The following is a 56,744-nucleotide window of genomic DNA, read 5'->3' as shown; positions in this document are numbered from 1 at the left end:
CGCGAGCACCCGCGCGCTGATGCACGAGTTCACCGGGAACCTCGCGGAAGGGCTGTCGGACGCGCAGTACTCGTTCGACGTCGTCACGCAGGAGCGGTGGGCCCCCGGTGTCTCCATGCCGCAGGCGGCGCTCGGCGCGATGCTGGTCCGGCAGGGGGACCCGGTCCGCGCCGAGGAGGTGCTGGACACCGTGACCCGGCCGCGGCTGTCGGAGTTCACCCTGGAGTACCACTGGTTCCTGATGGCCCGGGCCCGGGCCCGGGCGGCGCAGGGCGACGTAGAAGGCGCGCTGACGGTGCTGCGCACTTGCGGGGACAGCCTGCGCGGCAGCGGCATCGGCAACCCGGTGCTGGCGCCGTGGTGGTACGACTCGGCCGAGCTGCTGGCGGGCCTCGGCCGGGTGGCCGAGGGCACGGCCGTGCTCGACGAGGTCGAGCCGGCGGTCCGCCGCTGGGGCACCACGCGGGCCCTCGGCATGCTGGAGACCGGCCGCGGTGTGCTGGCCGACGGCGACGCCGCGATCGAGCGGCTGTCGGCGGCCGCCGACGTGCTGGCCGGCTCGCCCGCCAAGCTGGAGCTCGCGAAGGCCGAGTACCTGCTGGGCCGCCGGCTGCTGCGCCGGGGCGACACCGAGGGCGCGCGGGAACGGCTGCGCCGCTCGATCGACCTGTCCGTGCTCAGCCGGGACAAGCAGCAGCTCGGGCTGGCGCTGCCGGCGCTGACCGAGGCGGGCGGGCGGATGCGCAGCGGGACCGACTCGCCGGCGGACGCGCTGAGCGGCAGCGAGCGGCGGGTCGCCGAGCGGGCCGCGACCGGCGCGACCAACCGCGAGATCGCCGAGTCGCTGTTCCTCACCCAGCGCACCGTCGAGGTGCACCTGACCAGCGTCTACCGCAAGCTCGGCATCAAGGGGCGGGCGGATCTCGCGGAGGCCCTGCGCACCTGGTGAGCCGCGGTAGCCCTTACCCGCCGTCACGCATTGCCCGCTTGTGCCACCCGGAATGGCCAAGGGGGACGGAAATGCCCGTCCGGCGGCCACGGCGTCGGCGGATGCCGTAGTGCGGAGCTAGCCTCCCAGGTGGATCCGCCAGTCCGAGCGCCCGTCGTCGCGCCGAGGGAGGTCGTCCGTGCCGTACCACCGGCCACTGTCCGTGATCAATTCCGGACACCACCGCCCGGCCGGGCGGTTGATCGGCCGGGAGCGCCAGCTCGCCCTGCTCGACGACCTCGTCGACGGCCTCTTCGCGGGCCGTCCCGCCCGGGCCGGCGTCTCGGGTGCCGCCGGGACCGGCCGCACGGCCCTGCTGCGCCACGTGCTCGCCACCGCCCGCGAGCGCGGCGCCGTCGCCGGCCTGGCGTCGTGCTCGCCGGTGGAGACCGGGATCCCGTTCAGCACCGCGTCGCAGCTGGTCGCCGCCCTGCACTCGCCGGCGCGGTTCGCGGACCTGGCGACCGAGTGCTTCGCCGGCCCCTGCGCCGCCACCGTGCCACTGCTGTGCGACGTGTTCGCCGAGCCGGCCGCCGACGGGCCGCTGGTGCTGGCGATCGACGACCTCCAGTGGGCGGACGCCTGGTCGTTGCGGTGCTTCGCGGCGATGGCCGCCCGGCCCGGCCCGATCCTGCTGGTCGCGGCCGCGCACGGCCCGCTCTCGCGCTACCTCGGCGACGGCCCGGACACCCAGCTGGACCTGCCGCCGCTGAGCGAGGCGGAGACCGCGGCGTTGCTGCGGGAGATCCCGGGGGCTCCGGGCGGGGCGGCGTTCACCACGGCGGCGCTGAGCATCGCGGCCGGCCGGCCCGCGGTGCTGCGCGAGATCGTGACGCGCTGGAGCACCGACGGGCGCCCGCCCGAGCCCGAGCAGGTACCCCACCTGGTGCGGATCGGGCGCGCGGTGACGTCGGCGCGTGCCGCCCGCGTCCGGCGTGGCCTGCCGCCGGACGGGCTGGCGCTGCTGCGGGCGATGTCGGTGCCCACATCGGACGTCGTGCTCGCGGGCCGGCTGGCCGGCTTGCCGGAGACCGCGGTCGCCGGTGCGCTGGAACCGCTCGTGGCGAGCGGCCTGGTGGCGGCCGGGCGGCCCGCCGAACCGCACCTGGCGGCGGAAGTGCTGGCGGAGCTGGACGCCGACGCCCGCGGCGACCTGCACCGGCGGGCGGCGGAACTGGCGCACGGCACCGGAGCCGGTGCGACGGTGGCGGCCGATCTGCTCTGCGCGGCGCCGGCGGTGGGGGAGCCGTGGGCGCGGACGGTCCTGGTGGAGGCGGCGGAGCAGTGGTTCCTGCAGGGCCGCACGTCGGCGGCGGCCGACGCGCTGCGCCGGGTGCTGCTGGAGCCCCTGGAACCGGCGGAGCGTGCGGCGTTGCTGCTGCGCCTGGCGTCGATGGAGGTGACGCGGGACCCCGAGGCGGCGGACGGGCGGCTGCGCCGGATTCTGGCCGAACCCGAACTGAGCACGTTGCCGGCGGCCGTGACGGCGGCCGACCTCCTCCTGGCCCGCGGCGACGTGGAGACGACCCGGCGCGCGGTGGCGGAGCTACGCGGCCGCGCGTTGGTGTCCACTGTGGAAAGTGACGTGGCGGGCGGGCTCGTCTCGTCCACTGTGGACTCGGACCTGGTCGCCCTCGGCCGGATCGCCGAGGAGGAAGCCGCGGTGGACCCGGTCATGCCCGTCGCGCCGCTCCTCCGGACCACCCGGCCCGGCGGTCCCGCCGAAGCCGGCGCCGAGGCCTGGTGGCTCGCGACCCGGGGCGAGGACCGCCGCCGGGCGCTCGACCTGGCCGAGCAGGCCCTGATCGTGCGTGAGGACGCGCCGCTCATGCCGCGGATCGCCGCCTGCCGGGCCTTGCTGTGCTGCGACGAGCTGGAGTCGGCCGCCGAAGGGCTCACCGCCGTCGCCGCGGCGGCCCGGCGTCGTGACGCCAAGGCCGCGGCCGCGCAGGCGCTGCTGCACCGGGCCGTCGTGAACCTGCGGCGCAACCGGCCCGACGACGCCCTCCACGACCTCACCGCCGCCGGGCGGGAGTTGCCCGTCCGGTGCTGGCACCCCGCGCTCGTCCCGGCCTACCTCGCCGTCGAGATCTCCGCGCACCTCAAGCTGGGCCGGACCGAACGCGCCCGCCGGCTCGCCGCCGAACCGCTCCCGCGCGGCGGCGAGCACACCGCGGGGCAGGCGTTCCTCCTGTACGCGCGGGCGGAGCTGGCTCTGGCCGCCGACGAATTGGAGGCCGCGCTCGCCGCGGCCCGCGAGTGCGGCCGGATCCTGCGGTCCCGGCAGTGGGTCAACCCGATGCTGTGCCCGTGGCGCACGATCGCCGGCTTCGCGTCGCGCAGCCTCGGCGACGGCGCGGCGGCCGCGGCGCTGTCGGCCGAGGAGCTGTCGTTGGCCGGGTACTGGGGTACCGACGGGGCCTTCGATGCCCTGCGGGAACGCGCGGTCGCCGAACTGCGGCGCAGCGTGCCCGCACAGCGGCGGCCGGCCGAGCCGGTGCCCGAACCCGTGCTGCCGCCGGGACGCCGGTTCGAGCCGCGCCGGCCGGAGGTGCTCTCGCCCGCCGAACAGGACGTCGCCGCGCTCGCCGCGCGTGGGCTGCCGAACCGCGAGATCGCCCGGGAGCTCTCGATCGCGCTGCGCACGGTCGAACTGCGGCTGACGAAGGTGTACCGCAAGCTCGGCCTCAAGGGCCGCTCCGCGCTCACCGAGCGCTGGGCGACCTGGACGCTGGGGGACTGACCGGTGCTGCTGGAACGGGACGCGCACCTGTCGGTGCTGGACGAGGCGGTGCGCGACGCCGACGCCGGGAGCGGCGGCCTGCTGCTGATCCACGGCGAGGCCGGGGCCGGCGGCTCGGCGCTGCTGCGGCACCTGGCCCAGCTCGGCGCGGCCCACGGCGCGCGGATCCTGCGGTCGAGCGGGGCGCAGCTCGAACAGGCCTTCCCGCTCGGGGTCGTCCGGCAGCTCGTGCTGCCGATCCTCGCCGACCCGGACGACCCGGCGCTGCCGCCGGTGGCCCGGCAGGTGCTCGGCCCGCTGGCCGACGGCTCGGCCGGTCCGGCGGAGCTGGCGTCCCTGCTGCACGGGTTGCACGCGCTGCTGGCGCGACTGAGCCGGTCCCGCGGCGTGGTCGTGCTCGTCGACGATCTGCACTGGGCGGACGAGCTTTCCTTGCTGGCCCTGGCTTTCCTGGTCGCCCGGCTGTCCGGGATGCGCGTCCTGATCGGCGCGGTCCTGCGCGACGGCGCGGGCGCGCGCACCGCGTTCGTGCCGGAGATCGAGGCCGCCGCCCGCCACCACGTGCGGGCCGAGCCGCTGTCGCTCGCCGCGACCGGGCGGCTGGTCGCCGCGCGCTTCGACGCCGGCCACGACCCGGAGTTCGCGGCGGCCTGCCACGAGCTCACCGGCGGCCGTCCCAAGGACCTGCGCGCCCTGCTGGACCGGGCGTTCTCCCACCGGTTGACGGCGAAGGCCGACGACCGTGCCCGGCTGCGGGCCCTCGGCGCCGACCTCCGCCGCGAACGGCTGCGGGTACTCGTCCGGCGTGATCCGGAGGTCGAGGCCTTCGCCCGGGCCGTGGTCGTGCTGGGGCGGCACGCCGAACCCGCGCTCGTCGCGGCGCTGAGCGGGCTGGCCGACGCCGCCTGCGCCGCGGCGCGCGCCGCGCTGCAGGGCCCCTGGCTCACCGTCGCCGCGGACGGCCGGCTGGTACCCGAGGCCGCGCTGGTGCGGGTGGTCGAAGAGACCGCGTCGGCCGCGGACACCGCCGCCGCCCACCGCACGGCGGCCGGGCTGCTGACCGCGCGGGGCTACCCCGCGGAGGACATCGCCGGGCAGCTGCTGCGCGTGGACACCCTGTGCGGCGGCCCGGAGATCGAGATGCTGCGGGCGGCCGCCGTCGGCGCGCTGCGCCGGGGCGCGCCCGAGTCCGCGGCGCGCTACCTGCGGCGGGCACTGCTCGAACTGCCGCCGGGCAGCGCCGGGCGCGCGCCGCTGCTCGTCGAGCTGGCCGCCGCCGAGCTCGGCCCCGACCCGGCGTCCGCCGTGCGGCACCTGGTCCAGGCCGCGCCGCTGCTGCCGACGGCCCGCGACCGGGCCGCGGCGGTCACCCGGATCCCGTTCACGATCACCGCGCGCGGCCCGCTGGTGACCGAGCTCGTGCGCGCCGTCGCCGGCGAGCTCGGGCCGGCCGCCGCCCTGACCGGGCCCGACCGCGACCTCGCTCTGCGGCTGGAAGCGCACGACTGGTTCGCCGCGCTGGAGGACCCGGCCCGGCTGGCCGCGGCGCCGACCCGGCTGCGCGAGCTGACCGACACCCCGGCGGGCCCCAGGGCGGCCGAACGCGAGCTGCGGGCCGTGCTGCTGCTGGCCGCGACCCTGGCCGGGCGGATCGACGCCGAGGAAGCCGCGCGCCGGGCGACCTGCCTGCTGGACCACGAGCCCGCGCGGTCCGTCCGCGCCGGGGCCATGCTGCGGATCGTGCCGGTGGTCCTGGTCGCGGCGGGCCGCGTCGACGTCGTGACGCCGTGGCTGTCGGCCACCGGCGCGGCGGGCACCGCGGCGACCCGGGTCCTGCTGGACGTGCACCGGGCGCTGGCGTTGCTGGCCCGCGGCCGGGCCGCGGCGGCCGGGGAACCGGCGGGCCGGGCGTTCCGGCTCGCCGAGCCCGCCGGCTACGACGTGCTCGCGCTGCCGGCCACGATCCTCGGCCTGGTCGCGACCGCGACCGGTGACCGGACGCTGACCCGCGCGGTGCTGGACGACCTCCCGGCCGGCGACGGCCTCGCCGTGCTCGCCGTGCAGCGGAGCCTGCGCGGGACGCTGGCCGCCGCCGACGACCCCGGCGCGGCGCTGGCGCAGTTCCTCGACTGCGGGCGCCGGCTCGACCGGGCCGGCTGGCGCAACCCCGCCCTCTACCCGTGGCGCACGTCGGCGGCGCTGCTGGCCCACCGCCTCGGCCGCACCGACGAAGCCGGGCGCCTGGCCGAAGAGCACCACCGCCGCTGCGTCGCGTGGGGCGCACCCGCGACGGTCGGCCGCTCCCTGCGCGTCCTCGCCGCACTGGACGGCGGCCGCGACGGGATCCGGCTGCTGCACGAGGCGGTCGAGCTGCTCGCCCGCTCACCGGACGACCTCGAGGAGGCCAAGGCCCGCGCCGACCTCGCCGAGCGGCTCCGTTCCACGGAACCCGAAGCGGCGCAACGGTTGCTGGCCCGCGCCCAGGCCCTGGCGGAGACCTGCGGCATGGGCCGCCTGCTGACCCGCGAGGCCGGCCCGGTCACCCACACCGAACCGGCCCGCGCGACCGCGGAGCTGACCCGCGGCGAGGCAACGGTGGCGGAACTGGCAGTACGCGGAAGGACGAACTCGGAGATCGCCGAGCAGCTGAGCATCAGCCGCCGAGCGGTCGAGAAGCACCTGACGAGCTCCTACCGCAAACTCAAGATCGACGGCCGCCCGGACCTGGCGGGCGCCCTGGGCGGCCGTACTGCGGGGGAGTGACCCCGCGGTACCCGGAAAGGTGGGGAAACGCACAGCCGGCGGCGGCCCTGACCGCAGTTTCCAGTGCCCGCGCGCCGGAAGTTGTTCGCGGAGCCCCGGACGCGGGTCCGGTGACCGGTGGCCCACCCGCCGCCGAGCGGGCCGCCCACGGTCCAGCGGGTGATCGCGTCCGGCTTCCCGCGTCGCGGAATGATAGGAATGGCCGGTGACCGAACCGAACCTGATCGAAGCCGCCGCGGCCGAGGCCGTCACGCTGACCAGCGAGCTGATCCGCATCGACACCACCAACACCGGCGACCCCGAGACCCTGGTCGGCGAGCGGGCGGCGGCCGAGTACGTCGCGGAGAAGCTGACCGACGCCGGCTACGAGATCACCTACGTCGAGTCGGGCGGCAAGAACCGGCACAACGTGATCGTGCGGCTCGAAGGCGCCGACCGGTCCCGGGGCGGGCTGCTGATCCACGGCCACCTCGACGTCGTGCCGGCCGATCCGTCCGAGTGGTCGGTCCACCCGTTCTCCGGCGCGATCCAGGACGACTACGTCTGGGGCCGCGGCGCGGTCGACATGAAGGACATGTGCGGGATGGCGCTCGCGCTGGCCCGGCACTACAAGATGCACAACGTCGTGCCGCCGCGCGACCTGGTCTTCGCGTTCCTCGCCGACGAAGAGGCGGGCGGCAAGTACGGCGCCCAGTGGCTGGTCGAGAACCGGCCCGAGCTGTTCGGGGGCGTCACCGAGGCGATCAGCGAGGTCGGCGGCTTCTCGATCACGCTGAAGGACGACGTCCGCGCGTACCTGATCGAGACGGCGGAGAAGGGCATCCGCTGGATGAAGCTGCGCGTGCGCGGCACCGCCGGGCACGGCTCGATGATCCACCGCGACAACGCCGTGACGAAGCTGGCCGAAGCCGTCGCGAAGCTCGGCAACCACCGCTTCCCGCTGGTGCTCACCGATTCCGTGAAGGAGTTCCTCGCCGGGGTCACCGAGATCACCGGCTGGGACTTCCCGGAGGACGACCTGGAGGGCTCGGTCGCCAAGCTGGGCAACATCTCCCGGATGATCGGCGCGACCCTGCGCGACACGGCCAACCCGACGATGCTCACCGCCGGCTACAAGTCGAACGTCATCCCGTCGGTGGCCGAGGCGTCGGTGGACTGCCGGATCCTGCCCGGCCGCCTCGAGGCGTTCGACCGCGAGCTCGACGAGCTGCTCGGCCCGGACATCGAGAAGGAGTGGATGGAGCTCCCGCCGGTCGAGACGACCTTCGACGGCGCGCTCGTCGACGCGATGACCGCGGCGATCCTGGCCGAGGACCCGGGCGCGAAGACGTTGCCGTACATGCTTTCCGGCGGCACCGACGCGAAGTCCTTCCAGGACCTCGGTATCCGCAACTTCGGCTTCGCGCCGCTCAAGCTGCCCGCGGACCTCGACTTCTCGGCCCTGTTCCACGGCGTCGACGAGCGTGTCCCGGTCGAGGCGCTCAAGTTCGGCACCCGCGTGCTGGACCGGTTCCTGCGCACGTCCTGATGACCGGCTTCGCGCTCGCCGACGGCACGCCCCTGGCGGTCGTCCGCCGGGGCGACCCGGACGCGCCGGTCGCGGTGGTGTTCGTCCACGGCTACGCGCTCGACCAGCGCAGCTGGGACCGGATCGCGCCGCTGGTGCCGGACGCGGCCGCGGGGCCGGTGGCCGTGCTGACCTACGACCAGCGCGGCCACGGCGGGTCCGGGCGGGCGCGCCGCGGGACGGCGACCATGGCGCAGCTCGGCGACGACCTCGCCGAGCTGCTGGAGCGCGAGGTGCCGGCCGGGCGGGTGGTGCTGGTCGGGCACGACATGGGCGGGCTGGCGATCATGTCGCTGTCCCAGCGGCACCCGGAGCTGTTCCGCGCCCGGGTGTCCGGGCTGGCGCTGCTCGCGACGTCGTCGGGCACGCTGGCGACGGAGGTCTCGGCGACCTGGCCGAACGCGCTGGGCAAGCTGGCCCGCGACCTCGAAGCGGTGCTCGGCTCGAAGCTGTTCGGCGTGGTGCACGAGCGCACGAGCCGCGCGGTGAGCGCCGGGCTGCGGTGGTGGCTCTTCGGCGACGACCCCGAGCCGGACCTGGTCGAGCTGACCGTGAAGATGATCCGCGGCAACTGGCCGCACACCGTCTCCCTGTTCCGCCCGGCCCTGGACGCCTACGCGCGCGACGCGGCGTTGACGCAGGTCAGCGGCTTGCCGGTGACGGCGATCGTGGGGGAGCGGGACCGCATCGTCCGGGCCGCCGACGTCGAGCAGTGGGCCGGCGGCCTCGACGACGGGACGGCCGTGGTGCTGCCGGGTGTCGGGCACGTCGTGCCGCTGGAGGCCGCACCGCAGGTGCTGCCCCGGATCCTCGCCCTGGTGAACGCGAGCTACCGACAAGACGAGAGTTCTTGACAACTCTTCTGTTCGGCTGGATGCTGGGCGCATGTTCTCCGTGGCGGTGATCGAAGACCCGGCGGCGGCCGAGGTGTCGCTGGACCCCATCCGGGCCCGGCTGCTGGCCGAGCTGGCGGAACCGGCGTCCGCGACGATGCTGGCCGGGCGGGTCGACCTGCCGCGTCAGAAGGTCAACTACCACCTGCGGGCGCTGGAGGCGCACGGCCTGGTGGAGCTGGTCGAGGAGCGCCGGAAGGGCAACGTCACCGAGCGGATGATGCGGGCGACGGCGTCCTCGTACGTCATCTCGCCGGCGGCCCTGGCCGCGGTGCAGCCGGACCCGGCCCGGTCGCCGGACCGGCTTTCGGCCCGCTGGCTGCTCGCGGTGGCCGGCCGGCTGGTGCGCGACGTCGGCGTGCTCATCACCGGCGCGACCAGGGCGAACCAGCGGGTAGCCACCTTCGCGCTCGACGGCGAGGTGCGGTTCGCCTCAGCGGCCGACCGGGCCGCGTTCGCCGAGGAGCTGGCCACGGCGGTCACCACGCTGGTGGGGAAGTACCACGACGAGACGGCCGAGAAGGGCCGCAAGCACCGGGTGATCGTCGCCGTGCACCCGAGCGTTCCGGAGAGATCCTGACATGGGGCACGAGTTCGAGCTGACCGACACCGCCGACGTCGACGCGACGCCGGAGCAGCTGTGGGAGGCGATCGCCACCGGGCCGGGCATCGACTCGTGGTTCATGGGGCGCAACGAGGTCGAGGGCGGTACCGGCGGCGTGATCCGCGGCGCCTTCGGCGGCTACCGGCCGGAGTTCGCGATCCGCGAGTGGGATCCGCTCGAGCGGCTGGTCTACGGCACCGAACCCGCGCCCGACGGCCGTCGCGTCGGTTACGAGTTCCTCATCGAAGGCCGCGAAGGCGGCAGCTCGGTGATCCGGTGCGTCACGAGCGGCTTCCTGCCCGGCGACGACTGGGAGGACGAGTTCGAGGCGATGACCACCGGCGGTGCGCTGTTCTTCCGCACGCTGGTCGAGTACGTCACGCACTTCGCCGGCCGGGCCGCGGTGCCGGTCACGGCGTTCGGCCCGCTGATCCCGGACTGGGGCGAGGCGTGGACGAAGCTCGGCACGGCACTGGGCCTGCCGGCGCGGCCCGCGCCCGGCGATCGGGTGCGCTGGGAACCGGCCGGCCGCGCGCCGGTCGAGGGGATCGTCTACGCGGTGAACGACCAGGCCGTCGGGATCCGGACGGCCGACGCGATGTTCCGGTTCATCCGAGGCTTCCGCGGCCCGATGGTCGCGGGACACCACGTCTTCACCCCCGGCGCGGACGCCGAAGTCGAAGAAAAGGCCTGGAGCGGCTGGCTGGTGCGTGTGTTCGATTGACATTCGAGCGGTAGGCATCGAATATCGATACATGCCTCGATTGCTCGTCGCCGCCCTGCAGACCATCGTCGCCGGCGCGTTCCTCGTCGGGCTCTACGCCCAGCTCGTCGTGATCCCGACGAGCGCGGCCGACCAGGTCGAGCTGTTCCCGCCCTACGCGGCGAACCGGGTCCCGCTGGTGGCCGCGGCGATCCTGTTCGTGGCGTGCGGCCAGCTCGCGCTCGTCGGCCTCGGCATGCTGCTGCGCCGGGCGAGCCGGGGCACGGTCTTCCGGCCGTCGGCCCTCACCGGGGCGAACGTCGTGATAGGTGCGACGGCGGCCGCGACCGTGGTCACCGCCGCGGTCTTCGCTTACGTGACCGTCGCCGACATCCCGTCACCCACGGACGGCATGGAGGTCATCGGCCTCTGGCTCGGCACGGCCGCGGCGGTCGTGGCGGGCACGGCGGCGGTGCTGCTCCTGTTCGCCGGCCGGCACCTGCTGGTCAAGGCGATCGGCCTGCGCACCGAACTGGACGGCGTGGTCTGACGGCCTGGCGCCGGTCGGCGCCGGTCGATCAGGTGGGCAGGCCGCCGGGCAGGGTCTCACCCGTCTTCTTGCGGCGCAGCCAGACCTTGCGGGTGCCGTCGGCGTAGAGCCGGACGTTCCGCAGTTCCCAGCCGGCGAACTCCGCGTGGATGGAGAGCTGGATCGCCGCCGCACGCCGGGACACGCCCGGGGGCAGGTGCAGGCGGCGATACTCCCAATCCCCTTCGACCACCGCCTCGCTGACCGTCGTCATGGCTGGATCACCTGGGTCCCTTCTCCGGCGGCGGAGCCGATGATCACCCGGCCGCTCTGGTCCTCGACCCCCACCGAGTCCGGCTGGCGCACGGTGGGGAACCGGTACTTCTCGACCGGCTCACCGCCGCGGACGTCGAACCCGACCACTTCGTTGCGTGCCGTCAGCGTCACCCAGGCGAGGCTCCGCTTGGCGTCGTAGGCGATCCCGTACGCGCCACCCGGCACCGGGTACCGCTGCCGCATGATCAGCGGCGACGCCGAAAACGCGATCAGCGCGCCCGCCCGCGCGTCGGTCACCAGGATCCGGCCGTAGGAGTCCGCGACCGCGTTGGCGGCGCCGTCACCCGCCCGCAGCCCCTCGTTGATCTTGCCGCCGGCGACGTCCACGGAGAACACGGCCGTGCGCAGCCGATCCAGCACCACGACACCGTCGCCGGCCGCCAGGACGTCGTCGGCGCTGTAGATCTGCCCGCCGATCGTCCGCGCCGGACCGCTCGCGGGCAGCACCTGGATGTCCTTCGCCGCCCCCATCGCGACCAGCCGGTCGGCGCCGTAGGCGATGCTCGACGCCGGCTGCCCGCCCGTCTTCGTCTCCGTGAGCTTCCGGTCCGGCAACGTCAGCTGCTGCACCACACCCTGACCCGGCTCCGCGATCTCCACCCGGCCGGGCGCCACGGTCAACCGCGAAGCCGTGCCGTATAACGGCATATTCACCGGCGGTGACGCGAGCGCGCTCAAATCGTAGAGCTGCAAAGACGGTTGTTGAGCGAGAGCGACGACGAGGGTCGATCCCGAGACGGCCACGGCGGAAACGGCCCCACCGGGCAGGACCTGTCCGGCGGGCTTCACCGTGACTGCGGGGGAGACGGCGGCCTGCGCGGCCACCGGGTTCGCGACGATCTGCAGGTCGTCGCTGTCCGACTTGGCCGAGGAGCAGCCTGTGAGCACCAGGACACCGGCGAGCGGGATCGCGATCCGCGACGCGGCGGTGAGCCGACGCACGTTGGTGCCTCCAGATGTCCCTCGGCGGGCGGTCTTCACCAGCATCCTCCACGATCGTCTTGCCGTCACGTGCATGTCACCCAACAGACACCTGCCGTGGTGTCGATCACGGTGTCGATCATCGGGGCCACCGCTCCGGGTAGCCGACGTCGATCGCGCTGACGTCGTCGAGCGCCGACCGGATGGCGGGCGGGAGGGTGATGCCCTCCGCAGTGAGGGAGCCGGTGAGCTGGCCGGTGTCGCGGGCGCCGACGACCGGGGCGACCACGCCGGGCCGGTCGCGGATCCAGGCCAGCGCCACCGCGAGCGGGGACGTGCCGAGCCCGTCAGCGGCGGTGGCGACCGCCTGTACGATCCGGGCGGCGCGGTCGGTGCGGTGGTGCTCGACGTACCCGGCGAACACGCTGGAGGCGCCGCGGGAGTCGGCCGGCGTGCCGGTGCGGTACTTGCCGGTCAGCACCCCGCGCCCGAGCGGTGCCCAGGGCAGCAGGCCGATGCCGTGGTGCTCGGCGGCGGGCACGACCTCGCGGTCCACCCCGCGTTCCAGCAGCGAGTACTCGACCTGGGTGGAGATGAGCGGCGCGACCGCGGCGGCCCCGGCGGCGGCCGTCGCCAGCTGCCAGCCGGAGTAGTTGGACACGCCGACGTAGCGGGCCTTGCCGCTGTTGACCGCGTATTCGAGGGCGGCGAGGGTCTCGGCGACCGGAACCGTCGGGTCCCAGGCGTGCAGCTGCCACAGGTCGACGTGGTCGGTGCCGAGGCGTTTCAGCGAGCCGTCGAGCGCCGAGAGCAGCGCGCCGCGGGAGGCGCCGCCGCCGAACGGGCCGTCGGTGCGCCGGGCGACGGCCTTCGTCGCGAGGACGATGTCGTCGCGCGGGACGAGATCACCCAGAAGTGAGCCGAGCACCCGTTCGGCTTCGCCTTCGCCGTAGATGTCGGCGGTGTCCACCAGGGTGCCGCCGGCGTCGACGAAGGCGACCAGCTGGCTCGCCGCTTCCTCCGCGTCGGTGTCGCCACCCCAGGTCATGGTGCCGAGCGCCATCCGCGAGACCCGCAGTCCCGAGCGGCCCAGCTGTCGCTTTTCCACGACCGCCGAGCCTAGTGGGCGGCTCTGTCCGAACCTGACCAAGGTGAGTCGTGTCGCCTGCAAGGGCCCCCGTTAGGGTCTGGCCCCGTGCGACTCGGACTGAATCTCGGCTACTGGGGAGCGGGGAACGACCCCGCGAACCTGGCCCTGGCGAAACAAGCGGACGAACTCGGCTACGCCGTCGTGTGGGCGGCGGAAGCCTACGGTTCGGACGCCGTGACGGTGCTGTCCTGGATCGCGGCGCAGACGTCGCGGATCGACGTCGGTGCCGCGGTGCTGCAGATCCCGGCGCGGACCCCGGCGATGACCGCGATGACCGCCGCGACCCTGGACACGCTCTCGGGCGGCCGGTTCCGGCTCGGCCTCGGCGTGTCGGGCCCGCAGGTGTCCGAGGGCTGGCACGGCGTGCGGTTCGCGTCGCCGCTGGGCCGCACCCGGGAGTACGTCGGGATCGTGCGCAGTGCCCTGCGCCGCGAGCGGCTGAAGTTCGAGGGCGAGCACTTCACGCTCCCGCTGCCGGACGGCCCCGGCAAGGCGCTGCGGCTGACCGTCCGCCCGGCGCGCAAGCACATCCCGCTGTACCTGGCCGCGATCGGGCCGAAGAACCTGGCGCTGACCGGCGAGCTCGCCGACGGCTGGCTGCCGGTGTTCTTCTCGCCCGCCCACGCCGGGGAGCAGCTGGCGCAGATCCGGGCCGGCGCCGACGCGGCCGGGCGGTCGATGGACGGCTTCGACGTCGCCCCGACCGTGCCCCTGGTCGTCGGCGACGACTGGCGGGCCTGCGCGGACGCCGTCCGCGGGTACGCGGCGCTCTACCTCGGCGGCATGGGCAGCCGGGAGAAGAACTTCTACAACCAGCTGGCCTGCCGGATGGGCTTCGAAGCCGAAGCCGCCGAAGTGCAGGAGAAGTACCTGGCCCGCGACCGGGCGGGGGCGATGGCGGCGGTGCCGCTGGAGTTCCTCGACGCCACGTCGCTGCTCGGACCCAAGGAACGGATCGCGGAGAAGATGACCCAATTCGCCGAAGCCGGCGTGACGACCCTGTCGGTGTCGCCGTTCAGCCCCGACCCGGCGGCCGCGCTGACCACGGCCGTCGAGGCGTTCGAGCTGGCGGGGGTGGCCTGACGTGGGATGGTTCGAATCGCTCGTCCTGGGCCTGGTCCAGGGGCTGACGGAGTTCCTGCCGATCTCCTCGAGCGCGCACCTGCGGATCGTCGCGGCGCTCGTCGGCTGGGACGACCCGGGCGCGGCGTTCACCGCCGTCACCCAGATCGGCACCGAGCTCGCGGTGATCCTCTACTTCGGCAAGAAGATCGGGAAGATCCTGCAGGCCTGGTTCTTCTCGCTGTACAAGCCGGACTGGCGCCGGGACCCGGACGCCCGGCTGGGCTGGCTGATCATCGTCGGGTCGCTGCCGATCGTGGTGCTCGGCCTGCTGCTGCAGGACGCCATCGACAGCGCGTTCCGCGACCTGCGGATCACCGCGACCGTGCTCATCGTGTTCGGCCTGATCCTGCTGGTCGCCGACCGGATCGGGAAGCAGGAGCGCGGCCTGGACGACCTGACGGTGCCGCACGGCCTCGGGTTCGGGTTCGCCCAGGCGCTGGCGCTCATCCCCGGCGTGTCCCGCTCGGGCGGCACGACCAGCGCGGGCCTGCTGATGGGCTACACCCGCGCCGAGGCGGCCGAGTACTCGTTCCTGCTGGCCCTGCCCGCGGTGTTCGGCTCGGGGGTGTACAAGCTCAAGGACATCGGCTCGGGCGGCGTGCCGGCCCAGTGGGGCCCGACGATCCTGGCCACCCTGGTCGCCTTCGGCGTCGGCTACCTGGTGATCGCCTGGCTGATGGCCTACATCAAGAAGCGCAGCTTCGTGCCGTTCGTGGTCTACCGCCTGGTCCTCGGCGTGCTGCTGTTCGTGCTCATCTTCACCGGCGCCCTCGACCCGAACGCCGGCCCGGTCGGCGGCTGATCGTCGCGGGTCGCCCGCGTTGCCGCCGGGCCGCCCCGGCTTCGCCCGACACGCCACAGTCCGTGCGCGTGTTGGCCGTTCCGGTCGGCGTGTTGGCCAATGCGGTCAGCGTGTTGGCCGTTGCGGGGCGGTGTGGTGGCTCCGCGATGGCCAACTCACGGACCGGAACGGCCAACACACTGCCTGGAACGGCCAACACGCCGACCGGCCCGGTGCCTGGAGAGCCGTCGCCGCCGGCCCGGTCGGCGGCTGATCGTCGCGGGTCGCCCGCGTTGCCGCCCAGCACCCGGGAGGATGATCGGCGGCAACGTAGGGTGGGTCCTGTGAGTACGGTCATTCTGGTCAGGCACGGCAAGTCGACGGCCAACGGATCCGGCATCCTGGCCGGGCGGTCCCCGAAGGTGAACCTCGACGACACGGGCCGGGCCCAGGCGGAGAAACTCGTCGAACGCCTCGACGGCGTCCCGCTGGCCGACGTGGTCGTGTCGCCGATGCTGCGGTGCAAGCAGACCGTCGCGCCGCTGCTGGCGGCGCGGGGGATCGGGAAGACCGTCGAGCCCGGGCTGTCCGAAGTGGACTACGGCGACTGGACCGGCAAGGAGCTCAAGCACCTGGCCAAGGAACCGCTCTGGCGCGTCGTGCAGGCGCACGCGTCGGCCGCGGTGTTCCCCGGCGGCGAGGGGCTCGCCCAGATGCAGGCCCGGTCGGTGGCCGCGGTCCGGGCCCACGACCGCCGGATCGCCGCCGAGCACGGCGACCACGCCGTCTGGCTGCTGTGCAGCCACGGCGACGTGATCAAGTCCCTCATCGCCGACGCCCTCGGCCAGCACCTCGACGCCTTCCAGCGGATCGTCGTCGACCCGTCGTCGATCTCGGTCGTGCGCTACACCGAGACCCGGCCGTTCGTCCTGCGCGTCAACGACCACAGCGGTGACTTCCGCGGCATCGTGCCGCCCGCGCCGAAACCGGCGAAGCGGGGCAAAAAGGCCGCGAAGGACGCCTCGAGCAGCGACGCGGTCGTCGGCGGTACCACCGGCCGGTGACCCCGGCCACCTACGGAAAGCGCTGACATCGCTCCCGGGGGAGCACGTAGGGTGGCGGGACCGAGTGTTTTCCCCGACCAGGAGCCTGCCCCGAGATGATTTCGCCGGACAATCCGTTCGCCGCACCCAGCGAGCTGCCCTACGCCCTGCCGCCCTTCGACCGGATTTCCGACGAGCACTACCGGCCCGCGTTCGAAGCGGGCCTGGCCGAGCACGCCGCCGAGATCGAGCAGATCGCGGCGCAGGACGCCGAGCCGACGTTCGAGAACACCGTCGAGGCCCTCGAACGCGCCGGGGAGCTGCTCGGCCGCGTGGCGAGCGTCTTCTACAACCTGGCCGGCTCCAACAGCACCGACGAGATCCAGGCCATCCAGGCGGAGTTCGCGCCGAAGCTGGCCGCCCACCACGACGCGATCCACCTCAACCCGCGGCTGTTCGCCCGGATCGACGCGCTCCACGCCCAGCGCGAAGACCTCGGGCTGGACGAGGAGTCGCTGCGGCTGCTGGAACGCCGGCACACCGACTTCAGCCGCGCCGGCGCCGGGCTCGGCGAGGCCGAACAGGCGCGCCTGCGCGAGCTCAACGGGCAGCTCTCGACGCTGCAGACCAAGTTCCAGCAGAACCTGCTCAAGGACACCAACGAGCTGGCCGTCGTCATCGGCGACCGCGCCGAGCTGGCCGGCTTCGGTGACAGCGCGATCGCCACGGCGGCCGAGGCGGCGGCGTCCCGCGGGGAGACCGGCAAGTACGTCATCAACTTGACGCTGCCGACCAGCCAGGCTTCGCCCCTGGAGACGCTCAGCGACCGTGACGTGCGCGAGCGGATCCACACCGCGTCGATGGCGCGCGGCAACCAGGGCAACGACCAGGACAACAACGCCGTCGTCGCCGAGATCGCGCACCTGCGCGCCGAACGCGCCGCGCTGCTGGGCTATCCGAACCACGCCGCGTACGTCATCGCGGACGAGACGGCGAAGACCGCCGAGGCGGCCGCCGGGCTGCTCGAGCGGCTGGCCCCGGCCGCCGTCGCGAACGCCCGCACCGAAGCCGCGGAGCTGCAGAAGCTGCTGGAGGCCGATGTCCCGGGCGCGAAGCTGCGGCCGTCGGACTGGCCGTACTACGCCGCGCAGGTCCGTCGTGAGCGCTTCGACGTCGACACCGAGGGGCTGCGGCCGTACTTCGAGGCCGACCGGGTGTACCTGGACGGCGTCTTCTTCGCCGCCAGCAAGCTGTACGGCCTGACCTTCGCCGAGCGCCACGACCTGCCCGTCTACCACCCGGAGGTCCGCACCTTCGAGGTCTTCGACACCGACGGCACCGCGCTGGGGCTGTACCTGCTCGACCTCTACACCCGCGACGCCAAGCGGGGCGGCGCCTGGATGAACACCTTCGTCGACCAGTCCGACCTGCTCGGCGAGCGCACGGTCGTGGTGAACGTGCTCAACGTCAACAAGCCGCCGGCGGGGGAGCCCACCCTGCTGACCTTCGACGAGGTCGTCACCGCGTTCCACGAGTTCGGGCACGCGCTCCACGCGCTGCTGTCGGCGGTGCGCTACCCGACGTTCTCCGGCACCAACGTGCCGCGCGACTTCGTCGAGTACCCGTCCCAGGTCAACGAGATGTGGATGCTGTGGCCGGAGGTCCTGGCCCACTACGCCAAGCACCACGTCACCGGCGAGCCGCTGCCCGCCGAGCAGGTCGAGAAGCTCCTCGCGGCCCAGCAGTACGGCGAGGGCTTCTCCACCACCGAATACCTCGCGGCGTCCCTGCTCGACCAGGCCTGGCACGGCCTCGGCGTCGACGACCACGTGGGGGAGGTGCAGCGGTTCGAGACCGCCGCCCTCGTGAAGGCCGGCGTGGCGCTCGAAAGCGTCCCGCCGCGCTACCGCACCACCTACTTCGCCCACGTCTTCAGCGGCGGCTACAGCGCCGGGTACTACTCCTACATCTGGAGCGAAGTCCTCGACGCCGACACCGTCCAGTGGTTCCGTGAGAGCGGCGGCCTGACCCGCGAGAACGGCGACCACTTCCGCCGCACCCTGCTGGGGAAGGGGGGCAGCGTCGACCCGATGGACGCCTTCCGCGCCTTCCGCGGCCGTGACCCCGAGATCGAACCCCTGCTCATCCGCCGCGGCATCAACGGCGTCTGACCAACCCTGCTGGACCCGAACCACCATCCGGGTCCAGCAGCATCTTCAAGTGTATAACGCCCTATACCGCGGGACTGATTTCAACAAAATCAGTGGTCCCGTATCGAATACAAACCAGCAAAGACCAGGGAGGTCAGGCCGTCGCCCGTTCGCGGGTGACGATGTGGTCGACGAACCCGTAGGCGAGTGCTTCGTCGGCGTCAAACCAGCGGTCGCGGTCGGCGTCGGTGGTGATGCGGTCGACGCTCTGGCCGGTCTGCTGCGCGGTGAGCTCGGCCATGCGTCGCTTCATCTTCCCGAACACCTCGGCCTGGATGGCGATGTCGGCGGCGGCGCCGCCGATGCCGGCCGAGGGCTGGTGCATGACGACCCGGGTGTTCGGCAGCAGGTAGCGCTTCCCGGGGGTGCCGGAGGAGAGCAGGAACTGGCCCATGGACGCGACGAAGCCGAGGCCCCAGGTGGAGACGTCGGGTTTGACGAGCTGCATGGTGTCGTAGATGGCCATGCCGGCGGTGACGGAGCCGCCGGGTGAGTTGATGTAGAAGGTGATGTCCTTCGCGGGGTCGTCGGCGGCGAGCAGGAGCAGCTGGGCGACGATCCGGTTGGCGACGTCGTCGGTGACTTCGGTGCCGAGGAAGACGATGCGGTCGCGCAGGAGCTGTTCGTTGACGGAGTCGGTGAAGGACTGGCCGGGTGTCTGCATGTCGGGTACGGCGAGGAGGGTCATGGCCCGACCGTAGGGTGCTCGGGGTGTGGTGGTGATCGTCGTTCGCTGTGGGCGTGCGAGTTTCGCTCCGGGCGATCACCGGGGATGGGGGTGGGCGATGGTGTCGATCGAAGAGTTCGTGGTGCCGGGCGAGGGGCCGTACGGGGTCGTGGCCGGGCCGGATGGCGGGTTGTGGTTCACGCTGGTCCACAGTGGGCAGATCGGCCGCATGAGCACCGCGTATGAGGTGAGGGTGCACCAGCTGGAGCCGGCGACGACCGGGCCGACGGTGATCACGGCGGGGCCGGATGGCGCGTTGTGGTTCACGGAGTACCAGGGGAATCGGATCGGGCGGATCACGACCGAGGGGGCGGTGTCGTCGTTCGCGGTGCCGACGCCGTACGGCATCACGGCGGGGCCGGACGGGGCGCTGTGGTTCACCGAGATCAACGCCGGTCGGGTCGGCCGGATCACCGTCGAGGGTGCGGTGACGGAGTTTCCGCTGCCGGTTTCGGGTGCGTTCCCGTCCATGATCACCGCGGGTTCCGACGGGGCGTTGTGGTTGACCTTGAACCAGGCGAACGCGATCGGGCGGATCACGACGTCGGGTGAGGTTTCGGTGTACCCGTTGCCGACGGAGGGCGCGGCGCCGGTGGGGATCGCGGCCGGGCCGGACGGCGCGTTGTGGTTCGTGGAGATCGGTGCGGGTCGGATCGGGCGGATCGACACCGGCGGGGAGATCGTCGAGTTCCCGTTGCCGGACCGCGGGTCGCGGCCGCACGCGATCGTGGCGGGCCCGGATGGGGCCTGCTGGTTCACGGTGTGGGGTGGTAACCGGATCGGGCGGATCACGGTGGACGGCGTGATCACCGAGGTGGAGCTGCCGACGCCGGGGTCGGAGCCGCACGGGATCGCGGTGGGGCCGGACGGTGCACTGTGGACGGCGCTGGAGATCGGGAAGCTGGCGCGGATCTCGTACTGACGCGGAAGGGGCCGCCGTCCACATCGGACGGCGGCCCCTTCACTGGGGTAACGCGGCTCAGATGAGGCCGAGCTTCTGCACGGTGTCGCGCTCCTCGACGAGCTCCGCGACGGAGGCGTCGATGCGGGCGCGGGAGAAGTCGTCGATCTCGAGGCCCTGGACGATCTTGTACTCGCCGCCCGCGGCGGTGACCGGGAAGGACGAGATGATGCCTTCGGGGACGTCGTAGGAGCCGTCGGAGGCGACGGCGGCGGAGGTCCAGTCGCCGTCGGCGGTGCCGTTGACCCAGGTGTAGACGTGGTCGATGGCGGCGGACGCGGCCGAGGCGGCCGAGGAGAGGCCGCGGGCCTCGATGATCGCCGCGCCGCGCTTGGCGACGGTGGGGATGAAGTCGCTCTCGAGCCAAGCCTGGTCGAGGTCGACGGTCTTGCCGTTGACCTCGGCGTGCTGGACCGAGGGGTACTGGGTGGCGGAGTGGTTGCCCCAGATGGCGAGCTTCTTGATGTCGGTGACGGAGACGCCGAGCTTCTTGGCGAGCTGGGCGAGGGCGCGGTTGTGGTCGAGGCGGGTCATCGCGGTGAAGCGGTCGGCCGGCACGTCGGGGGCGTGGGACTGGGCGATGAGGGCGTTGGTGTTGGCGGGGTTGCCGACGACGAGGACCTTGATGTCGGAGGCGGCGCCGGCGTTGATGGCTTCGCCCTGGGGCTTGAAGATGCCGCCGTTGGCTTCGAGGAGGTCGCCGCGCTCCATGCCCTTGCTGCGGGGGCGGGCGCCGACGAGGAGGGCGATGTTGGTGCCTTCGAAGGCCTGCTTGGGGTCGTCGAAGATGTCGATGCCGGCGAGGAGCGGGAAGGCGCCGTCGTCGAGTTCCATCGCGGTGCCCTCGGCCGCCTTGACCGCCTGCGGGATCTCGAGGAGCCGCAGCTTCACCGGGACGTCCTGGCCGAGGAGCTGACCGGACGCGATGCGGAAGAGCAGCGCGTAGCCGATCTGGCCGGCGGCGCCGGTGACGGTCACGTTGACGGGGGCTTGGGTCATAGCGCTACTCCAGCTTGAAATCGAGACGACTTTGGCTTGTGCCTTGGAGCCTATCCCTCTCCGTGGTCGCCGTCCGGGTGCGTCCAGTCACTCTCGCTGGATCGGCTCTGCGCCGGGTTGGTCGGTGAGGTTGGCGGCGAGGCGGTGCAGGAGGCCGGCGAGGGTGGTGATCTCGTCGTCGGTGAAGCCGGCGCGGAGGCGTTTGTCGTGGGCGATGGCGGCGGTGGCGAGCTGGTGGAAGAGCTGTTCGCCGTGGTCGGTGAGTTCGACGACGTGGATGCGGCGGTTGTCGGGGTCGCGGCGGCGGGTGACGAGGCCGGTGGTTTCCATGCCGTTGAGGTGGTGGGTGAGGGTGGCGCCTTGGATGCCGACGGCGTCGGCGAGTTCGCGCTGGTTGGCGACGGGGGTGGTTTTGAGGGAGATGAGGATCTGCCAGATGGGCTGGGAGCTGCCGGCGGCGGTGAGGGCGTGGTCGAAGGCGCGGCTGGCGGTTTTGGCGGTGCGGGCGAGGACGACGCCGATGGGGGCGGTGGTGGGTGGTGGCACGGGGGGACCGTATCGCAGACGTGGAGAGGTCTAAGCGTTTGACTTCGAACGGTTAGACTTCTAACGTTTGCCTCGTCAAGTCACCGCCCAGTGGGGGAGCGCGATCATGAGCAGTACCGAAGAGCAGGTCAGGGCCGTGGGACGCCGGTGGGCGGACGCCGAGGTGCGGGGTGACACCGAGGCGCTGGGCGCGTTGGTCGCCGACGGCTTCCGGCTGGTCGGGCCGGTCGGGTTCGTCCTGGACGGGCCGCAGTGGCTGGCGCGCTACCGCACCGGCGAGCTGGTCACGAAGTCCCTCGACTGGCGCGACATCGAGGTGCGCGAGTTCGGGGGCACGGCGATCGCGATCGGTGTCCACGAGCAGACCGCGTCGTTCAAGGGCGTGCCCGCGGACGGGAAGTTCCGCGCCACGCACGTCCTGGTGCGCGAGGACGGCGGCTGGCGGCTGGCCGGGATCCACCTCAGCGCGATCGGCGGCCCGCTGCCGTTCACGCCGGGGGCCGCGTGATGGGCGTGGAGCTGAACCACACGATCGTGTGGGCGTCGGACCGGGAAGTGTCGGCGGGGTTCCTGGCCGGGATCCTCGGGCTGCCGGTGGGGCCGGTGGCCGGGCCGTTCCGGCAGTTGCGGCTGGCGAACGGCGTCACGCTGGACTTCGCGACGGCCGAGGGCGCGGTGCACGGGCAGCACTACGCGTTCCTCGTCGGCGACGAGGAGTTCGACGCGGCGCTGGCTCGCCTGCGGGCGTCGGGGATGCCGTTCTGGGCCGACCCCTTCCACCGGGTGCCGGGCGAGATCAACCATGAGCTCGGGGGCCGGGGCGTCTACTTCGCCGACCCGGACGGGCACAACCTGGAGCTGCTCACGCGGGCCTGAGGGGCTGTCGTGCGGTTCGGCATCGGGATCACGGGCTTCTCGTGGTCCGGCGGGCTCACCGAGGAGCCGGCGAAGGTCGCCGTGGCCGCGGACGACGCTGGGCTGGACACCGTGTGGGCGGCGGATCACCTGCTGCCGTCGTCGCACGGGACTGTGACGAGGTGGGGCGGCTGTACGGGGAGATCGTGAAGACGATCAGCACGCGGCTCTCGCCGGACGAGTCCGCGGCGTCGTTCGCTCACCGGTGCGCGGAGTTCGCGGGGTGGGGCATCGAGCACGCCGTTGTCATCACCGCCGGCCCCTGGTCGGTGGCGGTGGTGGCGACGCTGGGGCGGGTCGCGGGCTTACTGGACTGACCGGACGTCGTGGGGGTGATCGTTCCGGCGGGCAGGGTTTCCGCCGGTGCGAAATCGTTTTCCTGATACTTTTTCGGCCGCCGGATTTAAATAGGTTCCGAGGTTGTGGGAATGTGAGCGGTTTCCGGCGTGTCCGGGCGAATACGTGGTGTTACTCCGTTCAGCGGGGTTTCGGACCATGATCCATTCGCTACCATGGTCCGGCCCTCGTACCCAATCGGAATGAATTGGGAAGGAATCTGATGCTTTCTGCGGTCGTTGCTGCCGTGATGGCGTTGTCCTCCGTGGTATCACCACATTCCTGGAACACTCCTCCGCCGCCCGACAAAATCGTCATCGACGTCGTGAACGCCAACGGCACGGGCTGCCCGATCGGCACGTCCGCGGTGGCGGTCTCGCAGGACAACACGGCGTTCACCGTGACCTACAGCGCCTACACGGCCCTGGTCGGGGTGGGCGCCGGTCCGCTGGACGCGAGGAAGAACTGCCAGATCGGCCTGCGGGTGCACGTGCCGCAGGGGTTCACCTACGGGATCGCGCAGGCCGACTACCGCGGATTCGCGCACCTGGAACGCGGCGCGACGGGCCTGGAGCGGGCGAACTACTATTTCCAGGGGAATTCGCCGACGGCCTATGTTCAGCATCCGCTGGCGGGCCCGTTCGAGGACGACTGGCATTTCACGGATTCGACCGAGGTCGGCGCGATCGTGTTCAAGCCGTGTGGTGAGGAACGCAATCTGAACATCAACACGGAATTGCGTTCGGCGGCCGGGACGTCGGATCCGAAGAAGACGACCAGCTACGTGACGATGGACTCGACCGACGGCAGCATCACCACGACGTACCACTTCGCGTGGTTGTCCTGTCCGTAGCCAGGCACGAGCGGGGGCGGCGCGGTCGTCGGGGACCGCGCCGCCCTCACGGTCGTTTCGCCGGGACCCGGGGATCGGTGGCTTCGACGTGGAAGACGCGGCCGAGGGAGACGAGGCCTTCGTCGAGGTGGCTGAGGCTGGAGAGGACGGCCCGGGTTTCGGCCTGCTCGACGCGGTCGGAGACCGGGGTGCCGTCGTCGCGCACGAGCGTGCCGGGAGTGGAGCCACCCGGGGCGTCGAGGGCTTTGCGGAGGACGTCGATGTTGGCCAGCAGCCGGCCGGTGAACAGCCGGAGCCGGTCGACGTCGCCGCCGGCGAGCTGGCCGGGCTGGGCGCGGGCGGCGACGTGGCGGGCGCGGAAGGCGATGGTCTCCAGTGTGGTGAGCACGTGCCAGCCGTAGTCGCGGCGGGCGCTGCGCAGGTTGACCGGGTGGGTGAGGGGTTCGATCGTGGTGCGGACCTGTTCGACGGCGCGGTCGAGGTCGCGGGAGAGCTCGATGATGTTGACGTTCTCCTCGCCGGCGAGCAGGCCCTCGGCGTGTTCGAGGAACTCGGTGAGCTCGTCGAGGACTTCGGTGATGTTGTCGAGCATGACCGAGCGGGTGCGCACCGGGACGATGACGACCGCGGCGAGGATCCCGGCGGCGGCGCCGACGGCGGTCTCGGCGACGCGGATCCAGAGCACCGCGAAGCTGAACGTGCCGAGCAGGCTGTAGAGCAGGCCCAGCATGCTGGTGACGAAGAACGCCATCACGACCTGCGAGACGCGCGCGGTGTAGACCATCCCGAACACGCAGACCAGGATCAGGGCGAGGGTGGCCGGGGTGCTGCCGGCGACGAGCAGGGCGAGCAGGACGCCGCCGAAGATGCCGATCAGGGTGCCGCCGAGGCGGCGGACGCCCTTGACGAAGGTGGCGCCGGCGCTGGAGGCGCCGATGAAGACCACGAACACCGTGAGCACGGCCCAGTACCAGCGCTGGTGGGAGACCAGCTCGCCGCCAAGCACGGCGAGCCCGCCGCCGACGACGGCCTGGATGGCGCTGCGGGTCTGGTTGTCGTAGGCGAACGTCCGCGTCGGCTCGGCGTCGTCGGTTTCGGCGTCGAGCGGGTCGGTCGAGGTCTCCGGGTCGGCGGCGCGCTGGGCGCGGTCGTCGGCCAGGGCCAGTTCGGCCAGGGCCTTGCGGACGCCGTCGCCGGGGGCGGCGTGTTCGTCGATGCGGCTGCCTTCGACGAGCATCCGGCTGTACTCGCCGGTCTGGCTGATCAGCGGCAGTTCGCGCGGGTCGCGTTCCATCAGGGCGCGGAAGCGGGCGAGCCGGGCGATGAGGTCGTCGCGGACTTCGGCGGTGAGCTCGTCGGAGCAGGTGCGCTGCACGGTGCTGGCGAGCCATTGGACGGCGAGCTCGACCTCGATGGCGCGGCGGCGGAGCCGGTCGGCGGCACGCGCGTCGACGACGTCGGGGGCGGCGTCCTCGATGAGCAGGACGCTCTCGTGGAGCCGGTTGATCGAGCGGCGCAGCTGCTTGCGGGTCCGTTCGCTGCCGTTCACCGCGAGGTAGGCCTCGTCGGCGCGGACGACGGCGGCGAGCCGGGCGCGGAAGGCGCGGCGGACCCGGAGGAACTCGGCCTCGGGGTTGCGGCGCAGCAGCACGAACCGGACGACGGTGTTGGCCAGCACGCCGACGGCGAGCGCGAGCAGCAGCTGCGGGACCTGCTTGAGGTGGGTCTGCAGGAACATCGGGAAGAAGAACAGGAAGAATCCGATGGAGCCGAGCGCGGTGCCGCGGGGGCCGAAGCGCTGGGCGTAGACGGCGACGAAGATCAGCAGCACGAAGACGATCGTGTCGAGCGGGGGCAGGACCGAGCCGAGGCTGGCGACGGTGATCGACGCGGCGCCGGTGAGGAACGCGAGGGCCAGGGTGCCGGCCTGGCCGCCGGGGGTGGCGTCGTTGACCGTGAACGCCGTCATCATCGCCGCGATCGCGCCGACCAGCATTACCGTCAGCGGCAGGTGTGCCGGCAGCAGCGCCCCGACGGCCAGGATGATGCCGAGGACCGCGGAGCCGGCCAGGCGCAGCCGGACCAGGCCGGGGTCGGCCGCCGCGAACCGGTCGAGCGCGGCGGTGCGGAGGTGGTTCATCGGGCGAGCAGCTCCCACTGGGCGAGGGTGGCCCGGTGGCCGCGGGTGGCGGTGATCCGCAGGCGGTAGCGCGCGTGCGCGGCCGGGGTGGCGAGGACGAACGGGCGGGTCTGGCGGCGCCAGCGGAACAGCTCGCCGGTGCGTTCGTCGAGTGTCGTCCAGTCGGTGCCGTCGTCCGAGCCTTCGAGGGTCCAGGCGCTGGGGTCGCCGCGGCGGGTGCCGGAGGTGAGTGTGTACATCGTGACGTCGCGGGGGTCGCCGGTGACGGTGAACTCGACGACCGGCTCGGCGCCGCGGAAGGTGACCTGGGTGCTGGTGGTGTCGTCGAACAGCGCGCCCAGCGTGCGGGTGCCGTCGGAGCTGGTCGCGGTGCCGGTGAGGTCGGTGACCGGGGCCGGCTGCTCGGCGGGCGGCGGCGGGGTGCCCCAGGTCGTCGGTTCGGTGGTGAGGTCGAAGACGAGCTCGGCGCCGCCGGCGAGGGTGGCGTGGGAGATCGTCGTGGCGTCGTGCGGTGCGCCGTCGACGGTGAGGCCGCGGACGTAGACCGTCTCGTCGGTGTTGCCGGGGGCGTGGACGACGAGCTTCTTGCCGTCGCCGAGGTGCACGGTCGCCTTCTCGAACAGCGGCGAGCCGATCGCGTAGCGCGGGCTGCCGACGGCCAGCGGGTAGAAGCCGAGGGCGCTGAAGAGGTACCAGGCGGACATCTCGCCGTTGTCCTCGTCGCCGGGGTAGCCCTGGCCGAGCTCGCTGCCGAGGTAGAGCCGGCGCAGCACCTCGCGCACGACGCGCTGGGTCTTCGCGGGCGCGCCGGCGTGGTTGTAGATGTAGGGGATGTGGTGGGAGGGCTGGTTGGAGTGGCCGTACTGGCCCATCCGGACGTCGCGGGCTTCGGTCATCTCGTGGATGAGGCCGCCGTACGCGCCGGGCCGCTGCCCGGTCTCCGGCGTGGCGAAGAAGGTGTCGAGCTTGGCTTCGAGGCCGGCGTTGCCGCCGTGCAGGGCGGCGAGGCCGGGGCCGTCGTGGGGTGCGGTGAAGGCGGTGTTCCAGGCGTTGGTCTCGACGAAGTCGCCGCCCCACGCGGCGGGGTCGTAGCCCTCGGGGGCGAACTTGCGGCCGCCGTCGCGTTTGCGGCCCTGGAAGAAGCCGATCTTCGGGTCGAAGTGGTGGACGTAGTGCTGCGCGCGCTCGCGGAAGTAGGCGGCGTAGTCGGCGTACATCCGGGCTCGCGGCCCGTCGCTTTCGCGGGCGAGCGCGTCGGAGAGGTTGGCGAGGCCGAAGTCGTTGATGCAGCCTTCCAGCGCCCAGGACAGTCCTTCGTGGACGGACGTCGGCGTGTAGCCGAGGAAGATGGACCGGTCGAGTCCCTTGCGGCCGACCGCGCGGTGCGGCGGGGTGACGGTGGCGTTCTTCAGACCGGCGTCGTAGGCGGACTCGACGTCGAAGCCGCGGACGCCTTTGAGGTAGGCGTCGGCGAACGCGACGTCGGAGCTGGTCCCGGTCATCAGGTCGGCGTACCCCGGGGACGACCACCGGGAGATCCAGCCGCCTTCGCGGTACTGCTGGACGAACCCGTCGATCATCCGGCCGCAGTGGGCCGGGGTGAGCAGCGCGTACGCGGGCCAGGTGGTGCGGTAGGTGTCCCAGAAGCCGTTGTTGACGAACATCTCGCCGTCCACGACCTTCGCGCCGGTGCGCTTGCGGGTGCTCGGCCACCGCCGGCGGATGACCGGGCTCGCGTGCCGGATCCCCTTCGGGGTGTTCTCGTGCGCGCTGTTCGGGTACAGGAACAGCCGGTAGAGGTTCGAGTAGAGCGTGGTGCGCTGGTCGTCGGTGGCGCCTTCGACCTCGATCCGGCCGAGCTGTTCCTGCCACCGCTCCCGCGCCTGGGCCCGGACTTGCTCGAACGTCGTCCCGGTGGGGATCTCTAGTTCGAGGTTGCGTTTGGCCTGGGCGAGGCTGATCAGCGACGTCGCGATCCGCAGCGTCACCTCGGGGCCGTCGAACTCGAAGTAGCCCGAGACGCGCCGCCAAGGCCGGTGGTACCGGGCGCCGCGGGTGGCCGGGGCGTCGGTCTGCGCGTAGACGAACATCCGGCGCGCGCCGGCCGAGAGGCGGCTGCGGACCCAGGTGTGGCCGGTGACGACGCCGGTGTCGGCGTCGAGCCGGAGGCCGCCGCGGTGGCCGACGTTGTCGAACAGCAGCCAGCCGTGCTTGTTGGGGAAGGTGCACCGCAGGATCGCCGCGTGGTCGGTCGGTGCGAGGTCGGCGGTCATGCCGTTGGCGAACCGGACGCCGTAGTGGTGCGGCGAGTCGGTCTCGTCGTCGTGGGAGAAGGCGAGTGCGCGCTTGCGGCGGTCCGGTTCGACCGGGCCGGTGCCGGGCATGATGTGGAAGGTGTGCCGGTCGCCCATCCACGGGCTCGGCTGGTGGCTCAGCGCGAACGCCTGCAGCGCGGGACGGTTCTGCTCGTCGTTGTGGCGGTGGTAGGAGTAGATCCAGTTGGTGACGCCGGCGTCGGTGACCGGGGTCCAGAAGTTGAACCCGTGCGGCACCGCCGTCGCGGGGAAGTTGTTGCCGCGGGAGTAGTCGCCGCTGGAGTGCGTGCCGCGGGTGGTACGGACGAGGTCGGCGGGCTCGCGCGGCGCGTCTTCCCGCTCGGCGATCCGGACGTCGTCGAGCCAGCCGGTGATCTCGCCGCCCGGGGACGCGGTGCGCAGCACGATCCGGGCGATCCGGCGCCCGGCGAACGCGCCGAGGGAGCGGCGGACGGGGTTCCACTGGTCCACCCACAGCGTCTTGTCGTTCACGGGGGCGAACCCGGCCGACGTGCCGTCGGCGAACTCGACGTCGAGGCTGACCCAGGTCGCGTGGTAGGCCGGGATGTCCCCGTCGGACTGCGGGAAGACCACATAGGACAGCTCGGTGCGGTCGGTGACGGGTGCGTCGAGTTCGAACAGGACACCGCGGGGACGCGCGGTGTAGCGCAGGGCGCGGGCCCCGGTGAAGCCGACGCCGGTCTTGGCCGTGGGGGACCGGTCCGGCCCACGGTCGACCCGCAGCGCGGGGTCGACCGGCTGCGGGTCACCGGTTTCGAAAGAGGAGAAGAACACGGCGTCGGACATGTGCCCACCGTATCGGCCGAACGGCGTAGCGTGTGGCCCGGCAGACTCGACGCAGGGGGAGGGGCGCGTGGGCACGCACACCGTCCGGCACGAGGGCGCCGACCTCACCTACGACCTCCGGGGCGCCGGGCCGCTCCTGCTCCTGATCGCCGGCCTCGGCGGTGACGCCGCGCGCTACGCCGGGCTCGCGGAGCAGCTGTCGGACGACTACACCGTCGTGACCTACGACCGGCGGCGCACCGGGCGCAGCACCGGCCGCGACACCGACTTCGACCTCGCGCAGCAGGCCCGGGACGCCGCCGCGGTCATCCGCTCGGCCCGCCCCGCCACGGCCCGCGCGGTGGTGTTCGGCCAGGGCGGCGGCGGTTCGATCGCGTTCGAGCTGGCCGCGCACCTGCCGGACGTCGTCACCGAGCTCGTCGTCCACGACGCCCCCAGCGTGGCGCTGCTGCCCGACGCCCCGCAGCGGCTGGCGTTCGCCCGGCAGGTCCGGACCACCTACACGCAGCGGGGCGCGGTCCCGGCACTGGAGCTGCTCGGCGTGTCCCCGGCCGACTTCGCCGAACCGGCGGCCGCCGACTACTTCCTGCGCCGGGAGTTCCTGCCGATCGCCCTGTCCACCCCGGACCTCGACGCCGTCCGCCGCACCGGGATCCCGGTGGTCACCGCCGCGGGCGCCGGCAACCGGGACGCCTGCCACGCGCAGGCCGCGCGGCTGCAGGCCGAGCACCTGGCCTGCCGCTACGTCGAGTTCCCCGGCGACCACCTCGGGTTCGTGTCCGAGCCGGGGCCTTTCGCCGACGCCCTCGCCAAGGAACTGGCCGGCCTGCGCCGCCCCTGACGAAAGCCGTGAAGGCCTCCTTACCGGCTCTTACGGCCGGGAAGGAGGCCTTCACGGACCTGCTCAGGCGGGGCGGCCGCCGAACCGCCAGGCGTGCACCTCGATCGCGGCGTAGCGGTCCGCGGTGAGGACGGCGCGTGCGGCGTCCGGGTCCGGGGCTCGCAGGAGCACCGCCGTTCCGAGCCACGCTTCGCCGTCGTCGGACAGCAGGGGCCCGTACGCGATCAGCTCGTCTCTCCCCGGCGGGACTTCGAGGTCGGCCGGTGCCCCGGACCCGAGGCCGAGCACCAGGTACCGGCGGCCACCGGTGCGCCCGCCCGGGAAGTCACCCATGGTGCGGCCCAGGGTGTTGCGCCACCGGCGCAGCAGCACGTCCCGGTACGCCCCGGCCTGGTACCCCGGCTCGTCGAAGGCGAACGCGCGGGCCGCGGCGGGAAGCGGTCCAGTCCGAAAGCCGTGAAGGCCTCCTTACCGGCTCTTACAGCCGGTAAGGAGGCCTTCACGGACCTGCCTCGAAACTACTGCGGGACTAGATCTTCGCGCACTGCCCGGCGGACGGGCCGCGGACGGTGTTCGGCAGGTCGTAGTCCGTCGGGGCCGGCGAGTTGATCGCACACGCCAGCGGACCGCCGATCGTGCTCGACGTGAGCACCGGCCCGTGGTTGGCGGTCAGCGCCACCGGGCCGCCGATGGTCGTCAACTCGATCGACACCTGACCGGTCGCCCCGGTGATCGCCACCGGGCCGTCCACCTTCGTGCGGTTGAGCACGACCTGGGCGGCACCCGTCGCCGCGAGCGGGCCCTTGATCTCGCCGCCGCGGACGATCAGCGAGGCGCCGCCGCCCACGGTGACCGGGCCCGACACCGTCGCGTCCTGCAGGCACACCGTGCCGCTCGAGACGTTCAGCGGTCCCTTGCGCTCACCGGTGATCGTCTGGGTGCAGGAGGCGTCCGGCTTGCCCAGCAGCTCGAACTCGGCCAGCTGCGCCGGGGCGCCGGTGCTGGTCGCGGTGACTTCGAGCTTGTAGTAGGCGTAGTGCGCCGGGTTGGCCACCTTGAACGCGCGGGTCTGCTGCCGCCAGGCGAAGCTCTGGTTCGTCTGCTGGTCCGCGACCGCCCACGTCTTGCCGTCGTAGGAGCCCTTCAGCGTCCAGCTCTTCGGGTCGCCCGCACCGGTCTGGGACGTCAGCGTGTAGTGGCTGACGGCTTCGTCGGTGGAGTTGAGCTGGTACTGCAGGGCGCCGGTGACGGCGGCCTGGGTGCGTGAGGTGTTGTCGAGCAACGCCCCCGCGTCCGAGCCGTCCGAAGTGGACAGTGTGCCCTTGCCGGGACCGGTTTCGTCGTGCAACGGGGTCGGCACCGCGTTGTCCTTGGTGATCGACGTCGGCGCGTCGTTCGGGGCGGTGCCCCACTTCGACGGGTTGGGTCCCATGTCGAAGTCGATCGTGCCGCCCTTGGCGATGACGTCCTGCGGCAGCGATGTCGAGCTGTAGGCCTTGCCGTTGACCTTCACGCCCTGGACGTAGACGTTCTTCGCGCTGTTCTTCGGCGCGTTGATCGTCAGGTCCTTGCCGCCGGCCAGGTGGATCGTCGCCTTCTTGAACAGCGGCGACCCGATGGCGTAGTTCGGGCTGCCCATCTGCAGCGGGTAGAAGCCCAGCGCGCTGAAGATGTACCACGCGGACATCTCGCCGTTGTCCTCGTCGCCGGCGTAGCCCTGGCCGATCTCGGCGCCGTTGTAGAGCCGCGAGAGGGCTTCACGGACCTTCGCCTGCGTCTTCGACGGCTGACCCGCGTAGTCGTACATGTAGAGCAGGTGGTGCGAAGGCTGGTTGGAGTGGCCGTACTGGCCCATCCGCACGTCCCGCGCTTCCCGCATCTCGTGGATCACGCCACCGTAGGAACCCGGGTAGTTGGCGGTCTCCTGGTCGGCGAAGAACTGGTCCAGCTTGTTCGCCAGGCCCGCCTGACCGCCGTAGAGGTTCGCCAGGCCCTTGCCGTCCTGCGGCACGGTGAACGCCATGCCCCAGCCGTCGGTCTCGGTGTAGTCGCCGCCCCACGAACGCGGGTCGTACTGGTCCTTCGTCTTGGTGAACTTGCCGTTCGCGTCCTTGCCCTGGAAGAACCCGACGCTCGGGTCGTACAGGTTCACGTACTGCTGGGCGCGGCTGGTGAAGTACTCGTAGTTCTCCTGGTATTCCGCCTTGCGCGGGTCGTTCGGCGCCGCTTCGTCGGCCAGCTTCTTCGACAGGTTGGCGATGCCGAAGTCGTTGACGTAACCCTCGATCGCCCACGAGAAGCCCTCGCTGGCGGTGTTGGGCGTGTAGCCGAGGAAGGTGCCCTGGTCCAGGCCCTTGCGCCCGACCGCGGAGTTCGGCGGGGTCACCGTGGCGTTCTTCAGCGCCGCGTCGTAGGCCGACTTGACGTCGAAGTTCTTGACGCCCTTGAGGTAGGCGTCGGCGAACGCGACGTCGGAGCTGGTGCCGGTCATCAGGTCCGCGTAACCGGGGGAGGACCAGCGCGCGATCCAGCCGCCGTCGCGGTACTGCTGCACGAACCCGTCGACCATCTTCCCGGCCATGTCGGGCGTGAGCAGCGAGTACGCCGGCCACGTCGTGCGGTAGGTGTCCCAGAACCCGTTGTTGACGTAGGTCTGGCCGTCGACCACCTTCGACCCGGTCTGGGTCGCGGTGTCCGGGCCGGTCTTCGGCGACACCGGGCTCGCGTACTTGTAGGCGGGCTTGGCGGCGGTGCCGGTGTTCTCGAACCCGGAGTTCGGGTACAGGAACAGCCGGTACAGGTTCGAGTAGAGCGTCGTGAGCTGGTCCTTCGACGCGCCCTCGACCTCGATCACCTTGAGCTGGTCGTCCCACGCCTTCTGCGCGGCGTCACGCACGGAGTCGAACGTCGCGGCCGGGGCGATCTCCATGGCGAGGTTCTTCTTCGCCTGGTCCAGGCTGATGAGCGACGTCGCGATCTTCATGTTGACCGTCTTGTCGGCGCCCGCGGCGAACCGCAGGTAGCCGGTGACGTTGTCGCGGCCCTGCCCGGTGAGCTTGCCGCCCGCGGTGACCGGCTTGTCGAACGTCGCGTAGACGAACATCCGGCCCGCACCGGCCGAGACGTTGGTCTCGGTGTACCCCGAGAGCGTGCCGGTGGCGGGGTCGAGCGTGAGCCCGGCGGAGTTGTTGACGCTGTCGAAGATCAGGCTCGAGTCCGCGCCCGGGAACGAGAACTTCATCATCGCCGCGTGGTCGGTCGGCGCGATCTCGGTCTTGATCCCGTTCTGGAACTGCACGCCGTAGTAGTGCGCCCGCGCGACCTCGTCGCTGTGCTTGAACGGCAGCGCCCGCGCGTCGCGGTTGGCGTCGGGCACCCCGGTGGCCGCGGACGGCATCACCTGGAACGCCTGCCGGTCACCCATCCACGGGCTCGGCTCGTGGCTCACGCTGAACGCCTGCAGCTGCGGGAGGTTCTGCGCGTTGTTCTGGGTGCTGTAGTTGTAGAGCCAGCTGCTCGACCCGGCGTCGGTCACCGGCGTCCAGAAGTTGAACCCGTGCGGCACCGCCGTGGCGGGGAAGTTGTTGCCGCGGGAGAACGTGCTGTTGGCCATCGTGCCGCGGGTGGTCACGACGTTGTCGCTCGGGCGGGTGCTCGACGGCGGCGTCGGCGTGGCCGAGACCTTCACGTCGTCCAGCCAGCCCTGCAGCGTGCCGGGGCCGTTCGGGTTGTCGTACCCGACGAGGATCCGGTCGATGGTCTTGCCCTTGGCGACCGAGCCGATCGCCGAGCGCACCAGGTTCCACTGGTTGGCGTAGAGCACCTTCGAGGCGCCCTGGCCTTCCGGGGTCAGCGGGAAGCCGTACTGGTCGGTGGCGCCGAGGTTGCGCAGGTAGGTGCCGTCGGTGAAGGCCAGGTCGATCGCGACGTTGGTGCTCGGGTACTTCAGGTCGCCGGTGATGAACTGCGGCTGCACCTTGTACGAGAGCTCGGTCGAGGCCACGACCGGGACGTTGACGTCGAAGACCTTGTTGTAGGACCAGCCGTGCCCGGCCTCGGTCTGGCTGCCGGAGTAGCGGAACGCCTTGAGCCCGGTGAAGCCGGCGCGGTTCTTGTTCGTGTAGCCGCCGGTCGGGCCGGAGTCGGTGAAGCTGCGCATGTTCGGCAGCGGCGGTGGCGTCGGGTCGTCGTTGGCCAGCAGCAGCTCGGCGGCCTGCAGGATGTCGCCGCCGTTGTTGGCGGTCACGTTCAGCCGGAAGAACTTGTACGGCGCGCTCGGCGCGGCCAGCTTGTAGTCCTTCTGCTGGAACCGGGCGCTGAACGTCTGGCCGGCCTGCTTGTCCAGGTCGGTCCAGGTCTGCGCGTCGTCCGACCCCTGCAGGGTCCAGTCCTTGGGGTCGCGCTCGTCGTGGTCGTTGGCCGAGGTGATCGCGTAGTGCGTCACCGACGTGGCCTCCGACAGGTTCACCTGCGCCCACGCGGTCGGGTCCCAGGACAGCCACTTCGTGTCCGGCGTGCCGTCGACGAGGTTGGCGACGACCTCGCCGCCGTCGGTGTTCTCACTGCTCGCGCTGGTCTCGGTGACCTTGCCGCGGATGTCGCCGGGGATCGCGGTGCCGTTCGCGCCGTTGACCCCGAACGCGCGCGGCTTCCCGGCCGCGTCGGTGTCGACGGTGTCGGTCCACGTCGGCTGGGGGTCACCCGGCTCGAACGAGGACGAGAAATCAGCGGGAAGGGCGTCCTCGGCGGCGTAGGCGGCCGCGGGGAGGGCGACCAGGCCGGCGGCGACCACGGTGGCGGCCAGCATCATGGCGACCGGTGGTCTGGCGCTTCGGGGCATCATTGCTCCAAGCTCTGGAGGGGATGAACAACGGCACCGCGCGACGGGGAAACCGGCGGCGCGGTAGGAAGACAAACGCGCGGGTGAAATCGATGTCAAGACCGGTCGGCAAACCTGGCCAGAACTGGACAACCCAACCACCGGGAGACCTGGTGAGAACAGTCCGGACCATCTCCGCACTCGTGACGCCCCTGCTCGTGACCACCGCCTTCACCCCGGCGGCCGCCACCGCGGCCACCGGCTCCACCATCCGGCCGATCAGCACGTGCGGCGATCCGGCCGGAACCAGCTGTACGACACCCCCGGTCCGGTCGCGAGGTAAACCGGTCACGCGGCTCCGGGGTCGTCGCTAGGGTCACGATCATGACCCCGATGCCGGAGCCCGCCGACCGAGTCCTGTCTCGCGCCTCGCTCGCCGAGGGCAACCCGACCGCGTGGTTCGACGAGCTGTACACCGCCGCCGCCCGCGGCGAGGCGGAAGTCCCGTGGACCCGCGGCAAACCCCAAGCGGACCTGGTGACCTGGGCGGCCGAGCACCCCGGCGAGGGCCGCCGTGCCCTGGTCGTCGGCAGCGCCCTCGGCGACGACTCCGAACTGCTGGCCGCCGCGGGGTGGGCGGTGACGGGCTTCGACGTCGCCCCGACCGCGGTCGAGGCCGCCCGCGCCCGCTTCCCGGAGTCCGCGGTGGACTACGTCGTGGCCGATCTGCTGAAGCCGCCGGGGGAGTGGCACCAGGCGTTCGACCTGGTCATGGAGATCATGAACATCCAGGCGATGCCCCGCGACTTCCGCCCCGCGGCGCTCACGTCGCTGGCCGGGTTCCTCGCCCCGGGCGGCACGGCGCTGGTCAGCGAGGTCGCGGAGGAAAGCACGGACGTCGAGACGTGGGTCAGCCCGCCGTGGCCGTTCAGCCGCGCGGAGATCGAGTCGATCGCCCAGGACGGCGTACGCCTGGTCAGCCTGGGCACGGTCCGCGACGGCGCCCGCCACTGGGCCACCTTCACCCGGTAACGCGCCCGGCCCGCCCGCGACTCACGGGGTATGTGGGCCGTCATCGGAGTCTGGGACATCGCGCCGGAGAAGCTCGACGAGCTGCGCGCCCAGGTGCCGCTCATGGCCTCGAGCAAGGTCGGCACGCCGGGGTTCGTCCACGGGACCTGGACCGTCGACGGCCACATGATCCAGGTCTACGCCGACGAGGCGAACGCGCGCCGCTACCACGACGACATGCTCGCCCAGGGGTTCACCGACCAGCCCGGGGTGCGGTGCGTCGTGTGGGCCGTCGCCGAGGTCGGCGCGGAGTCCCAGGTCTAGCAGCTCGCCAGGAACCGGGACAGCACCCGCGTCCCGAAGTGCAGGCCCTCCACGGGGACCCGCTCGTCCACGCCGTGCGCCATCGCCCGGTACGGGAACCCGGCCGGCAGCCAGAGCGGCGCGAAGCCGTAGTTCACGATCCCGAGCTGGGCGAACGCCTTCGCGTCGGTGCCGCCGCCCATGCAGTACGGCACCACCACCGCCTCGGGGTCTTCGGCCTGCAAAGCCGCGGCCATCGAGGCGAACCACGGTGAGTCCACCGGGGCCTGCACCGGCGGCTGGTGCGCGACGAACTCCCGCGTGACGCCCGCGCCGAGCAGCTCGTCCAGCTCCGCGAACAGCGCGTCCTCGGTGCCCGGCAGGACCCGGACGTCGACCTGGGCGGTCGCCGTCGTCGGGATCACGTTCACCTTGTAGCCCGCGTCCAGCATCGTCGGGGTCGTGCTGTTGCGGACCGTCGGCACCACCAGCCCGCCCGCCGGACCCAGAGCCGCGACCGTGGCGTCCACATCGGACAGATCCACCGGAATGCCCAGAGCCGCGCCGGTGCGCTCCAGGAACGCCTGCACCGTCGGGGTCAGCGACACCGGCCACTTGTGCGCCGCGATCCGGTGCAACGCGTCCACCAACCGGGTGACGGCGTTCTCGTCGTTGGGCCGCGAGCCGTGCCCGGCGCGGCCGCGGGCGGTGAGGCGCAGGTGCGCGGTGCCGCGCTCGGCCGTCCCGACCGGGTAGAGGTGCACGATCCGGCCGTCGGCCGCGGGCACGTGGTAGGTGTAGCCGCCCGACTCGCTGATCGCCGCCGCACAGCCCTCGAACAGCTCCGGGTGCGCGGCGACCAGCCAGTGCGCGCCGTAGTCGCCGCGATCCTCCTCGTCGGCGACGAACGCCAGCACGACGTCACGCCGCGGCCGCACCCCGCCGGCCAGCGCGGCCAGCACCATCGCGACGAAGTCCTTCATGTCGGTCGCGCCGCGGCCCCACAGGTAGCCGTCGCGGACCTCGCCGGAGAACGGCGGCACCGACCAGTCCGCGGCGTCCGCCGGGACGACGTCGAGGTGGCCCTGCACCAGCAGCGCGGGCAGCGCCGGGTCGGTACCCGCGACGCGCGCGATCACGCTGGCCCGGCCGGGCGCGGCCTCGAAGATCTTCGACGGGATGCCCAGCCCGTCCAGGAACGCGGCCACGTACTCCGCCGCCGGGCGCTCCGGCTCGGCGTCACCACCGCCGCGGTTGGTGGTGTCGAACCGGATCAGGTCCGCGCAGATCCCGACAGCGTCGGCCACGTCGGCCACGTCAGCCATAGATGCCCTGCACCGCCCCCGCCGCGATCGCCGTCACGACCTTGAACGCCTTCATCGCCTCGGTCATCGTCACCGCGTCGAACCCGACCCGGCGGACCCCGATCTGCTCCACCGTCGGGATCACCGCCGTCGCCTGGGCCAGGTGGCTCGCGTCGAACTCGACCTCGATCCGGTGCGGCCCCACCCGCCGCTCCAGGCGGCCGGCCTGCGCCATCGCGTCGGCCGCCGCGGCCGTCAGCAGCTCCGCCGTGCGCGCGGGCGGCAGGCAGATCGCCGCGTACCGGCTCACGCACTCCTTCACCTGGACCAGCTCCGCGTCCGGTGCGTAATCACGCGCGTCCTGGCATGTTTCGTCGTCACCCGAAACGAGCAGGACGGGCACGCCGTACTCCGCGGCCATCGCCGCGTTCAACCGGCCCTCGCTCGCCGGGACGTCGTCCAGCCACACCCCGGTGATCTGGTTCTCCAGGTAGGTGTGGGAAAGCACCCCGTCGAACCCGGCACCGGCGTGGTAGCCCAGGAAGACGACACCGTCCACACCGGAGTCGACGCCCTGCATCATCGACAGCGGCTTGTGCCGCCCGGTCAGCATTCGCGCCCGCGGGTCGAGGTCCTCCAGCAGCAGGTTGCGCTGCGAGGAATGCGCCTCGTTCACCAGGACATCGCCGGCACCGGCGTCGAACAGCCCGGCCAGCACCGCGTTGACGTCGCCGGTGAACAGCCGCCGGAAGCGGTCCCACTGCGGCGAACCGGGCACGACGTCGTCGGTCCAGGTGACGCCGGTGGCGCCCTCCATGTCCGCCGAGATCATGATGCGCATGCGGGGCACTCTAACCAGCCCGCGCGACCCGCGAGCACCGAATCCCGCCTTCCGAATGTCACGCAGCGTGAACTTTGTCCGGTCGATAACGATCGGACACCTGCCGAGGTGGCAACATATTGCGCGGTTGTCCGGGTATGTGGTTACTTCTCGTCCTTGGGGAGGCTCACAGCGAGAACGATGGGGTGGTTTTTGGTGCATTTCCAACGCAGACCCGGCCGGTTCGGCCGCGTGGCGGCGATCGTCGCCGTCGCGACACTGGGGGCGATCCCGCTCGCCGCGCCGGCGCAGGCGCAGCAGGGCAAGGTGCTGCGGGTCGCGCTGACCACGGGTATCGACCACCTGAACCCGTTCACCGCGTCGCTGGCCGCGTCCACCCAGGTGGGCCGGTTCATCTACGAGTTCCTCACCATCCCCTCGGCCGAGACCGCGCAGGCCTCGCCCGCGCTCGCCGAGTCGTGGACGCCGTCGGCGGACAAGCTGACCTGGACGTACAAGATCCGCTCCGGCGCCAAGTGGAGTGACGGGCAGCCGGTCACGGCCAAGGACGCCGCGTTCACGTTCAACCGGATGCTGACCGACGAGAACGCCCGCACCGCCAACGGCAGCTACGTGACCAACTTCGACACGGTCACCGCGCCCGACGACACCACGCTGGTCATCAAGACCAAGACCGTGCAGTCGGACATGAACCTGCTCGACGTCCCGATCGTCCCGGAGCACATCTGGGCGCCGATCAAGGACCTCAACGACCCCAAGACCGACGACATCTCGGTCGTGGGCGTCAGCGACGGGCCCTACCAGCTCACCGAGTACAAGCAGAACGAGTACGTCAAGTTCAAGGCCAACAAGGACTACTGGCGCGGCGCGCCGAAGGTCGACGAACTGCAGCTGCTCATCTTCAAGGACGCCGAGGCCGCGGTGAACGCGCTGCGCCAGGGCGAGGTCGACGTCATCAACCGGCTCACCCCGACCCAGTTCGACTCGCTCAACGGCCAGCCGAACATCGCGACCAACGCCGCCCCGAGCCGCCGCTACGACGAGATCAACCTCAACTTCGGCGTCCAGAACAACCAGAACCAGCCGATCGGCAACGGCAACCCGGTCCTCAAGGACATCCGGCTGCGCAAGGCCATCGTGCAGGCCATCGACAAGCAGACGATCGTCGACCGGGTCGCCGGCGGCCACGCCCAGCTCGGCACCGGCATCGTCCCGCCGATCTACCAGGCCTACCACTGGGACCCGTCCGGCGCGGACAAGGTCGGGTTCGACATCGCCGGCGCCAACACCGCGCTCGACCAGGCCGGGTACGTCAAGGGCGCCGACGGCGTCCGCGCCGCCCCCGGCGGTGCGAAGCTGGAACTGCGGCTGACCGGGCACGCGAACCGCCCCTACGACCAGCGGCTCGCGCAGTACGTCTCCGGCTGGCTCAAGGACATCGGCATCACGGTCAAGCAGGAGCTCGTCTCCGACGACGAGCTCAACGACCGCACCACCGCCGGCAACTACGACCTGGCGATCTCCGGCTACGCGACCAACCCGGACCCGGACTCCGCGCTGCAGCTGCACACCTGCGCGGCCCGGCCGAACGCCCAGGGCAAGGGCGCCACGACCGACACGTTCTTCTGCGACCCCGAGTTCGACGCGCTGCGCGCCAAGCAGCTCACCGAAACCGACGACACGCAGCGTGCCGCCACGGTGAAGCAGGCCCAGGCCCGTCTCGCGAGCCAGGCCGTCAACGTCGTGCTCGACTACCAGAACGCGCTCGAGGCGTACCGCTCGGACAAGTTCTCCGGCTTCGCCAAGCAGCCGCAGCCCCAGGGCGCGATCCTCGAGCAGTCCGGCTACTGGGGCGTCTACGGCGCTACCCCGGCCGGCACCGAGGCCTCGGCCGACTCCGGCGACAGCGGCACGGTCGTGTGGATCGTCGTCGGCGTCATCGTCGTGGTGATCGTGGCCGGCGGGCTCGTCATCATCAGCCGCCGCAACAAGACGTCCGAAGACCGCGAGTAGCGCATGACCGCCCCCGAACAAGCCGCGGCGCTCGTCGACCCCGACGAGCGCCGCGGCGGGACCGGCACCGCCCGGTTCGTCCTCAAGAAGGTCGTCGAAGCGCTCGTCAGCATCCTGCTGGTGATCGTGCTGTTCTTCTTCCTGTTCCGGATGCTGCCCGGCGACCCGGTCGCCACGATGATCCGCGACCGGCCGACCGACCCGAAGCAGATCGCGGAGATCCGGGAGCGCCTCGGCGTCGACCGGCCCTTGTTCCAGCAGTTCGGCGACTACCTGTGGAAGCTGCTGCACGGCGACTTCGGCACGTCCTACCTGGAGCAGCGTCCGGTCGCCGACATGATCGGCGAACGCCTCTGGCCGACGATCCTGCTGGTCGGCAGCGCGACCGTGCTCGCCATCGCGCTCGGGCTGTGGCTGGGCACGCGCGCGGCCTGGCGCCGCGACAGCGCGTTCGACCGGACCCAGACCGGCATCGCGCTCACGCTGTGGTCGGTCCCGCAGTTCTGGCTCGGCCTGATCCTGCTGGTCGCGACCAACGGCCTGTTCCCCAGCCGCGGCATGCACTCCCCGGACGCGGCGCCGGACGTCTTCTCCCAGACCCTCGACGTCCTGCACCACCTGGTGCTGCCGTGCGTGACGCTGCTGGCGGTGTTCTACGCCCAGTACATGCTGATCATGCGGTCGTCGCTGCTGGGGGAGATGAACGCCGACTACCTGACCACGGCCCGCGCCAAGGGGCTGAAGGACGACCTGGTCCGCCGTCGCCACGCCGTCCCGAACGCGCTGCTGCCCACCACCACGCTGGTGTTCATGCAGTTCGGCGCGGTCGTCGCCGGCGCCGTCTCGGTCGAGGCGGTGTTCAGCTGGCCCGGCCTCGGGCAGCTGACCTACCAGGCCCTGCACGGCCCGGACCTGCCGGTGCTGCAAGGGGTCTTCGTCGTCCTCGCCGGCGCCGTCGTGCTGATGAACCTGCTCGCGGAGCTGCTCTACCGCGTGCTCGACCCGAGGGTGCGCACCTCATGACCACCGAGTCCATCGAATCGCCGCGGGCGATCGCCTGGCGGCGGCGTCGCCAGTCCGCGGCGCGCACCTGGACCGAGTTCGCCGCCCAGAAGGGCGCGCTCACCGGGCTGATCCTGCTCGCCCTCACCGTCGTGATGGCGCTGCTGCTGCCGGTGATCAGCGACGAAGGCGGCCTCGACGTCACCAAGGCCGACGGCGGCGCGCTGCGCCCGCCGAGTGGCGCGTACTGGCTCGGCACCGACATCGACGGCCGGTCCGTGCTGCTCATGACGCTCTGGGGCGCCCGGATCTCGCTGCTCGTCGGGTTCTCCGCGACCGTGCTGTCCGTGCTGATCGGCACGCTCATCGGCATCACCGCCGCCCACTTCGGCGGCTGGGTCTCGACGATCCTGCTGCGGTTCACCGACTTCTTCCTGGTCCTGCCGTCGCTGGTGCTGGCCATCGCGCTCTCGGCCGTGCTGCCCCAAGGCGTCACCACGGTCATCGTCGCGATCGGCCTGACCTCCTGGCCAGGCACCGCGCGGCTGGTCCGCGCCCAGACGCTGACCATCGAGAGCCGGCCCTACATCGAGCGCGCCCGGGCCCTGGGCGGGGGCCACCTGCACGTCGTCGGCAAGCACGTCCTGCCCGGCGTCGCGCCGCTCGTGCTGGCCAACACCACCCTGGTCGTCGGCAACGCCGTCATCGCCGACGCCACCCTGGCCTTCCTCGGCGTCGGCGACCCGAACGCCGTCTCCTGGGGCGCGATGCTGGAGACCGCCCTCAACAACGGCGCCGTCACCCGCGGCGCCTGGTGGAACCTGCTCCCGCCGGGCATCGCCATCGTGCTCGTCGTGCTCTGCTTCACCCTGGTCGGCCGGGGACTGGAGACCGTGCTCAACCCGAGGTTGAAGAAGTGACCCCGCTGCTGCAGCTCAAGGACCTCACCGTCACCTACGAGACGGCCGGCGGCGACATCCCCGCCGTGCGCGGGGTCGACCTCACCCTCGACCCCGGCGGCACGCTCGGCGTGGCGGGGGAGTCCGGCTCCGGCAAGTCCACGGTCGCGATGAGCGTCCTGCGCCTGCTGCCACGCACCGCGAAGATCAGCGGCGAGATCCTCCTCGACGGCGAAGACGTCACCGCCATGAAGTGGGGCCGCCTGCGCGCAGTCCGCTGGGCCGAGGCGTCCGTGGTCTTCCAGGGCGCCATGCACGCGCTCAACCCCGTCCGCAAGATCGGCGAGCAAATCGCCGAGCCGCTGCGACTGCACCCGACCGACGGCAGGATGCTGTCCGACACCGAGATCGACGCCCGCGTCGCCGACCTGCTCACCCAGGTCGACCTGCCCCCGGGCCGCGCCGGCGCCTACCCGCACGAGCTGTCCGGCGGGCAGAAGCAGCGCGTCATGATCGCGATGGCGCTGGCCTGCTCGCCCCGGCTGATCATCGCCGACGAGCCCACCACCGCGCTCGACGTCATCGTCCAGGCCCAGGTCCTCGCCCTGCTCTCGCGGCTGGTCGCCGAACAGGACATCGGGCTGATCATGATCAGCCACGACCTGTCCGTGCTCGCCGCCACCTGCGAGCGCATCGCCGTGATGTACGACGGCGAGATCGTCGAGGAACGCCCCAGCGCCGAGCTGATGTCCGACCCGCGGCACCCGCACAGCCAGGCCCTGGCCGCGGCGTTCCCGACCGTCGGCGACCCGGTGTCCCGGTTCGCCCCGGCCACCAGCACACCGCTGCCGCCCGAACCGGCGTCGCGCGCGGCCGGCGGCGAGCCGCTGCTGGCGGCGGAGAACCTGCGGGTGTCCTTCCGCGACCGCACCGGCAAGCGGATCGACGCGGTCGCCGGCGTCGATCTCACGGTGTCGCGCGACGAGATCGTCGCGCTGGTCGGGCAGTCCGGCTCCGGCAAGACGACACTCGCCCGCACCCTGCTCGGCCTGCAGAAACCCGACTCCGGCGTGGTCCGCTACGCCGGCAAACCGGTGCCGTCAGGCGGGTCCGGGCTCAAGGCCTACCGCCGTCAGGTCCAGCTGGTGCTGCAGGACCCGACCAGCGCGCTCAACCCGGCCCACACCGTGTACGAGGCCGTCGCCGAAGGCCCCCGCATCCACGGCCTGCGCGACGAACGCGCGGTCGTGCACCGGGCGCTGGAGGCCGCCGAACTGCGGCCCGCCGAGAAGTACGCCGACCGGCTCCCGCACGAGCTCTCCGGCGGCCAGCGCCAGCGCGTCGTGATCGCCGGGGCCCTGGCGCTGGAACCGTCGGTGGTGGTGGCCGACGAGCCGGTCGCGTCCCTGGACGCGTCCGTCCGCGGCGAGATCCTCGGGCTGCTGCTGCGGCTGCGGCGCGAGCTCGGGCTGGCCGGCCTGGTGATCACCCACGACCTCGGGCTGGCCTGGAACATCGCCGACCGCGTCGCCGTGATGTACCGCGGCGAGCTCGTCGAAACCGGGACCGTCGAACAGGTCCTGCTCGACCCGCACCACGAGTACACGAAATCCCTGCTGGCCGCCCTGCCCGGCGGCACCGCCCAGCGCCGGACCGCGCAGGCCTGAAACCGCGGTGCCGGGCTCGTCCCACCGAAACCCGGCACTGCGGAAAGGTCACCTCGGCCAGGTGTGTAACCTCCGAACGGAAATGGCGACCACCACCGACCCCGCGCAGACGTCCTCGACCGGACTGGCCGAGCGGCTCCTCGTGCCCTCGCGATTCCCGTACCGCACGATCGCGATGGGCACCGTCGGCAGCACGCTGCTCATGCTCGCCGCCTTCGGCGCCGGCGGCATCCTGATCAAGGACCCCGTGCTCGGCCACGGCCCGCTCTCGTGGATCCGCTACGGCCACGGGCGCATGCTCGCCAACGCCGTCCTCTACACCGGCTTCGGCCTCGTGGTCTGGGCGTGGGTCCGGCTCGGCCGCTACGTCCTGCAGGGCCGCGTCGGCAGCCGCCCGATCCTGGTCGCCGCCGGCTGCTGGATGGCGCCGCTGCTCATCTCGCCGCCGCTGTTCACCCGCGACGTCTTCTCCTACCTCGGCCAGGGCGCCCAGCTGCTCTACGGCCTCGACCCGTACGCCAACGGGCCCGCCGAGCTCGACGTGCTGCCGAACGTGGTGCAGAACGTCCACCCGCTCTGGCAGACCACCCCGGCGCCGTACGGGCCGCTGTTCCTGCTGATCTCCAAGGGCGTCGTCGCCGTCTCCGGCGACAACATGATCCTCGGCGTCATCCTGATGCGCCTGGTCCTGCTGGTCGGCCTGGCCGGCACGCTGTGGGCGCTGCCGCGGCTGGTCAAGCACCTCGGCGGCAAGCTCCCGGTCGCGCTGTGGCTCGCGGTGGCCAGCCCGATGATGGTCATCCACCTCTTCGGCGGCCCGCACAACGACCTGATGATGCTCGCGTTCCTCACCATCGGCGTCCTCGCCGCTCTGGAACGCAAGCACGTCCTCGCGGTCGTCCTAGTGACGATCGGCATGCTGATCAAGCCGACGGCGGCGATCGCGCTGCCGTTCATCGTCTGGATGTGGGCCAACCACATGGCGGGCGAGTCGAAGGTCCGCAACTTCCTGCGCGCCGGCGCCGCCTCGGTGGGGCTGTTCCTGCCGGTGTTCGTCGCCGGCACGTGGATCTCGCTGGGGTCGCTCAACCTCGGCTGGTGGTCCGGCCTCAAAGCCCCGCAGCTCATCGCGAACTGGCTGAACATCCCCACCGGCATCGGTGAGGTCTTCTACAACCTCGTGCACCTGGTGGTGGACGTCCAGGTCTCGCCGTTCGTCACGGTCGCCCGCGCGGCGGGCATGCTCCTGCTGGTCGGCTTCGGCGTCCGCCAGTGGTGGCTCGCCCGCGGCGGCGGCCACGAGGCCGTCTACCGCGCCGGCATCTCGCTGCTGGCGGTCGCGATCCTCATGCCGCCGACCCTGCCGTGGTACCTGACCTGGGGTTTCGTGCTCCTGTCGGCGTTCAAGTGGCAGCCCCGCCACCTCGCGGTCGTCGTCGCGGTCGTGGTGTTCGTGACGCTGGTCTACTACCCGACGGGCGAGCAGGCCCTCTACGACTGGTGGTTCATCGCCCTGGTCGTCGTGGCCAGCCTCTACTCGGCGGCGTCCCTGCTGCGCCCGGACCCGCTCGGACTCATCGACGCCTGGCGCCGCCCGGAGAAGTTCCTCCGCGACTAGGCGACCGAATACCGTCGCCCTGGAAGGTCTGCCGCGGCTTGTCGTGAGTGTTTAGGAGGGTTAGAACCCTCCTAAACACTCACGACCCGGCCCAGCCGCGCCAGGTGTGGACCAGCGTCGAGACCACCGCGTGCTCCGGGGGCCGCTCCGCGTACTGCTCGTACTTCGCCATCAGCCACGAGACCGGCTCGGCGCGGTCCGCGTCGGAGAGGACCCTCGCGACGCCGTCCGCGCGGGTCCACCACAGGCGTAACCAGTCCTCGTCGTAGCCGTCGGCCAGGAAGCTCACCGCCGGGTTCTCCGCGATGTTCGCCAGCCGGCGCAGGGCCAACGAAGACTTCGGCTTGTGGTCCACCGCGAAGACGATCCGGTCGCCGTGCACCGCGAACGTCACCGGGACCAGGTGCGGGACACCGGACGCCGACGCCGTCGCCAGCCGGGCCACCCGGGCGGCGGCGAACCGGGAGCGAGCTTCCGCGGGAGGCAGCCTCACGTCAGCGCCGGGGCGTCGAACGTCAGCGTCCCCAGGTCCGCGTCCAAGGTCACCGGTACACCCAGCGGCAACGTCGGCGACGACGCCACGTGCCCGAACCCGAACTCGCCCACCATCGGCACCCCCAACGGCCCCAGCCGCTCCAGCAGCAACGCCTCGACGTCCGCCGGTGAGCCGCACGCCGCCCACGAGCCCAGCACGATCCCGCGGACGCCGGTGAACCACCCGCTGCGCAGCAGCTGCGTCAGCATCCGGTCCAGCCGGTACACGCTCTCGGTGACGTCCTCCAGCAGCACGACCGCGTCCCGCGCCGACCCGTGCTCCGGCGTCCCGATGCCGCCCGCCAGCAACGACAGGTTCCCGCCCACGAGCGTCCCCGACGCGCGGCCCGGCACCAGCGCCGAAGCCGCGGCGCCCCGCACGACGAGATTGCGCTCCGGCTCGAACAACGCGCGCCGCAGGTGCTCCACCGCGACGTCGTCGAACAGCACGCTCGCCGGCATCGGGGAGAACAAACTGGACAGTCCCAAGTGGACGTCCACCGCCCGGTGCAACGCCGTGATGTCACTCGACCCGGCCAGCACCTTCGGCCCCGCCGCGCGCAACGCCGTCCAGTCGACCAGGTCCAGCATCCGCTGCACGCCGTAGCCGCCGCGCGCGGCCAGCACGCACCGCACCCCCGGGTCGCACCACGCCTCGGTGAACTCCGCCGCCCGCGCGGCGTCCGAACCGGACAGGTACGGCGGCGACCCCGCCGAAGCGCGCGCGCACGGCCCGATCCGCAGCTCGACACCCCAGCCGCGCAGCACCGGGATCGCCTTCTCCAGCAGATCCGCCGGCACCGGCCCGGCCGGCGCCACCAGGGCGAGCGTGTCGCCCGCCCGCAACCGCGGCGGCCTCACCGCGACAGCTCCAGGCGCGGCACACCCGGCGCCTCGAACCCGAACACCTGGCCGTAGAAGGACAATTCGGCTTCCAGGGCCGCGACGATCGTCTCCGCGCGGCGGAACCCGTGCTGCTCACCGGGGAACCGCTGGTAGGCGTAGGGGATCCCGCGCCCGGCGAGGCCGGCGACGAACCGGTCCGCCTGCTCCGGCGGGCAGATCCGGTCCTCCAGGCCCTGCTGGAACAGCACCGGCCCGGCCAGCGCCCCGGCGTTCGCCAGCGGCGACCGGTCGACGTAACGCTGCCGGTGCGCGGGCAGCGAACCGACCAGGCCCTCCAGGTACCGCGACTCGAAGTCGTGCGTCTCGCCGCCGTCGCCGGTCCACCCGGCGAGGTCCACGATCGGGTACATCACGGTGCCCGCGCGGTAGGTCTTCGTCGTGGTGAGCGATGCCGCCGCGGTGAACCCGCCGGCGCTGCCGCCCCGGACCGCCAGCCGCTCGCCGTCGGCCAGCCCGGCCGCCACCAGCGCCTCGGCCACCGCGACGCAGTCGGCGACGTCGACGACGCCCCACTGCTCGCGCAGCCGCTCCCGGTAGGCGCGGCCGAAGCCGGTCGAGCCGCCGTAGTTGACGGCCGCGACGGCGAACCCGCGGCTGGTGAAGTACGCGATCTCCAGGTCCAGCACGGGCAGGTGCTGGCCGGTCGGGCCGCCGTGGACGTGCACCAGCAGCGGCGGCACCGCGCCCTCGGGCGCGATGAACTCCGGGTTGGACGGCGGGTAGAGCACCACCGGCACGGTCTCGCCGTCGGCCGTCGTGAACACCCGCTCGTCCGGCACCGGCACGTGGGCCACGGCCAGTTCCGGCTGCTCGGTCAGGTCGGTCATCAGGTCCGCGTCGATCGCGTAGTGCACGACGCCGGCCTCGCGGATCGGCCCGGCCGCGACCCCGGCGACGCCGCCGCCGTACGCGGCGAGCCCGGTGCTCGACCACGCCGTCAGCTGGTGCGCCACGGTGGTCACCGAACCGGCCGCCTCGTCCAGCACGGCCAGCCGGCTCGACGCCAGCACCGCGTGCCGGCCGCCGCCCAGCGGCACGAACCACCGCGCACCCGGCTTCCAGAGCGGCCCGCCCAGCTCCTGCTCGACCGGCGCGAGGTTGGTCAGCGTCCCGTCGAGGCCGACGCGGTGCAGGTTCCACCAGCCGTCCGGGTCCAGCAGCGCCAGCAGCGTGTCCGCCGACTCCCACTCGATCTGGCAGACGGACACGTCCGCGCCGCCCGCGACCACCCGGTGCGGCCCGAACGTCCCGTCTTCGCCCACGGGCGCGACGCACAACTCGGTGCCGTCCCACGGCATCGCCGGGTGGTCCCAGCCGAACCACGCCGCGTGCCGCCCGTCCGGGGACAGCTTCGCCGCGGTCAGGAAGTGGTGGCTCGCGCCCAGCACCCGCTCGGCGCCGTCGGCCACCGCGATCGCGACCAGCTCGCGTTCGACGTCGGCCGGGCGCTCGCCGACACTGCGCTCGCGCACCGCCCAGACCTCGCCGGGCCGGCCCGGTCCGAGGTCGCCGTAGCGGACGGCCTGGGGCCGCGCGGGCTCCGGAGTGAGCGCCACCACACCCTCGGGCCGCTGGGCGTACACCCGCTGGTCGGCCCAGTGCGTGAACACCACCACACCGCCGACGGCCACCCACGGCTTCCCGCCGTACTCGTGCAGCCGGTTGCGGACGTTCCACGGCGCCGGGAGCACGTCCTCGGTCCCGCCGCCCGGCACCGCGCGCACGAGGGCGACGCGACCCTGCTCACCAGGCCTTGCTTCGGCCCACCACACCTCTTCGCCGACGACGTCGAGCCACTGCGGGCCGCCGCCGGCGGCGGCCACCTCGGCGGCGGAGATGGGCGAGGACCACGTTCCGTACGGGGAGATCGGAGACACCCCCAGAGGCTAGCGGCCCGGGAACGAGGGGCGGCGGATGCCGATCATGCGCCGGTGGCCTAGGGTCATTGGTGCTATGTCTCGCGTAATCCACGTCTTCCGCCAGCCGGATCGCTTCGTCGCCGGCACCGTCGGCGAGCCCGGCGACCGCACCTTCTACCTCCAGGCCTCGGAGGAAGTGCGGACGATCAGCGTCTCCATCGAAAAGCAGCAGGTCGTCGTCCTCGCGGAACGCCTCGGCTCGCTGCTCGAGGAGGTGGCGAGCCGCTTCGGTGCCGACGTGCCCGAAGACGCGCCCGACGACCTCGTCGACCTCGAGCCGCTCACGGTGCCGGTCGAGGAGGAGTTCCGCGTCGGCACCATGGGCCTCGGCTGGGACGCCGACAGCAGCGCCGTCGTCATCGAGCTGCTCGCCATCACCGAGGGCGAGGTCGACGAAACGGTCGTGCTGGACGACACCGAAGAGGGCCCGGACGCGGTCCGCGTCTTCCTCACCCCGGCCGCCGCGCGGGCCTTCGCCGAGCGCGCCGACCGCGTCGTCAACGCCGGCCGCAAGCCGTGTCCGCTGTGCGCCGAGCCGCTCGACCCGGCCGGGCACATCTGCCCCCGGCAGAACGGCTACCGGCGCGACACCGACGCGGGCGAAGACTGACCATGGCCGACACGCCGGTGGCACAGCCGGACCCGGCCGACCCGGCGTCGCGTGAGCTCGTCACGCACGGCCGCATCGACGTCGAAGGCCGGCTCGTCGACGCCTCCAACGTCACGCTGTTCTGCGCCATCGAGCTCGACGGCGTCACCGGCACCGTCGTGTACAAGCCGGTGTCGGGGGAGAAGCCGCTGTGGGACTTCCCCGACGGCACGCTCGCCGGCCGCGAGGTCGCCACCGCGATCATCGCCGAGGCCAGCGGCATCGGCGGGATCCCGCCGACCGTGCTGCGCGACGGCCCGTTCGGCCCCGGCATGGTCCAGCTGTGGATCGAGACCACCGAGGACGACCTGGTCGAGGTCCGCGCCCCCGAGGAGCTGCCCGACGGCTGGCGGGTCGTGCTGCACGCCCAGGACCGGTTCGGCGAGCCCGCGGTGCTGGCCCACGCCGACCACCCCGGCCTGCGCGATCTGGCCGTGCTCGACATCGTCGTCAACAACACCGACCGCAAGGGCGGGCACCTGCTGCCCGGCGTCGACGGCCGCGTCTACGGCGTCGACCACGGCATCTGCCTGCACACCGACCCCAAGCTGCGGACCGTGCTCTGGGGCTGGATCGGTGAGCCGGTGCCGCCGGACACCGTCGAGAAACTGCGGAAGCTGCGCTCGGAGATCGACGGCAAGCTCGGCGAACAGCTGGCCGGGCACATCACCAAGTTCGAGATCCGGGCCCTGGCCGAGCGCACCGACCTGCTGCTCGCGGAAGGCATCTTCCCCGAGCCCGGCGACGACTGGCGCGCGGTTCCCTGGCCCCTGTTCTGATGACGGCGGTCCTCGACGACGCCGCGCGCGCCCGGCTCGTGACCCGCTTCGGCGCGGACGTGGCCGGCCCGTGGTGCGACGCCCTCCCGGACCTGGTGGCCCGGCTGAGCGCCCGCTGGGGCCTGGCGGTCCGCGAGGCCCGGCCCGGCAACACCGGCCGCACGCTGCTGTGCACCGGCCCCGGTCGTGAGCTGCAGGTCCTGAAGCTGACGCCGGACCCCGGGATCGCCCGGCTCGAGGCCGCGGGGCTGCGCGCGTGGACCGGCTGCCCCCGGGCCGTGCAGCTCCTCGACACCGATCTGGACGCCGGCGCGATCCTGCTCGAAGGGCTGGTCCCCGGCACCGAACTGCGTGGCCGGGACGTCCCGTGGGCCGAGATTGGCGACCTGCTCACCCAACTGCACGGCGTCGCACCCCCGGCCGATCTCCCGTCGCTGACCGATCGGGTGACGTTCATGTACGACATCACCGACCGCACCGTCCCCGGGTCCGCGGCCGAGCCCCACCTGACCCGGGGACTGCTGGCCAGGGCCCGAAACCGGGCACTCGCCCTGGCCGCCGGCGGCGGGCCGGTCGCGGTCGTGCACGGCGACCTGCACCCCGGCAACGTCCTCGACGCCGGCCCCGGCCGCGGTGTGGTCGCCATCGACCCCAGGCCCAGCGTCGGGGACCCGGCCATGGACGCCGTCGACTGGGCTTTCCTGCCGATGGCGGCGGGCGGCACGATCGACGACGGCATCACTTTGCTCGCGCCGCACGTGCCGCACCTCGACGCCGAGCGCGTCCACGCCTGGTGCGTCGCGCTGGCTCCGCTGCTCGCGCACGGCCCGCTGCGCCGCGGCGAGCACACGCCGTTCACCGACGCCCTGCTGCAGATGGCGCGCTGACCGGCGTGGCGTCACCCACCGGGGTCACTCCGGCCACTACCTTCGCTGGTCGTGCGCTCTCACTCCTATGACGACGTGCTCGCCGGCCGGCGCCGCAAGAAGGTGCCGGAAGTCCCCGCCGAGCCCGGCCTGGTCGTCGAAGACCCGGCCAGCGGGTTCTGCGGTGCCGTGATCAAGATCGAGTACGGCAACGTCGTGCTCGAAGACGGCAAGGGCCGCCACCGCGTGTTCCCGCTCGAGCCCGCCGGGTTCCTGCTGGAAGGCAAGCCGGTGACGCTCGTGCCGGTCAAGACGGTGCAGGCGCCGGTCAAGCAGGTGTCGGCGTCCGGTTCGGTCAAGGTCCAGGGCCTGCAGGCGCGCGTCGCCCGCGACTCGCGGATCTGGGTCGAGGGCAAGCACGACGCCGAGCTGGTCGAACGCGTCTGGGGCCACGACCTGCGCATCGAAGGCGTCGTCGTGGAACCGCTCGACGGCGTCGACGTGCTCTCCGACCGGATCGCCGAGTTCGGCACCGGCCCCGGCCGGCGGCTCGGCGTGCTGGTCGACCACCTCGTGCCCGGCAGCAAGGAGTCCCGGCTCGTCGCGGGCGTCCGCGACGAGAACGTGCTGGTCACCGGCCATCCCTACATCGACGTCTGGGAGGCCGTGCGGCCCGAGGCGGTCGGGATCAGGGCGTGGCCGAAGATCCCGCGTGGCACCGAGTGGAAGCAGGGGATCTGTGACGCGCTCGGCTGGGGGCAACCTTTCGAAGGCTGGCAACGTGTCCTGAGCGGGGTGAGCAGTTTCCGCGACCTCGAGACCCCGCTCATCGGGGCCGTGGAGCGGCTCATCGATTTCGTCACGGAGCCGACGGAAGAGGGCTGAATGTCTGATTTGTCCAAGGTCACGCGTGGGTCACGCCCAGTTACCAATCCGGCCAAAAGCAGGCCCACCCCCACGGGCAGGTAACCGCTGCTACGCAGCTGTTCGGCCGTGACTGTGGCCGGATTGGTAATAATCGATACAGCACTACGCCGGTGCGAACCGGCACGATCTGAGAGCATGAAGCCATGGCATGGGCAGTGGTCTGGTTGATCGTCGGCATCGCCCTGATGATCGCGGAAGTCCTCTCCGGCGACTTCGTGCTGATCATGCTCGGCGTCGCCGCGTTGTTCGGAGCGGGCTCCGACGTGCTCACCGGGAACCTGCTGATCGACGCCGTCGTGTTCGCCGTGACCTCGGTCGGGATGCTCGTGCTGGTCCGGCCCGCGCTGAAACGCCGGTTCTTCGCCGGCACCGGCCACCGCACCGGCATCGACGCGCTCATCGGCGCCCGCGCCGTCGTGGTGTCCACAGTGGATTTCGAAGCGGGGCAGGTGAAACTCGCCGGGGACGTCTGGTCCGCGCGCAGCATTTCCGAACAGCACGAGCCGATCGCCCCCGGGACCGCGGTCACCGTGGTCGAGATCGCCGGGGCCACCGCCGTCGTGTCGGCCGAGCTGTGAGCCTCGGCCTGGTGCGCGTGCCCGAAGGGCGGGCCGCGGTGATCGAGCGCCTCGGGCGGTTCCGCACCGTGCTCGGCCCCGGCCGGCACTTCGTGACCCCGTTCGCCGACAGCGTCCGGGCCCGCGTCGACCTCGGCGACCAGATCCTGTCCTGTCCGCCGCGGGCCATCGAAGCGGGTGACGGGCACGAGGTCCTCGTCGCGTTCGAGGTCACCTTCGCCGTCACGGACCCGCGGCTGGCCACCTACGAAATCGGCAACCCGGCCATCGCGATCGAACAGCTGACCCTGACCGCGCTGCGGCAGGAGACCGGCCTGACGACCGCCGAGCGTGCCGTCACCGCACCGGAGGACCTGCACCGTACAGTGTGGACGGTCCTGTACGACACCACGGGACGCTGGGGGATCACCACCAAGGAGCTCGAGCTCACGGTGCGTCCGCCCGCGGCGCCCGGAACGCCGTCAACCGCGCAAGAATGGTACTAGGTAAGGAGAAGGTCTCTTGGGGACAGCAGCGCTCATAGCCGTCATCGCGGTGGTCCTGTTCGTGATCATCGTGGTGGCCAAGGCGATCATGGTCGTGCCGCAGGCGCAGTCGGCCGTGATCGAGCGGCTGGGCCGGTTCCGCACAGTGGCGTCACCGGGCCTCACCTTCCTGGTTCCGTTCCTGGACAAGGTACGGGCCCGGATCGACCTGCGCGAGCAGGTCGTCTCGTTCCCGCCGCAGCCCGTCATCACCGAGGACAACCTGACGGTGTCGATCGACACTGTCGTGTACTTCCAGGTCACCGACTCGCGTGCCGCGGTCTACGAGATCTCGAACTACATCGTCGGTGTCGAGCAGCTCACCACCACCACGCTCCGCAACGTGGTCGGCGGCATGAGCCTCGAGCAGACGCTGACCTCGCGCGACTCGATCAACACCCAGCTGCGCGGCGTGCTCGACGAGGCGACCGGCCGCTGGGGCATCCGCGTCGGCCGCGTCGAGCTCAAGGCGATCGACCCGCCGCCCTCCATCCAGGACTCGATGGAGAAGCAGATGCGCGCCGACCGTGAGAAGCGCGCCATGATCCTCACCGCGGAAGGCCAGCGGGAGTCCGCGATCAAGACCGCGGAAGGCCAGAAGCAGAGCCAGATCCTCTCCGCCGAAGGTGCCCGCCAGGCCACCATCCTCGCCGCCGAGGCCGAGCGGCAGTCGCGCATCCTGCGGGCGCAGGGTGAACGCGCCGCGCGCTACCTGCAGGCGCAGGGCCAGGCGAAGGCGATCGAGAAGGTGTTCGCCGCGATCAAGGCCGGCCGCCCGACGCCGGAGGTGCTGGCCTACCAGTACCTGCAGACGCTCCCGCAGATGGCGCAGGGCGACGCGAACAAGGTCTGGATGATCCCGAGCGACTACGGCAAGGCCCTCGAAGGCTTCGCCCGTGCGCTCGGCGCTCCGGGCGACGACGGCGTCTTCCGCTACGAGCCGGCGAAGGACGACGACGTCCCGGCCAAGCCCGAGCTCGAGGACGAAGAGGTCGCCGACTGGTTCGAGACGAAGAGCGACCCGAAGGTCGCCGAGGCCGTCGCGGCCGCCGAAGCCGTGGCGCGCCAGGAGGTCCCGGCCCTCGGGGTGCCGAGCAGCGCGCCGCCCGCGCGGCCGCAGATCCCGCGTCCGCAGCAGCAGGCTCCCGCGCCGGAGATCGAAGCCGACGAGGACCGCGGCACCGAGGTCACCCCCGCGCCCGCACCGCCGAAGCAGGCGTCGACGCCGCCGGCCGGCCTGCCCCAGCCACAGTCGCCCCTGCAGTCCCAGCAGCACTCCGGTCCGCCGCAGGGTGGCTCCTACCAGGGCCCGCCGCCGCAGACCCCGCCGCCGGGGCAGTACGGTGGCCAGCAGCAGAACCCGGGCAGCGGGCCGTTCCCGCAGCAGCCCCCGTTCGGTGGCCCGCGCCGCTGACGTTTGGTCCGTGAAGGCCTCCTTACCGGCTCTTATGGCCGGTAAGGAGGCCTTCACGGCGTTTCAAGCGCGGCGGTAGACGCTCGCGTCGTCGATGTCGGCGTGGGAGCGGTCCTTCAGCCAGATCACGCACACCACGGAGACGATCGCCGACAGCACGATGTAGCCCGAGATCGAGTACGGCGTCCCGGTCTGGTGCAGCAGCCACGTCGCCAGCAGCGGCGCCGGCCCGCCCGCGAACACCGACGCCAGCTGGTAGCCCAGGCCCGCGCCGCCGTACCGCAGGTGCGTCGGGAAGCTCTCGCCGATGAGCGCGGCCTGCGGGCCGTACTGCAGCGCGTGCGGGATGAACGACACGACGACGATCACGAACACCAGCGCGTGTCCGCCGCCGGTCAGGATCGCGAAGTAGGGGAACGCGATCAGCCCGGTGAGCACGACCCCGGTCAGGTAGACCTTCTTGCGGCCGTACCGGTCGGACAGCTGCGAGAACAGCGGGATCATCAGCAGCTCCAGCGCGGCGCCGACGAGCACCGCGTTGAGCACGAACGTCTTGCTGAAGTCGTGGCGCGCCACGACGTAGATCAGCACGTAGCTGGTGAACAGGTAGAACGGCATCTGCTCGCTGAAGCGCACCCCGGACGAGAGCAGGATCTCGCGCCAGTGCTGGCGGATCGCGTCGAGCACCGGGGTCTTCGCGGTCTCACCCTTTTCGATGAGCTTGGCGAACATCGGCGTCTCGAGGATCTTCAGCCGGATCACCAGGCCGATCGCGACCAGGATCAGGCTGGCCAGGAACGGCAGCCGCCAGCCCCAGGAGTCGAACGCCGCGGGGGTCAGCGTCGCCGAGAGCAGCGTCATGCCGCCGGTGCCGAGCACCAGCCCGACCGGCACGCCGATCTGGGCGAAACTGCCGAGCAGCCCGCGTTTCTTCTGGTCGCCCCACTCCATCGCGAGCAGCACCGAGCCGCTCCACTCGCCGCCGATCGCGATGCCCTGGACCAGCCGCAGCAGCACCAGGATCAGGGGTGCCGCGAACCCGATCGCCGCCGTCCCGGGCAGCAGCCCGACCACGCCGGAGGAGATGCCCATCAGCAGCAACGTGACGATCAGCGTCGTCTTGCGCCCGATCCGGTCACCCCAGTGCCCGAAGATCGCGGCCCCGACCGGGCGGGCCGCGAACCCGACCGCGTAGGTCGCGAAGGACTGCATCGCCCCGGCGTAGGCGCTCGACGCGGGGAAGAACAGGTGCGGGAAGACCAGGGCGGCCGCCGTGTTGTAGAGGAAGAAGTCGTACCACTCGATGGTCGTGCCGATCGAGCTCGCCAGCGCCGCACGCCGTACTTGCACCCGCCCTGACTTGCTGTCCGGCTCCACCTTGTGAGTGATTCCATTGTCTCCGAGGACCATCTATCAACACCTCCGGTGACCGACGTCACACAACAGTGTGACGGTCCCCGACGAATTCGGCGATCGATGACCGAGAAGTTGTTCAAGCCGTGAAGGACTCCCGGCGCGCGCGAAAACCCCGCGCGGGGTCGATGCCGCGCCGGTTACCTTCACCGCATGGCGCGCCGGGTCATGTACCTCCAGCTCAAGACGGGTTACGACACCGATCGCGGCCCGTCGTGGATCGCGTGGGTCCGGTTCTCCAAGACCTGGCAGACGGCCTACGTCCACGGCCGCACCCTGCGGCGCTGGTGGGGCCTGTCCTCCGCCAACTTCGTCGACGTCGACAGCGGCGAAGAGTTCTGGCTGTCCGGGCCGAAGCGCGATCGGACCGACGGTCGCTACGGCCGCGGCTCGCCGGCGGTCGACGCTGACGCGGCCGGTCCGTACGAGGCGTTCCTCGGTGGCGTGCCGCTGCCAGGCCGGGAGCGCGGCTGAAACTTGCCGAATCGGCAGGTTTGCAGATTCGGCAAGTTTCTGTACCGTGGAGTCATGGACCTCGACACCGGCGGCCTCCGTGAGCGCAAGAAGCAGGAGACGCGCGTCGCGCTGAGCTGGGCGGCTATTCGGCTCACCGTCGAACGAGGGCTGGACAACGTCCGGGTCGAGGACATCGCCGCCGAGGCCGGGGTGTCCACCCGGACCTTCAGCAACTACTTCGGCAGCAAGGGCGAGGCCATCGCGGCCCGCCAGTACGACCGGTCGCGGGCCATCGCGGCCGCGCTGCGCGAGCGGCCGGCCGGGGAGCCGCTCTGGGAGGCCGTCACCCACGCCGTGCTGACCGGGTTCGCGCTCGGCGAGCAGGGGCAGGGGCGCGCGCCGGACCAGGCGTGGATCGAGGGCGTCCGGCTGATGGTCGCCGAGCCCGCGCTGCAGGGCGAGATGCACAAGGCGGTGACCGCGGGGGAGGCCGAGTTCGCCCTCGC

The 56,744-nt window shown here is 72.0% G+C and carries 50 protein-coding genes (2 of these 50 cut by a window edge); 34 read left to right on the top strand and 16 right to left on the bottom strand.

Features of this window, described 5'->3' with window-relative positions:
• From ACLJQZ_RS24920 to ACLJQZ_RS24885, 8 genes are all read left to right on the top strand, one after another.
• A protein-coding gene (locus tag ACLJQZ_RS24920) for an AAA family ATPase (protein WP_410622276.1) crosses the window boundary here: on the top strand, positions 1-949 show its end. 1,850 nt of this gene lie to the left of the window's left edge; 949 of the gene's 2,799 nt are visible here — the last part of the coding sequence; its start codon lies off the left edge, out of view; the stop codon is at positions 947-949.
• 178 nt (positions 950-1,127) lie between these two features.
• Positions 1,128-3,731, top strand: a complete 2,604-nt coding sequence (locus tag ACLJQZ_RS24915) for an AAA family ATPase (RefSeq protein WP_410622275.1) — start codon at positions 1,128-1,130, stop codon at positions 3,729-3,731.
• Positions 3,732-3,734: 3 nt separating this feature from the next.
• Positions 3,735-6,494, top strand: a complete 2,760-nt coding sequence (locus tag ACLJQZ_RS24910) for an AAA family ATPase (protein WP_410622274.1) — start codon at positions 3,735-3,737, stop codon at positions 6,492-6,494.
• A gap of 205 nt (positions 6,495-6,699) precedes the next feature.
• Positions 6,700-8,022 carry a M20/M25/M40 family metallo-hydrolase gene (locus ACLJQZ_RS24905; protein ID WP_410622273.1) on the top strand — a complete coding sequence of 441 codons (1,323 nt, stop codon included), beginning with the start codon at positions 6,700-6,702 and terminating at the stop codon, positions 8,020-8,022.
• Positions 8,022-8,915, top strand: a complete 894-nt coding sequence (locus tag ACLJQZ_RS24900; RefSeq protein ID WP_410622272.1) for an alpha/beta fold hydrolase — start codon at positions 8,022-8,024, stop codon at positions 8,913-8,915. The genes ACLJQZ_RS24905 and ACLJQZ_RS24900 overlap by 1 nt, the downstream gene beginning before the upstream one ends.
• 31 nt (positions 8,916-8,946) lie before the next feature.
• A complete protein-coding gene (locus tag ACLJQZ_RS24895; RefSeq protein WP_410622271.1) occupies positions 8,947-9,534 on the top strand; it encodes an ArsR/SmtB family transcription factor in 588 nt (195 codons plus the stop codon).
• 1 nt (position 9,535) lies between these two features.
• Complete coding sequence (locus ACLJQZ_RS24890) at positions 9,536-10,282, top strand: SRPBCC family protein (protein ID WP_410622270.1); 747 nt, start codon at positions 9,536-9,538, stop codon at positions 10,280-10,282.
• Between the two features lie 31 nt (positions 10,283-10,313).
• Complete coding sequence (locus ACLJQZ_RS24885) at positions 10,314-10,811, top strand: DUF2975 domain-containing protein (protein WP_410622269.1); 498 nt, start codon at positions 10,314-10,316, stop codon at positions 10,809-10,811.
• A gap of 28 nt (positions 10,812-10,839) precedes the next feature.
• On the opposite strand, the gene ACLJQZ_RS24880 is transcribed toward ACLJQZ_RS24885, so the two are convergent.
• The 3 genes from ACLJQZ_RS24880 to ACLJQZ_RS24870 all read right to left on the bottom strand — a co-directional run bounded on the left by ACLJQZ_RS24880 (position 10,840) and on the right by ACLJQZ_RS24870 (position 13,155).
• Positions 10,840-11,064 (bottom strand): DUF5703 family protein, encoded by a 225-nt coding sequence (locus tag ACLJQZ_RS24880; RefSeq protein WP_247051714.1) that lies wholly within the window; start codon positions 11,062-11,064, stop codon positions 10,840-10,842.
• Positions 11,061-12,068: a hypothetical protein gene (locus ACLJQZ_RS24875; protein ID WP_410622268.1), complete on the bottom strand. Its 1,008-nt coding sequence runs from the start codon at positions 12,066-12,068 to the stop codon at positions 11,061-11,063. Before ACLJQZ_RS24875 ends, ACLJQZ_RS24880 begins: the two co-directional genes overlap by 4 nt.
• A 118-nt stretch (positions 12,069-12,186) precedes the next feature.
• Positions 12,187-13,155 (bottom strand): aldo/keto reductase, encoded by a 969-nt coding sequence (locus ACLJQZ_RS24870; protein ID WP_410622267.1) that lies wholly within the window; start codon positions 13,153-13,155, stop codon positions 12,187-12,189.
• Between the two features lie 87 nt (positions 13,156-13,242).
• Between ACLJQZ_RS24870 and ACLJQZ_RS24865 the strand changes: the two genes are divergently transcribed.
• The 4 genes from ACLJQZ_RS24865 (at position 13,243) to ACLJQZ_RS24850 (ending at position 18,317) form a co-directional block, all read left to right on the top strand.
• Positions 13,243-14,280, top strand: coding sequence for an LLM class F420-dependent oxidoreductase (locus ACLJQZ_RS24865; RefSeq protein WP_410622266.1), 1,038 nt, complete (start codon positions 13,243-13,245; stop codon positions 14,278-14,280).
• 1 nt (position 14,281) lies between these two features.
• Positions 14,282-15,124: an undecaprenyl-diphosphate phosphatase gene (locus tag ACLJQZ_RS24860; protein WP_410622265.1), complete on the top strand. Its 843-nt coding sequence runs from the start codon at positions 14,282-14,284 to the stop codon at positions 15,122-15,124.
• Between the two features lie 323 nt (positions 15,125-15,447).
• The gene (locus ACLJQZ_RS24855) at positions 15,448-16,167 is read left to right on the top strand and encodes a histidine phosphatase family protein (protein WP_326949555.1); all 720 of its coding nucleotides are present in this window, start codon (positions 15,448-15,450) and stop codon (positions 16,165-16,167) included.
• 95 nt (positions 16,168-16,262) lie between these two features.
• Positions 16,263-18,317, top strand: coding sequence for a M3 family metallopeptidase (locus tag ACLJQZ_RS24850; RefSeq protein WP_410622264.1), 2,055 nt, complete (start codon positions 16,263-16,265; stop codon positions 18,315-18,317).
• A gap of 133 nt (positions 18,318-18,450) precedes the next feature.
• Here the strand turns inward: ACLJQZ_RS24850 and ACLJQZ_RS24845 are convergent, their stop codons facing one another.
• Positions 18,451-19,044, bottom strand: a complete 594-nt coding sequence (locus ACLJQZ_RS24845) for a ClpP family protease (protein WP_410622263.1) — start codon at positions 19,042-19,044, stop codon at positions 18,451-18,453.
• A 97-nt stretch (positions 19,045-19,141) separates the two neighbouring features.
• Between ACLJQZ_RS24845 and ACLJQZ_RS24840 the strand changes: the two genes are divergently transcribed.
• Entirely contained in the window at positions 19,142-20,005 is an 864-nt protein-coding gene (locus ACLJQZ_RS24840; protein WP_410622262.1) for a virginiamycin B lyase, read from the top strand.
• Between the two features lie 57 nt (positions 20,006-20,062).
• Here the strand turns inward: ACLJQZ_RS24840 and ACLJQZ_RS24835 are convergent, their stop codons facing one another.
• Entirely contained in the window at positions 20,063-21,043 is a 981-nt protein-coding gene (locus ACLJQZ_RS24835) for a malate dehydrogenase (RefSeq protein WP_410622261.1), read from the bottom strand.
• An 87-nt stretch (positions 21,044-21,130) separates the two neighbouring features.
• On the bottom strand, positions 21,131-21,589 hold the full coding sequence (locus tag ACLJQZ_RS24830) for a MarR family winged helix-turn-helix transcriptional regulator (protein WP_410622260.1): 459 nt from the start codon (positions 21,587-21,589) through the stop codon (positions 21,131-21,133).
• Between the two features lie 106 nt (positions 21,590-21,695).
• Here ACLJQZ_RS24830 and ACLJQZ_RS24825 point away from each other — a divergent pair, with 106 nt between their 5' ends.
• The 4 genes from ACLJQZ_RS24825 to ACLJQZ_RS24810 all read left to right on the top strand — a co-directional run bounded on the left by ACLJQZ_RS24825 (position 21,696) and on the right by ACLJQZ_RS24810 (position 23,693).
• A complete protein-coding gene (locus ACLJQZ_RS24825) occupies positions 21,696-22,097 on the top strand; it encodes a nuclear transport factor 2 family protein (protein WP_410622259.1) in 402 nt (133 codons plus the stop codon).
• The gene (locus ACLJQZ_RS24820) at positions 22,097-22,465 is read left to right on the top strand and encodes a VOC family protein (RefSeq protein WP_410622258.1); all 369 of its coding nucleotides are present in this window, start codon (positions 22,097-22,099) and stop codon (positions 22,463-22,465) included. Before ACLJQZ_RS24825 ends, ACLJQZ_RS24820 begins: the two co-directional genes overlap by 1 nt.
• Before the next feature lie 161 nt (positions 22,466-22,626).
• The gene (locus ACLJQZ_RS24815; protein WP_410622257.1) at positions 22,627-22,821 is read left to right on the top strand and encodes a hypothetical protein; all 195 of its coding nucleotides are present in this window, start codon (positions 22,627-22,629) and stop codon (positions 22,819-22,821) included.
• Between the two features lie 242 nt (positions 22,822-23,063).
• Positions 23,064-23,693, top strand: a complete 630-nt coding sequence (locus tag ACLJQZ_RS24810) for a DUF4360 domain-containing protein (protein WP_410622256.1) — start codon at positions 23,064-23,066, stop codon at positions 23,691-23,693.
• A 46-nt stretch (positions 23,694-23,739) separates the two neighbouring features.
• On the opposite strand, the gene ACLJQZ_RS24805 is transcribed toward ACLJQZ_RS24810, so the two are convergent.
• Both ACLJQZ_RS24805 and ACLJQZ_RS24800 read right to left on the bottom strand, forming a co-directional pair.
• Positions 23,740-25,833, bottom strand: a complete 2,094-nt coding sequence (locus tag ACLJQZ_RS24805) for an FUSC family protein (RefSeq protein ID WP_410622255.1) — start codon at positions 25,831-25,833, stop codon at positions 23,740-23,742.
• Positions 25,830-28,955, bottom strand: a complete 3,126-nt coding sequence (locus tag ACLJQZ_RS24800; protein WP_410622254.1) for a GH92 family glycosyl hydrolase — start codon at positions 28,953-28,955, stop codon at positions 25,830-25,832. The genes ACLJQZ_RS24805 and ACLJQZ_RS24800 overlap by 4 nt, the downstream gene beginning before the upstream one ends.
• 67 nt (positions 28,956-29,022) lie before the next feature.
• On the opposite strand from ACLJQZ_RS24800, the gene ACLJQZ_RS24795 reads away from it, so the two are divergent.
• Positions 29,023-29,796, top strand: a complete 774-nt coding sequence (locus ACLJQZ_RS24795) for an alpha/beta fold hydrolase (RefSeq protein ID WP_410622253.1) — start codon at positions 29,023-29,025, stop codon at positions 29,794-29,796.
• Between the two features lie 63 nt (positions 29,797-29,859).
• On the opposite strand, the gene ACLJQZ_RS24790 is transcribed toward ACLJQZ_RS24795, so the two are convergent.
• Positions 29,860-30,168, bottom strand: a complete 309-nt coding sequence (locus ACLJQZ_RS24790; RefSeq protein ID WP_410622252.1) for a hypothetical protein — start codon at positions 30,166-30,168, stop codon at positions 29,860-29,862.
• A 157-nt stretch (positions 30,169-30,325) separates the two neighbouring features.
• The gene (locus ACLJQZ_RS24785; protein ID WP_410622251.1) at positions 30,326-34,636 is read right to left on the bottom strand and encodes a GH92 family glycosyl hydrolase; all 4,311 of its coding nucleotides are present in this window, start codon (positions 34,634-34,636) and stop codon (positions 30,326-30,328) included.
• Positions 34,637-34,999: 363 nt separating this feature from the next.
• Between ACLJQZ_RS24785 and ACLJQZ_RS24780 the strand changes: the two genes are divergently transcribed.
• Together ACLJQZ_RS24780 and ACLJQZ_RS24775 are read left to right on the top strand one after the other, a co-directional pair.
• Positions 35,000-35,647, top strand: coding sequence for a class I SAM-dependent methyltransferase (locus ACLJQZ_RS24780; protein ID WP_410622250.1), 648 nt, complete (start codon positions 35,000-35,002; stop codon positions 35,645-35,647).
• Between the two features lie 30 nt (positions 35,648-35,677).
• A complete protein-coding gene (locus tag ACLJQZ_RS24775) occupies positions 35,678-35,950 on the top strand; it encodes a hypothetical protein (protein ID WP_410622249.1) in 273 nt (90 codons plus the stop codon).
• Here the strand turns inward: ACLJQZ_RS24775 and ACLJQZ_RS24770 are convergent.
• Both ACLJQZ_RS24770 and ACLJQZ_RS24765 read right to left on the bottom strand, forming a co-directional pair.
• Entirely contained in the window at positions 35,947-37,254 is a 1,308-nt protein-coding gene (locus tag ACLJQZ_RS24770) for a M20/M25/M40 family metallo-hydrolase (RefSeq protein WP_410622248.1), read from the bottom strand. The two genes, ACLJQZ_RS24775 and ACLJQZ_RS24770, sit on opposite strands and share 4 nt — an antisense overlap.
• Complete coding sequence (locus ACLJQZ_RS24765) at positions 37,247-38,074, bottom strand: M55 family metallopeptidase (RefSeq protein WP_410622247.1); 828 nt, start codon at positions 38,072-38,074, stop codon at positions 37,247-37,249. Before ACLJQZ_RS24765 ends, ACLJQZ_RS24770 begins: the two co-directional genes overlap by 8 nt.
• 180 nt (positions 38,075-38,254) lie before the next feature.
• Here ACLJQZ_RS24765 and ACLJQZ_RS24760 point away from each other — a divergent pair, with 180 nt between their 5' ends.
• From ACLJQZ_RS24760 to mptB, 5 genes are all read left to right on the top strand, one after another.
• Positions 38,255-40,087 (top strand): ABC transporter substrate-binding protein, encoded by a 1,833-nt coding sequence (locus ACLJQZ_RS24760; protein ID WP_410622246.1) that lies wholly within the window; start codon positions 38,255-38,257, stop codon positions 40,085-40,087.
• Between the two features lie 3 nt (positions 40,088-40,090).
• On the top strand, positions 40,091-41,110 hold the full coding sequence (locus ACLJQZ_RS24755; protein ID WP_410622245.1) for an ABC transporter permease: 1,020 nt from the start codon (positions 40,091-40,093) through the stop codon (positions 41,108-41,110).
• Complete coding sequence (locus ACLJQZ_RS24750) at positions 41,107-42,009, top strand: ABC transporter permease (protein ID WP_410622244.1); 903 nt, start codon at positions 41,107-41,109, stop codon at positions 42,007-42,009. The genes ACLJQZ_RS24755 and ACLJQZ_RS24750 overlap by 4 nt, the downstream gene beginning before the upstream one ends.
• Positions 42,006-43,655, top strand: coding sequence for an ABC transporter ATP-binding protein (locus ACLJQZ_RS24745; protein WP_410622243.1), 1,650 nt, complete (start codon positions 42,006-42,008; stop codon positions 43,653-43,655). The genes ACLJQZ_RS24750 and ACLJQZ_RS24745 overlap by 4 nt, the downstream gene beginning before the upstream one ends.
• A gap of 82 nt (positions 43,656-43,737) precedes the next feature.
• Positions 43,738-45,273: a polyprenol phosphomannose-dependent alpha 1,6 mannosyltransferase MptB gene (gene mptB / locus ACLJQZ_RS24740; RefSeq protein ID WP_410622242.1), complete on the top strand. Its 1,536-nt coding sequence runs from the start codon at positions 43,738-43,740 to the stop codon at positions 45,271-45,273.
• Between the two features lie 79 nt (positions 45,274-45,352).
• Here the strand turns inward: mptB and ACLJQZ_RS24735 are convergent, their stop codons facing one another.
• From ACLJQZ_RS24735 to ACLJQZ_RS24725, 3 genes are read right to left on the bottom strand one after another with little or no spacing between them, the layout of a single operon-like run.
• Positions 45,353-45,766, bottom strand: coding sequence for a TIGR03668 family PPOX class F420-dependent oxidoreductase (locus tag ACLJQZ_RS24735; RefSeq protein WP_410622241.1), 414 nt, complete (start codon positions 45,764-45,766; stop codon positions 45,353-45,355).
• On the bottom strand, positions 45,763-46,668 hold the full coding sequence (locus ACLJQZ_RS24730) for an LD-carboxypeptidase (protein WP_410622240.1): 906 nt from the start codon (positions 46,666-46,668) through the stop codon (positions 45,763-45,765). Before ACLJQZ_RS24730 ends, ACLJQZ_RS24735 begins: the two co-directional genes overlap by 4 nt.
• On the bottom strand, positions 46,665-48,590 hold the full coding sequence (locus ACLJQZ_RS24725) for a prolyl oligopeptidase family serine peptidase (RefSeq protein WP_410622239.1): 1,926 nt from the start codon (positions 48,588-48,590) through the stop codon (positions 46,665-46,667). Before ACLJQZ_RS24725 ends, ACLJQZ_RS24730 begins: the two co-directional genes overlap by 4 nt.
• A 76-nt stretch (positions 48,591-48,666) precedes the next feature.
• On the opposite strand from ACLJQZ_RS24725, the gene ACLJQZ_RS24720 reads away from it, so the two are divergent.
• The 7 genes from ACLJQZ_RS24720 to ACLJQZ_RS24690 all read left to right on the top strand — a co-directional run bounded on the left by ACLJQZ_RS24720 (position 48,667) and on the right by ACLJQZ_RS24690 (position 54,369).
• Complete coding sequence (locus tag ACLJQZ_RS24720) at positions 48,667-49,242, top strand: DUF3090 domain-containing protein (protein ID WP_247051745.1); 576 nt, start codon at positions 48,667-48,669, stop codon at positions 49,240-49,242.
• Between the two features lie 2 nt (positions 49,243-49,244).
• Positions 49,245-50,060 carry an SCO1664 family protein gene (locus ACLJQZ_RS24715; protein ID WP_410622238.1) on the top strand — a complete coding sequence of 272 codons (816 nt, stop codon included), beginning with the start codon at positions 49,245-49,247 and terminating at the stop codon, positions 50,058-50,060.
• Positions 50,060-50,947 carry an aminoglycoside phosphotransferase family protein gene (locus ACLJQZ_RS24710; RefSeq protein ID WP_410622237.1) on the top strand — a complete coding sequence of 296 codons (888 nt, stop codon included), beginning with the start codon at positions 50,060-50,062 and terminating at the stop codon, positions 50,945-50,947. Before ACLJQZ_RS24715 ends, ACLJQZ_RS24710 begins: the two co-directional genes overlap by 1 nt.
• Before the next feature lie 51 nt (positions 50,948-50,998).
• On the top strand, positions 50,999-51,811 hold the full coding sequence (locus tag ACLJQZ_RS24705) for a DUF3097 domain-containing protein (RefSeq protein ID WP_410622236.1): 813 nt from the start codon (positions 50,999-51,001) through the stop codon (positions 51,809-51,811).
• Positions 51,812-51,996: 185 nt separating this feature from the next.
• Positions 51,997-52,431 (top strand): NfeD family protein, encoded by a 435-nt coding sequence (locus ACLJQZ_RS24700; RefSeq protein WP_247051749.1) that lies wholly within the window; start codon positions 51,997-51,999, stop codon positions 52,429-52,431.
• Between the two features lie 11 nt (positions 52,432-52,442).
• Complete coding sequence (locus tag ACLJQZ_RS24695) at positions 52,443-52,916, top strand: SPFH domain-containing protein (protein ID WP_410622235.1); 474 nt, start codon at positions 52,443-52,445, stop codon at positions 52,914-52,916.
• Between the two features lie 88 nt (positions 52,917-53,004).
• Positions 53,005-54,369, top strand: coding sequence for an SPFH domain-containing protein (locus tag ACLJQZ_RS24690; protein ID WP_410622290.1), 1,365 nt, complete (start codon positions 53,005-53,007; stop codon positions 54,367-54,369).
• Between the two features lie 63 nt (positions 54,370-54,432).
• On the opposite strand, the gene ACLJQZ_RS24685 is transcribed toward ACLJQZ_RS24690, so the two are convergent.
• The gene (locus tag ACLJQZ_RS24685; RefSeq protein WP_410622234.1) at positions 54,433-55,779 is read right to left on the bottom strand and encodes an MFS transporter; all 1,347 of its coding nucleotides are present in this window, start codon (positions 55,777-55,779) and stop codon (positions 54,433-54,435) included.
• A 156-nt stretch (positions 55,780-55,935) separates the two neighbouring features.
• On the opposite strand from ACLJQZ_RS24685, the gene ACLJQZ_RS24680 reads away from it, so the two are divergent.
• Both ACLJQZ_RS24680 and ACLJQZ_RS24675 read left to right on the top strand, forming a co-directional pair.
• Entirely contained in the window at positions 55,936-56,256 is a 321-nt protein-coding gene (locus ACLJQZ_RS24680) for a hypothetical protein (protein ID WP_410622233.1), read from the top strand.
• A gap of 54 nt (positions 56,257-56,310) precedes the next feature.
• Positions 56,311-56,744: the 5' portion of a TetR family transcriptional regulator gene (locus ACLJQZ_RS24675; RefSeq protein ID WP_410622232.1), read on the top strand. The gene runs 187 nt beyond the window's last position; only the first 434 of its 621 coding nucleotides appear in the window; the start codon lies at positions 56,311-56,313; its stop codon lies off the right edge, out of view.

Origin of the sequence: Amycolatopsis sp. cmx-8-4 (assembly GCF_046548675.1) — a bacterium.
GTDB lineage: Bacteria > Actinomycetota > Actinomycetes > Mycobacteriales > Pseudonocardiaceae > Amycolatopsis.
The sequence above is the reverse complement of the archived record's forward strand: the minus strand, read 5'-3'. Positions and strand labels throughout refer to the sequence as shown.

Bases quoted from the DNA above. Each gene is read 5' to 3' on its own strand.
- ACLJQZ_RS24845 (WP_410622263.1), bottom strand. From the start codon at position 19,044: ATGACCCTCCTCGCCGTACCCGACATGCAGACACCCGGCCAGTCCTTC.
- ACLJQZ_RS24690 (WP_410622290.1), top strand. From the start codon at position 53,005: ATGGTCGTGCCGCAGGCGCAGTCGGCCGTGATCGAGCGGCTGGGCCGG.
- ACLJQZ_RS24800 (WP_410622254.1), bottom strand. From the start codon at position 28,955: ATGTCCGACGCCGTGTTCTTCTCCTCTTTCGAAACCGGTGACCCGCAG.
- ACLJQZ_RS24785 (WP_410622251.1), bottom strand. From the start codon at position 34,636: ATGCCCCGAAGCGCCAGACCACCGGTCGCCATGATGCTGGCCGCCACC.
- ACLJQZ_RS24685 (WP_410622234.1), bottom strand. From the start codon at position 55,779: ATGGTCCTCGGAGACAATGGAATCACTCACAAGGTGGAGCCGGACAGC.
- ACLJQZ_RS24885 (WP_410622269.1), top strand. From the start codon at position 10,314: ATGCCTCGATTGCTCGTCGCCGCCCTGCAGACCATCGTCGCCGGCGCG.
- ACLJQZ_RS24765 (WP_410622247.1), bottom strand. From the start codon at position 38,074: ATGCGCATCATGATCTCGGCGGACATGGAGGGCGCCACCGGCGTCACC.
- mptB (WP_410622242.1), top strand. From the start codon at position 43,738: ATGGCGACCACCACCGACCCCGCGCAGACGTCCTCGACCGGACTGGCC.
- ACLJQZ_RS24850 (WP_410622264.1), top strand. From the start codon at position 16,263: ATGATTTCGCCGGACAATCCGTTCGCCGCACCCAGCGAGCTGCCCTAC.
- ACLJQZ_RS24770 (WP_410622248.1), bottom strand. From the start codon at position 37,254: ATGGCTGACGTGGCCGACGTGGCCGACGCTGTCGGGATCTGCGCGGAC.
- ACLJQZ_RS24700 (WP_247051749.1), top strand. From the start codon at position 51,997: ATGGCATGGGCAGTGGTCTGGTTGATCGTCGGCATCGCCCTGATGATC.
- ACLJQZ_RS24880 (WP_247051714.1), bottom strand. From the start codon at position 11,064: ATGACGACGGTCAGCGAGGCGGTGGTCGAAGGGGATTGGGAGTATCGC.
- ACLJQZ_RS24895 (WP_410622271.1), top strand. From the start codon at position 8,947: ATGTTCTCCGTGGCGGTGATCGAAGACCCGGCGGCGGCCGAGGTGTCG.
- ACLJQZ_RS24805 (WP_410622255.1), bottom strand. From the start codon at position 25,833: ATGAACCACCTCCGCACCGCCGCGCTCGACCGGTTCGCGGCGGCCGAC.
- ACLJQZ_RS24760 (WP_410622246.1), top strand. From the start codon at position 38,255: ATGGGGTGGTTTTTGGTGCATTTCCAACGCAGACCCGGCCGGTTCGGC.
- ACLJQZ_RS24720 (WP_247051745.1), top strand. From the start codon at position 48,667: ATGTCTCGCGTAATCCACGTCTTCCGCCAGCCGGATCGCTTCGTCGCC.
- ACLJQZ_RS24835 (WP_410622261.1), bottom strand. From the start codon at position 21,043: ATGACCCAAGCCCCCGTCAACGTGACCGTCACCGGCGCCGCCGGCCAG.
- ACLJQZ_RS24755 (WP_410622245.1), top strand. From the start codon at position 40,091: ATGACCGCCCCCGAACAAGCCGCGGCGCTCGTCGACCCCGACGAGCGC.
- ACLJQZ_RS24775 (WP_410622249.1), top strand. From the start codon at position 35,678: ATGTGGGCCGTCATCGGAGTCTGGGACATCGCGCCGGAGAAGCTCGAC.
- ACLJQZ_RS24810 (WP_410622256.1), top strand. From the start codon at position 23,064: ATGCTTTCTGCGGTCGTTGCTGCCGTGATGGCGTTGTCCTCCGTGGTA.
- ACLJQZ_RS24710 (WP_410622237.1), top strand. From the start codon at position 50,060: ATGACGGCGGTCCTCGACGACGCCGCGCGCGCCCGGCTCGTGACCCGC.
- ACLJQZ_RS24825 (WP_410622259.1), top strand. From the start codon at position 21,696: ATGAGCAGTACCGAAGAGCAGGTCAGGGCCGTGGGACGCCGGTGGGCG.
- ACLJQZ_RS24820 (WP_410622258.1), top strand. From the start codon at position 22,097: ATGGGCGTGGAGCTGAACCACACGATCGTGTGGGCGTCGGACCGGGAA.
- ACLJQZ_RS24840 (WP_410622262.1), top strand. From the start codon at position 19,142: ATGGTGTCGATCGAAGAGTTCGTGGTGCCGGGCGAGGGGCCGTACGGG.
- ACLJQZ_RS24900 (WP_410622272.1), top strand. From the start codon at position 8,022: ATGACCGGCTTCGCGCTCGCCGACGGCACGCCCCTGGCGGTCGTCCGC.
- ACLJQZ_RS24750 (WP_410622244.1), top strand. From the start codon at position 41,107: ATGACCACCGAGTCCATCGAATCGCCGCGGGCGATCGCCTGGCGGCGG.
- ACLJQZ_RS24890 (WP_410622270.1), top strand. From the start codon at position 9,536: ATGGGGCACGAGTTCGAGCTGACCGACACCGCCGACGTCGACGCGACG.
- ACLJQZ_RS24680 (WP_410622233.1), top strand. From the start codon at position 55,936: ATGGCGCGCCGGGTCATGTACCTCCAGCTCAAGACGGGTTACGACACC.
- ACLJQZ_RS24780 (WP_410622250.1), top strand. From the start codon at position 35,000: ATGACCCCGATGCCGGAGCCCGCCGACCGAGTCCTGTCTCGCGCCTCG.
- ACLJQZ_RS24715 (WP_410622238.1), top strand. From the start codon at position 49,245: ATGGCCGACACGCCGGTGGCACAGCCGGACCCGGCCGACCCGGCGTCG.